The following is a 56789-nucleotide window of genomic DNA, read 5'->3' as shown; positions in this document are numbered from 1 at the left end:
CCGGCTGGTGGCGGCGAGCGCGGCGCCGAAGAGCACCATCTGGTTGAGCAGGTAGAGGTAGAGCAGCAGACCCACGGCGGTCGCCACCACCGTGTACGCCGGATTCCGCTCGGTGCGCACCACGTAGTAGCGCCCCACGGTGTTGAGCAGCGTGATCCCGATCGCGACGGTCAACACCGCCGGGCGCAACCGGCGGCGGCTCATCCGCAGCCGAGGCACGGCCAGCAGGAGGGCTGCGGCGAGCACGGCGTTGACCAGCACGCTCAGCACCGCGCTGACCGTGGTCAGGCCGACCGAGCCGGTACTGCGCAGCAGGAAGCGCAGCAACGACTCCAGCGCGTCGACGGCGGCGACCGAGACGAAGAGCAGCACGAAGACCGCGACCAGCACGCCCAGGTCGACCAGGCGGCGCACCACGAGGTTGCCGGGCTGCTGGTTCAAGCCGTACATCAGGCGCTGCGACGAGCGGATCGCCTCCACCCAGCCGATCCCGGTGAAGACCAGGATGACCAGGCCGACCACGCCGACGGTGTTGCTGCTCTCGGCGATCTGCGCCGGGTCGAGGAACGGCAGGTTCTCCCGGAGGAACTCGGCCGCCGCGCGGCTGACGTCCTCGTTGTCGCGCAGCACCGCGCCGAAGACCCAGTACGCGACCAGGGCGAGCGCGAACACGGCGAAGAAGCCGTAGTAGGCGATGGCGGCGGCGAGCCGCCCGGCGAGCAGGTCGGCGTAGAGCGTCCCGGCCAGCCAGACGTGGTCGAAGGCGGACGAGCGACAGCGGGCCGCGTCGATCCGACGCCCGACCGCCACCTCGATCCGGCCGAAGACGTTCACCCCGCCATCCTCGCCGATCGGCGCTCCCGGTGGAGGCGGCCCGGCCGGCCGGGTGTTCAGCGCGGGCCGCCGAGCCGGAAGTCGCGACGGGGCTGCCACCGGGTCGCCCCGCTGTGCGAGAAGAGCGTGAACGCCTCCACCTCGAACAGCGCGGAGAAGTCGGCCAGGTCCTCGTACGCCTTGTCGAGCACCTCGGGCGGCACGTCCTGGGCCACTGTGACGTGCGGGTGGTACGGGAAGCGGGCCTCGCGGCGCAGCTCCGGGGCCGAGTTGATGGCGGCGGCGAGCAGCTCGCACTCGCTGATCCCGGCCGCCACCGTCACGAAGACCACCTGGGTGACCGGGCGGAACGTGCCGGTGCCGCGCAGGTGCAGCGTGAACGGCAGGTGGGTGGCGGCCACCCGGCTCAGGTGCGCCTCGACCGCGGGCAGCGCGCGTACCGGGATCTCGGTGGGCCCAAGCAGGGTGACGTGCGCCGGGACGGCCTGCGGGTCGCCGGCGGAGACCCGGCGGCGGGTGAGCAGCCCGCCCCACGGCTCGGGCACGTCGACAGCGATCCCGATCTGGATCGTGTCCCCGCCGCCCGGCGCTGCGTCACTGCCCGCCACGTCGCGTGCCATCCCTCCGGTCACCGTCACCGTTTCCCCGCCCGCGCCGCTACGCGGACCGCGCCGGGGGGAGGAACCCGACCCGTTCGTACGCGGTGCGCAGCGTGTCGACCGCCACCGCCCGGGCCTTCTCCGCGCCCCGCGCGAGCAGCTTGTCGAGCTGGGCCGGGTCGTCCAGGTAGCCGTTGGTGCGCTCCTGGATCGGGGTGACGAACTCCCGCACCACCTCGGCGAGGTCCTTCTTGAGGTCGCCGTAACCCCGGCCGTCGTACGCGGCGACCAGGTCGTCGATGCCGCGGCCGGAGAGCGCGGAGTAGATGGTGAGCAGGTTGGAGATGCCCGGCTTCCCCTCCGCGTCGAAGACGATCTCGCGGCCGGTGTCGGTGACCGCCGAGCGGATCTTCTTGGCCGAGCGGGCCGGGTCCTCCAGCAGGTCGATGATGCCGGCCGGGGCGGAGAACGACTTCGACATCTTGGCGGTGGGATCCTGGAGATCGACGATCTTGGCGGTGTCCTTCACGATGTGCGGCACCGGCACCCGGAAGGTGGGGCCGAACAGCGAGTTGAACCGCTGCGCCAGGTCACGGGAGAGCTCCAGGTGCTGCCGCTGGTCCTCGCCGACCGGCACCGCGTGCGCCTGGTAGAGCAGGATGTCGGCGGCCTGGAGGATCGGGTAGGTGAACAGGCCGACGCTGGCCCGGTCGCTGCCCTGCTTCTGCGCCTTGTCCTTGAACTGGGTCATCCGGCCGGCCTCGCCGAACCCGGTGATGCAGCCGAGCACCCAGGCCAGCTGCGGGTGCTCGGGCAGCTGCGACTGGACGAACAGGGTGCTGCGTTCCGGGTCGATGCCGAGCGCGAGGAGCTGCGCGGCGGCCACCCGGGTGCGTTGCCGGAGCACCTTGGGGTCGTGCCCCGCGGTGATCGCGTGCAGGTCGACGACGCAGTAGAACGCGTCGTGGCTGTCCTGGAGCGCCACCCAGTGCCGCAGCGCGCCCAGGTAGTTCCCGAGATGGAACGAGTCGGCCGTCGGCTGGATGCCGGAGAAGACGCGCGGGCGGGCGGGTACGTCGGACATGGCGGCAATTCTGTCAGCAAGCCCCCGGGTCCGTCATGACGGGCCGGCGGGTCGGGCGGGTACGGACGGGCGCGGGCCGCTGACCTCGCGCCGGGGCTCGGGCAGCCGGCGCACGGAGACCGCCAGGCGGGACACCCGCCGACCGTCGAGCGACAGCACCCGCAGCAGCCAGCCCTCCGGATCGGCGGCATCCGGTCCGTCGGCCGGGTCGTCCCGCACCGGCACCTCGTCGCCGACCACCGGCAGGCGGCCCAGCGCGGCCATCACGTACCCGCCGACCGTCTCGTACGGGCCGGCGGGCAGCGGCACCCCGGTGCGTTCGGCGAAGTCGGCCAGGTTGAGCCGGCCGTCGACCACGGCGGGCAGGCCGGCGGGTCCCGGATCGGGCGGCCCGTGGCGCCCGTCGTGGATCTCCCCGACCAACTCCTCCACCAGGTCCTCGCAGGTGACGATGCCGGCGGTGCCGCCGTACTCGTCGACCACCACGGCCAGGTGGTGCCCTTCCCGACGCATCTCGGTGAGCGCCGCGAGCACCCGCTTGCTGCCCGGCAGCCGCTTCACCTCGCGGGTCAGCGCGCCGACCGCGACCCGGCCGGCCGGCTCCGGGCGCAGCAGCACGTCCCGCAGGTGCACCAGGCCGACGACGTCGTCGTGCGTGCCGTCCACCACCGGATAGCGGGTGTGCGGGTCGGTCCGGACCAGCCGCTGCGCCTCGGCCACCGGCAGGCCGGCGGCGAGGAAGACCACCTCGGTGCGGGGCACCATCACCTCGCGGACCAGCCGCGCACCGGCCACCAGCACCTCGTCGATGATCCGGCGTTCGTCCGGGTCGAGCAGCGTGTTTGCGGCGACGAGGTCGCGCAGGTCGGCCTCGCTGATCCGTTCCCGCCCGGCGGTGGGGCTCGCCCCGAGCAGGCCGGTCACCACCCGGGTGGCGCCGTCGGCGGCCCGTACCACGAGCCGGGCCACGGCCCGGGCCAGCGGACCGGATTCGCGTCGGGGCCGCCCCGACGGTCGCCGCCGGGGCCCGGGACCACCCGCTTCCCGCATGACAAGCATGGTAGACAGCGACCGGCGCCAGCCCGGCCCGATGTGCGTATCTGTTCAATCCTGATGGATCGTGGTGGAATGGAGCGACGCTCACTCGGCCGCTGCACCATGGCCGCCGGCCGTAGGGTGATCACGGACGGCCGACACGGACGCGGCCAGGCAGGAGGATCGACGTGAAACTGCTCGTCACCGGCGGCGCCGGCTACATCGGCAGCGTGGTGACCCGGATGCTGCTCGACCACGGCCACCAGGTGACCGTGCTGGACGACCTGCGCACCGGCCACCGCGAGGCGCTCGCCCCCGACGCCACCCACGTCGACCTGTCGGTGCACGAGGCCGCCCGGGTGCTCACCCCCGACGCCGGGTTCGAGGGCGTGCTGCACTTCGCCGCCCTGATCGCCGCCGGCGAGTCGATGATCCGCCCCGAGCTCTACTGGGACACCAACACCGTCGGCTCGATCGCCCTGATCGACGCCGTCCGCGCCGCCCGGGTGCCCCGGATGGTCTTCTCCTCGACCGCCGCCGTCTACGGCAACCCCACCGAGCTGCCCATCCCGGAGACCGCCGTCAAGGCGCCCACCAACACGTACGGGGCGACCAAGCTGGCCGTCGACATGGTGCTCACCTCCGAGGCGGTCGCGCACGAGCTGGGCGCCGTCTCGCTGCGCTACTTCAACGTCGCCGGTGCGTACCTGCGCGACGGGACGGCGATCGGCGAACGGCACGACCCGGAGACGCACCTCATCCCGATCGCGCTCGACGTGGCCGCCGGCCGGCGCGAGAAGCTCCAACTCTTCGGCGACGACTACCCCACCGTCGACGGCACCTGCGTCCGCGACTACATCCACGTCGAGGACCTCGCCCGCGCCCACCTGCTCGCGCTGGACGCCGCCACGCCGGGCCGGCACCGGATCTATAACCTGGGCAACGGCAACGGCTTCACCAACCGCCAGGTCGTCGACGTGGTCCGCGAGGTCACCGGCCACCCGGTGCCGGTCGAGGTGGCGCCACGCCGCGAGGGAGACCCCGCCGAGCTGGTCGCGTCGTCCGCGCTGGCCCGCGACGAGCTGGGCTGGGTGCCGGCCAAGCCGACCCTGCACGACATGGTCGGCGACGCCTGGGCGTTCTACCGCGACCACCGCACCGGACCTGCCTCGTGAGCGGCGACGTCGCGGACCGCGCCACCGAAGGCTTCCGGCAGCGGTACGCCGCCGAGCCGGCCGGCCGCTGGGCGGCTCCCGGACGGGTCAACCTGATCGGCGAGCACACCGACTACAACGACGGCTTCGTGCTGCCCTTCGCGCTGCCGCTGCGTACCGTGGTCGCCGCGGCGCCCGGCCCGGACGCGCGCTGGACGGTCTGGTCGGAGCTGGACGAGCAGCCGGTCGAGTTCGGCGCCGCGGAGGCCGACGAACCCGGCCGGGTCGACGGCTGGGCCGCCTACGTGGCCGGCGTGGTGTGGGCGCTGCGGGCCGCCGGCCTCGACGTCCCCGGCGCGCGGCTCGCCATCGCCTCCGACGTGCCGGTCGGCTCCGGCCTCTCCTCGTCCGCCGCCATCGAGGCGGCGGTGCTGGCCGCGCTGGTCGACCTCGGTGGGCTCGACCTGCCCACCGACCGCTGGCCCCGGCTCGCCCAGCGCGCCGAGAACGAGTACGTCGGCGCGCCCACCGGGATCATGGACCAGTCCGTGGTCGTCCGGGGCCGGGCCGGTCATGCGCTCTTCCTCGACTGCCGTACCGAGGTGGTCGAGCAGATCCCGTTCGACCTGGACGCCGCCGGGCTGGCCGTGCTGGTGGTCGACTCCCGCGCGCCGCACCGGCACGCCGACGGCGAGTACGCGGCCCGGCGCAGGAGCTGCGAACGGGCCGCCGCGACGCTCGGCGTGACCGCGCTGCGCGACGTGCCCACCGACGGTCTCGACGCGGCGCTGGCCCGCCTCGACGACGACGAGACGCAGCGCCGGGTCCGGCACGTGGTCACCGAGAACCAGCGGGTGCTCGACACCGTCGCGTTGCTGCGCGCCGGCCGGGTCCGGGAGACCGGTCCGCTGCTGACCGCCTCGCACGCCTCGATGCGCGACGACTTCGAGATCACCGTTCCGGAGACCGACACCGCGGTCGAGGCGGCGCTCGCGGCCGGCGCGCACGGCGCGCGGATGACCGGCGGCGGGTTCGGCGGCTGCGTGCTCGCCCTGGTCGACGCGGACGCCGCCGAGGAGGTGGCCGCCGCCGTCACCACCGCGTACGCCGAGCGCGGCTTCGCCGCCCCCCGCACCCTGACCGTCCGCCCCGCCTCCGGCGTCACCCGGATGTAAGGAGGGGCCCCTTCTTAACGCCTGCGGTAGAGGAAGGGGCCCTTGTTAACACTGAGCTGTTAACAAGGGCCCCTTCCTCACACCCAGGCTCAGGCGGCTTCGACGATCATGCCGGCGCCTACCGTGCGGTTGGTGGCCTCGTCGATGATGACGAAGCCGCCGGTGGTGCGGTTGCGGCGGTACTCGTCCGCGAGCAGCGGCACCGTGGTGCGCAGCCGGACCCGGCCGATCTCGTTCAGCTTCAGCTCGGCCGCCGTCTCGTCCCGGTGCAACGAGTTGACGTCCAGCCGGTAGTGCAGCTCCCGCACGATCGTCCGCGCCGAACGGGTGGTGTGCTTGATCGCGTACCGGCCGCCGACCTGCAACGGCCGGCTCTCGTCCATCCAGCAGACCATCGCCTCGATGTCCTGCGCGACCATCGGGGCGTTGTTCGGCCGGCAGATCAGGTCACCCCGGGAGATGTCGATCTCGTCGGTCAACCGGACCGTCACCGACATAGGCGGGAACGCCTCCTCGACCGGGCCGTCGGCCGTCTCCACCGCGGCGATCCGGCTGGTGAAGCCGGACGGCAGCACCATCACCTCGTCGCCCGGCTTGAGCACGCCGGAGGCCACCTGACCGGCGTAACCCCGGTAGTCGGTGACGGTGGTGGACTGCGGCCGGATCACGTACTGCACCGGGAACCGGACGTCGACCAGGTTGCGGTCCGACGCGATGTGCACCCGCTCCAGGTGGTGCAGCAGCGACGGGCCTTCGTACCACTGCATGTTCTCCGAGCGGGTGACGATGTTGTCGCCGCGCAGCGCGGAGATCGGCACCACGGTCAGGTCCGGCGCGTCGAGCTTCGCCGCGAACGCGGTGAACTCGTCGGCGATCCGCTCGAAGACCTCCTGCGACCAGTCGACCAGGTCCATCTTGTTGACGCACAGGACCAGGTGCGGCACCCGCAGCAGCGAGCAGAGGAACGCGTGCCGGCGGGACTGCTCCACCAGGCCCTTGCGCGCGTCCACCAGGATCAGCGCCAGGTCGGCAGTGGACGCGCCGGTGACCATGTTCCGGGTGTACTGGGTGTGCCCCGGCGTGTCGGCGATGATGAACTTCCGCCGCGGCGTGGCGAAGTAGCGGTACGCCACGTCGATCGTGATGCCCTGCTCCCGCTCGGCGCGCAGGCCGTCGGTGAGCAGCGCCAGGTTGGTGTATTCGTCGCCCCGCGCCGCGCTGACCGCCTCGACCGCGGCGAGCTGGTCGCTGAAGAGCGACTTGGTGTCGTACAGCAGCCGGCCGATCAGGGTCGACTTGCCGTCGTCGACGCTGCCGGCGGTGGCGAACCGCAGCAGGTCCATCGGCCGTGCGGCGGTCTCACCGTCGGCCGGCGCCCAGGTGTCGACACTCATCAGAAGTAGCCCTCTCGCTTGCGGTCCTCCATGGCGGCCTCGCTGACCCGGTCGTCGCCGCGGGTCGCGCCGCGCTCGGTGATCCGGGTGGCGGCCACTTCCTCGATCACCTTCTCCACCGTGTCGGCGTCCGAGCGGACCGCCGCGGTGCAGGAGGCGTCACCCACGGTCCGGTACCGCACCTGGGCTTTGAACGGCTGCTCACCGGCGCGGGCCCGGAAGAACTCGTTGACCGCGTAGAACATGCCGTCGCGCTCGATCACCTCGCGCTCGTGCGCGAAGTAGATCGCCGGCAGCGGGATCCGCTCCCGGGCGATGTAGTGCCAGACGTCCAGCTCGGTCCAGTTGGAGAGCGGGAACACCCGGATCGACTCGCCGGGGTGGTGCCGGCCGTTGTACAGCGACCACAGCTCCGGACGCTGGTTCTTCGGGTCCCACTGGCCGAACTCGTCGCGGAAGCTGAACACCCGCTCCTTGGCCCGGGCCTTCTCCTCGTCCCGCCGGGCGCCGCCGAACAGCGCGTCGAAGCGGTGCTTCTCCACCGCGTCGAGCAGCACCGGGGTCTGGATGCGGTTGCGCATGCCGTCCGCCGACTCGCGGACCATGCCCTTGGTCAGCGCCTCCGGCACGCTGGCCACGATGAGGTGCAGGCCCAGTTCGGCGACCCGCTGGTCGCGGTAGTCGAGCACCTCGGGGAAGTTGTGCCCGGTGTCCACGTGCATCACCGGGAACGGGATGTTGGCCGGCGCGAACGCCTTCTGCGCCAACCGGAGCATCACGATCGAGTCCTTGCCACCGGAGAAGAGCAGGACCGGCCGCTCCATCTCGGCGACGACCTCGCGCATCACGAAGATGCTCTCCGCCTCGAGCGCGTCGAGGTGCGACACCTGGTACGCGGCGGGGGACGTCATGACACGAACTCGATTCGCTCGGATCCGTACATCGGATTCCAGACCTTTCCGGTCGGAGTCGTGAAGAAGAACGCTCAGGTTACCCGGAATGACGCTGCAACGCCGCAAGCAACCGACTCGCGAGATCCTTGCGGCAGACCAGCAGATCGGGTAGGCGCGGGTCGGCCTCGTTGTATTTCAGCGCAGAACCGTCGATCCGGGAAGCGTGCAGTCCGGTGGCCGTCGCCACAGCGACCGGAGCGGCCGAGTCCCACTCGTACTGGCCGCCGGCATGGATGTACGCGTCGACCTCGCCGGTCACCACCGCGGCGATCTTCGCACCCGCCGAGCCCATCGGAACCAGATGAGCGCCGACGTCCGCTGCCAGATCGGTCAGGAAAACCGGCGGACGGCTACGACTGACCGCCAATCGGACGGCCCGCGCGTCGCCGGCCGTGGCCGCCGCCAACGTCATCGGCGGGTACGCCGGCGGGTGGTCCGTGCCCAGCACCCGGTGCTGCGCCGGCAGGCCCACCGCGCCCGCCACCAGACCGTGCGGAGTGGGCGCGTGCCGCGACCAGAGCGCCACGTGCACCGCCCAGTCGGCGCGCCCCTCCTCCGCGTACTCCCGGGTGCCGTCCAACGGATCGATGATCCACACCCGGTCGGCGGTCAGCCGGGACATCGCCTCCCGGCTCACCTCGGCCGTCCAGGCCAGCCGCGAGCCCTCGTCCTCCTCCGACAACACCGCGTCCGCCGGGCGCCACCGCGCCAGCTCGGTCCGGATCAGGTCGTGCGCGACCTTGTCCCCGGCCGACGTCAGCGCCCCGGCGTCGGCGAAACCCAGCTCCGCGCGCAGGTCCGTCAACGCCTGCCCCGCCCGCGACGCCAACCAGCGGGCGAACGCGCCGTCGATCATCGGAGGACTGCCCATGGTCACCGCTCCCGTCGCCGGCCCCGCTCACGTCGCGAGGCGCAGACTACCGGCCGGCACACCGGGAGCCGGTCAAGCCCCGTGGTACAGGTTCTGCGTCGGCTCCACACCCTTGGTGACCACCGACTCCACCACGTCCGCCGCGCGGTCGACCAGGAACTCCAACTCCTTGCGCTCCGCGCCGGAAAAATCCGAGAGTACGTAGTCCGCCGGGTCCTGCCGGCCCGGTGGCCGCCCGATGCCGAACCGCACCCGGACGTAGTCCTTCGTGCCCAGCGACTTCGACATCGACCGCAGCCCGTTGTGGCCGCCCTCGCCGCCGCCGCACTTCACCCGCACCTGCCCGTAGCCGATGTCCAGCTCGTCGTGCACCGCGATCACCCGTGCCGGGGGGATCTTGTGGAACTGCGCCAGCCCGGCCACCGGCCCACCGGAAAGGTTCATGTAGGTCAGCGGCTTCAACAGCACCAGCTTCGGGCCGCCGAACCCCAACCGCCCCTCGGCGGCCTCGGCCATCGCCCGCTTGTGCCGCCCGAACTTCGCGCCCACCCGCGCCGCCAGCAGGTCGGCCACCATGAACCCGACGTTGTGCCGGTTGGCCGCGTACTCCCGACCGGGGTTGCCCAGGCCGACCACCAGCCACGGCCCCGCCTCGTCCGTCACCCCGACGCCCCTTCCCGCTCGCTTCCCCGACCAGCCGTCCCCATACGCCGACAGGCGCCCCCGGAACCCGGGGACGCCTGTCGCACAGCCTGCGGACCGGTCAGGCCTCGGTCTTCGCCTCGGCCGGGGTCTCCTCGCCCTCGGCGGCCGGAGCGCCCTCCGGCGACTCGGCGGTCTCCTCGCCGGTCCCGGCCTCGGCCTCCTCGGTGGCCTCCTCGACCTCGGGGAGGGTGGCCTCGAGCTGCTCGGCGGTCGGGGCGGCGGTCACCGAGGCGACAGCGGTCTCCTCGTCGGTGGCCAGCTCGACGCCGGACGGCAGCTCGACGTCGGCGGCGGTGATCGTGGTGCCCGGCTCGGCGCCCTCGATCGACGCCTCCAGGTGGTCCGGCACCTTGGTGGCGTCGGCGGTCACCGAGAGCGTGTCGTGGTCGTGCACGATCAGGGTGTCCTTCGCGGCCTCACCGGTCAGCTGGACCGGGACCTCGACGGTGACCTTCTCGCCCCGGCGGACCAGCAGCAGGTCCACGTGCTCGAAGGAGTCCTTGATCGGGTCGCGCTGGATCGCCTTCGGCAGCGCCAGCACCTGGGTGCCGTCACTGACCTCGATCGCGAAGAGCTGGTTCGCGCCGCCCTTACGGATCGCGGCGGCGAACTCCCGCGCCGGGAGCGCGATGTGCTTGGGCTTCTCGCCGTGGCCGTACAGCACGGCGGGCACCTTGCCGGCCCGGCGGGTACGACGGGCACCACCCTTGCCGAACTCGGTACGGGGCTCGGCGCTGATCTTTACCTCGGACACGGGGAAACTCCTGATACTTCGCTGCGGCGGCTTGTCGTCTGGCGGTGCTGGGCGAGGGGCTCGCTGGGGCTCAAGGTCATGAACGACCGCCCGGAGCACCGCGTCGATGACGGCGCCTCCGTGCGGTGCTGGTCAACAGCCCGCCGGGCACCCTCGCCGTGGCAACCGGACCAGTCTACCCGAGCGAATTCCGCGCCCGCCGGCAGTCCCCCACTATCACCGCGCCGGCCGGTCCGCAGCGCAACGGCCCGGCCGCCGGACCACGCCGACGACCGGACCCCCACGGTCAGCTCAGGCCACCGAACAGGGTGGTCACCGAACCGTCGTCGAAGACCTCCCGGATCGCCCGCGCCAGCAGCGGGGCGATCGACAGCACGGTCAGCTTGTCGAGCTGCTTCTCCGGCGGCAACGGCAGCGTGTTCGTCACCACGACCTCGCTGATCGGGCTGTTCTTCAGCCGCTCCGTCGCCGGGTCCGACAGCAGCGCGTGCGTCGACGCGACCACGATCTCCGCCGCCCCGGACTCCTTGAGGATGTCCGCCGCCTTGGAGATCGTGCCACCGGTGTCGATCATGTCGTCCACGATCAGGCACACCCGGCCCTCGACCTCACCCACCACACGGTTCGCCACCACCTGGTTCGGCTTCAACGGGTCCCGGGTCTTGTGGATGAACGCCAGCGGGCAACCACCCAGCCGGTCCGTCCAGCGCTCCGCCACCCGCACCCGGCCCGAATCCGGCGCCACCACCGTCATCGGCCGGCCCGCGTACTTGTGCTCCACGTACTCGGCGAGCACGTCCATCGCGAACAGGTGGTCCACCGGGCCGTCGAAGAAGCCCTGGATCTGCGCGGTGTGCAGATCCACGGTCAGGATCCGGTTCGCGCCCGCGGTCTTCAGCAGGTCGGCCACCAGCCGCGCCGAGATCGGCTCCCGACCCCGGTGCTTCTTGTCCTGCCGTGAGTAGGGGTAGAACGGCAACACCACGGTGATCCGCTTGGCCGAACCACGCTTCAGCGCGTCCACCATGATCAGGGTCTCCATGACCCACGTGTTCACCCCGTGCGTCACGGACTGCACCACGAAGGCGTCCGAACCACGGACCGAGTCCTTGAACCGTACGAAGATCTCACCGTTGGCGAACTCGTAGGCGTCGGCCGGCGTCGGCGCGACGCCGAGCACCTCACCGATCTCCTTGGCCAGCTCCGGAAAACCCCTCCCGGAGAAGAGCATCAGGCTCTTGCGGTTCTCGGCGACGATGCTGCCCATGGGCCCGTCTGCTCCCGTATGTCGGTGGTGCCCGGCGCGGCCGGGGACTGTTCGGTTGCAGTATCCCCCGGGTTCACCGGTCCACCCACCGCCCGGCGGTCCCCGTGGATTCAGTCACCTTCGCTTGCGGCCCCGCCCGGCCCCGCCTCGCCGTCGCGGGCCTGCCGGGCCGCGTCCGCCGCCGCCGTGCCGGCCCGCTTGCGCAGCACCCAGCCCTCCACGTTGCGCTGCTGACCACGCGCCACCGCCATCGCGCCCGCCGGCACGTCACCGGTGATCACCGAACCGGCCGCGGTGTACGCGCCGTCGCCCACCCGCACCGGGGCCACGAACATGTTGTCGGCCCCGGTACGCGCGTGACTGCCGATCGTGGTGTGGTGCTTGTGCACCCCGTCGTAGTTGACGAACACCGTGGCGGCGCCGATGTTGCTGTGGTCGCCGATCGTCGCGTCCCCCACGTACGACAGGTGGGGCACCTTCGAGCCCTCACCGATCGTCGCCTTCTTGGTCTCCACGAACGTGCCGACCTTCGCCTTGCGGGCCAGCCGCGACTCCGGCCGCAGGTACGCGTACGGGCCGACGCTGGCCTGCGGACCCACCTCGGCGCCCACCGCGTGGCTGCGCACCACGCTCGCGCCCTCGCCCACCGTGGTGTCGACGAGCGTGGTGTCCGGGCCGACCGACGCGCCCGCGCCGACCGTGGTGGCACCCCGCAACTGGGTGTTCTGGTCGACCACCGCGTCCCGTTCCAGCGTCACCGTCACGTCGATCCAGGTGGTGTGCGGGTCGAGAAGGCTCACGCCGGTGCGCATCCAGCCCTCGTTGACCCGGTCGCGCAGCAGCCGACGCAGCCCGGCCAGCTCCACCCGGTCGTTGCAGCCCAGCGTCTCCACGTGGTCGGCCGCCCGGTGCACCGCCACCGGCTCGCCCGCGTCCCGGAGCAGCGCGAAGACGTCGGTGAGGTACTCCTCGCCCTGGTCGTTGTCGGTGGAGAGCTTGCCCAGCGCCTCCCGGAGCCGGACCGCGTCGAACGCGTAGATGCCCGCGTTGATCTCCCGCAGCGCACGCTGCTGCGGCGTGGCGTCGCGCTCCTCGACGATCTGCGCCAACCGCCCGTCCGTGTCCCGCACGATCCGCCCCAGGCCGGTCGGGTCCGGCACCTCGGCGGCCAGCACGGTCGCCGCGGCGGCGGCGCCCTCGTGCGCCTCGACCAGGGCCGCGACGGTCTCCGGCCGCAGCAGCGGCACATCGCCGTTGATCACCACGACGGTGCCGGCCGCGTCCGGCACCGCGTCCAGCGCGATGCGGACCGCGTGCCCGGTGCCGAGCTGGCGCTCCTGGAGCACCGGCGTGGCGGCCGGGGCCACCTCGGTCAGGTGCGCCCGTACCTGGTCGGCGCCGTGGCCGACCACCACCACGGTGCGGTCCGCGCTGAGCGGCCCGGCCGCGGCCAGGACGTGACCGAGCAGGGTACGGCCGAGCAGTGGGTGCAGCACCTTGGGCAGGGACGACTTCATCCGCTTGCCCTCACCGGCGGCGAGCACGACAACGGTGCGGAGGTGGGGCTGGGACACGACGTGCTCCCGTCGGGACGGCGACAGTCTCGCGGTCATGCTAACCAGAGCAGCGGGCAGCTTGCCGCGTACCCCACGAAGGGCACCTATACCTGAAACTGCTCGGCCGCCAGGATTCGAACCTGAAACACAAGAACCAAAATCTTGGGTGTTGCCAGTTACACCACGGCCGAAGGGAACCTCGACAGCTTACCGGGTCTCGCTAGCCCTCGGATGCCTCGGATCGGGCGCCGGGCCGCGCAGTCGCCGCCTCCCGGTGGCGGTGCCGGCTGTTCATTCGTCGCGCATTCCCGCCACCGCCTCCCCGATCCCGGCGATCAGGCCCTCGACACGCCAGTAGAGCTGCCGGCTGCGCGGAACGGTGATCACCAGGCAACCCCGGTAGCTCTCGCCGCTGTTCCGCCGCACGGTTGTCGGGCTGTGCCGTTTGAGCGTCGCTCGGGTGAACCGCTCCAGCGGAAGCCGCAGCCGCTCCGCCCACCAGCGCTCGGTCGCCTCGACCTCGCCGGACTCGTGGATGAGCAGGCGGTAGCTCGCCGTCTCGCGGTTGACCCCACAGGCAGCGAGGAACGCCAGGAACAGCGCGAGCAAGAGGGGGTCGCTGTTGACGAACTCCAGTCGATCCTGCGGTCGCCACGGCTTCGACTTGCTTCCCTCGCACCAGTAGATCGCCGCGCCCAGCACCAGCAGATCCCGCTCGCTGAGACCGCCCACCACAGCCGCAGACCGAGCCTGCGCGGCAGCCTGCTCCGCGTCCCGCGCCTCCCGGTAGGCGCCCCAACGCGCGTCCGTCATCGCCTTCGCGTGCGCCCGCCGCCGCTCGGCCGTCGCGGCGTCCGGGTTCAGCGGCAGGTGCCGCACCCACTGGTAGACGGTGGACTTCGCCACGCCGAGCCGCCCCGCGATCTGGTTGACCGAACACCCGATCGCGCGCAGCCTGAGCGCCTCGGCGCGGACGTCGTCCCGGGCCCGGGGGTGGCGGGTCCACTTCGGCGGCGGCACGCCGCGCAGCAACGCGTACGCCCGGTTGCGGCCGATGCCGAGCCGGGCCCGAATCTCCACGACGGAGAGGTGTTCCTCGACGCGCAGCCGGCGCGCCTCGGCAGCGAGTGGGTCAGTCACCAGGCCACAATAGAACAGGTGTACGACAAATCCGCCGCCAGCCGGCCGGCCCGGGCCGGGCCTGGCAGGATGGGGCGGGTGACCGACGTTCCCGGCAGCGACAGTGCTCGCCGACGGGCCGTCCCGGCGGCCAAGCCCCGGGTGCGGATGTCCGCGGCGCAGCGGCGCGAGCAGTTGATCTCGATCGCCCGGCAGATCTTCGCCGAGCGCGGGTTCGACGCCACCTCGATCGAGGAGGTGGCGTCGCGGGCCAAGGTCTCCAAGCCGGTGGTCTACGAGCACTTCGGCGGCAAGGAGGGGCTCTACGCGGTGGTGGTGGACCGGGAGGTCCGCTCGCTGCTGGACCGGATCACCACGGCGCTGACCGCGGGCCATCCGCGCGAGCTGCTGGAGCAGGCCGCGTTGACGCTGCTGACCTACATCGAGGAGGAGACCAGCGGCTTCCGGGTGCTGGTCCGGGAGTCGCCGCTGATGTCGGCGACGGGCAACTTCAGCAGCGTGATGAACGACGTCGCGCACCAGGTGGAGCACATTCTCGGCGCGGAGTTCTCCAGCCGGGGGTACGACCCGAAGCTGGCGGAGCTCTACTCGCAGGCGCTGGTGGGCATGGTGGCGTTGACCGGGCGCTGGTGGCTGGAGGTGCGCCGGCCACGCAAGGAGACGGTGGCGGCGCACCTGGTGAACCTGGCCTGGAACGGCCTGTCGCACCTGGAGTCGAAGCCGGGGCCGATCCAGGGTTAGCGGTTGCCCTCGGCGAGCGGGTGGTAGCGACGGCGGCGCTCCTCCTCGGCGTGCTCGGGCGGCCCGACCTTGTCGTACAGCCCGGTGGCGAGCAGGATCAGCCCGAACATCAGCGACACGATGACGGTGGACATCGAGAAGTTCAGGAAGTTCGCCGAGGTCTGGAGCACGGCCATCATCAGGATGCCGGTGACCAGGAAGACCGCGCCGGCGGTGAGGTTCATGTAGTGCCCGAGGTTGTTCCGGCGGGACGCGCCGATGATCAGGACCGCGCCGAACACCACCGAGACCAGCGAGAACGCCAGGTTGGTGCGCAGCCCGAGGGCGTAGGTGTCCTGCCGGCTGAACAACCCGTCGCCCCAGGTCTCGAACACGCCCCAGACGCCGAAGGCCAGGATGTAGAGGCCGATCAGCCCGGACAGCACCCGGTAGAGCGGTCGCGCGGGGTGGTTCACCGGGAAGTGCGCCATGGTGCCCTCCAGCCGTGGAGACTGATTCGGGACAATTGTCCCCCGGGGCGTCCGGTTCCGTACCGGGAAACGCCGAAGGCCCGGCGCGGACGCCGGGCCTTCGGGGTGGATCGGGATCAGAGCACCAGGCGGGCCTTCTGCCAGGCCTCGTGCTCGTCGTCGGTGCCGACCTTGCCGTACATGCCGGCCACCAGCAGGACCAGCGACAGCGTCAGGACCACGATCACGGTCATGATCGAGAAGTTGAGGACGTTGGCGTCCGTCTGGAGGAACGCCAGCGCGGCCAGGCCGATGACCATGAGCGTGTACGCCACCCACTGGTTGACCGCCACGTCGAGGTTGCGGCCGATCGCGGTGCCGACCAGGATCACCACGCCGATCAGGATCGACAGCAGCGACAAGCCCATGTTGGTGCCCTGGCCGAGCACCCTGGTGTCGTCCTGGGCGAAGAAGTCGTTGCCGGCGCTGGCGATGATGCCGAGGCCGCCGAAGACGACGAAGTACAGACCAACGAGCCCGCCGATCGCCCGGTAGATCGGCCGCGCGGGGTGGTTGACGGGGGTGTGGGCCATCTCAGCGTCTCCAAGACCGTTCGGATGAGGGTTCCTCGGTGATTGTCCCGTACGGCGGTCAGTGACGCCGCACACCCCCCACGCCTCAGCCGGCGGGCAGCTCCTCGGCCAGCGCCAACCAGGTCTCCTCGGTGTGGTCCCGCTCGGCCCGGACCTCCTTGAGCTGGGCGTCCAGCTCGGCGACGCGGGCGTAGTCGGTGGCGTTGGCGGCGAGTTGCTCGTGCAGGCCCGCCTCCTTCTGTTCGAGTTTGGCGATCTGCCGTTCCAGCCGGTTGAGCTCCTTCTTCGCGGTGCGTACCTCGGCGGCGGACATGCCGTCGCGGGCCGGCGCGGCCGTGCCCGGGGTGAGGTCGGCGGGCGCCGGGCCACCGGCCGCGGCGGCCCGGGCCAGGTACTCGTCGATGCCACCGGGCAGGTGCACGAGCCGCCCGTCACCGAACATGCCGTACGCGACGTCGGTGACCCGCTCGATCAGGTAGCGGTCGTGGCTGGCCACCACGATGGTGCCGGGCCACGAGTCGAGCAGGTCCTCCAGCGCGGCGAGCGTGTCGGTGTCCAGGTCGTTGGTGGGCTCGTCGAACAGCAGCACGTTGGGCTCGCCGGCCAGCAGCCGCAGCATCTGGAGGCGGCGGCGCTCGCCGCCGGACAGGTCGCTGACCGGTGTCCAGAGCCGCCGGTCGTCAAAGCCGAAGATCTCGGCGAGCTGGGACGCGCTGATCTCCCGGTCGCCGAACTGCACCCGGCGGGCCACCTCCTCGACGGCTTCCAGCACGCGCAGGTGGCCGGGGAGTTCGGCGAGTTCCTGGGAGAGGAACGCCGGCCGCACGGTCTGCCCGGCGGCGAAGCGCCCGCCGTCGGCGCGCGTCACGCCGGCGAGCAGCCGCAGCAGCGTGGTCTTGCCGGCGCCGTTGCGGCCGAGGATCGCGATCCGGTCACCGGGGCCGACCTGCCAGGTGGTGTCGCGCAGGATCTCCTTCGGGCCGGCGTGCAGGGTGACGTGCTCCAGGTCGTACACCTGCTTGCCGAGCCGGGCGGTGGCGAGCCGTTGCAGCGACATGGTGTCGCGCGGTTCCGGCACGTCGGCGATGAGCGCGTTCGCGGCGTCGATGCGGAACTTGGGCTTGGAGGTCCGCGCCGGCGGGCCCCGCCGCAGCCAGGCGATCTCCTTGCGGAGCAGGTTCTGCCGGCGGGCCTCGGTGGCGGCGGCGACCCGCTGCCGCTCGACGCGGGCCAGCGTCCACGCCGCGAAGCCGCCCTCGTACGCCCGGACGGTCCGGTCGGCGACCTCCCAGGTGGTGGTGCAGACGGCGTCGAGGAACCAGCGGTCGTGGGTGACCACGACCAGCGCGCCCTTGCGGGTGACCAGGTGCCGGGCCAGCCAGTCGACGCCACCGACGTCGAGGTGGTTGGTGGGCTCGTCGAGGACGAGCAGGTCGGCGTCGCGGACCAGCAGCGCGGCGAGCGCGACCCGGCGGCGTTCCCCGCCGGACATGGTGCCGACCGCGGCGTCGAGGCCGAGGTGGGGCATGCCGAGGCCGTCGAGGATGGCCCGGACGCCCGCGTCGCCGGCCCACTCGTGCTCGGCGCCCATGCTCTCGCCGAGCCACGCGGTGCCGAGCACGACGTCCCGTACGGTGAGGTCGGGAGCCAGGTCGAGGCGCTGCGGCAGCCAGGCGACCCGTAGGTCGCGGCGGTGGGTGACCCGGCCGTCGTCGGGCTCCTCGCTCCGGGTGAGCATCCGCAGCAGCGTCGACTTGCCGGCGCCGTTGAGACCGACCACGCCGATCCGGTCGGCGTCGTCGAGGCCGAGCGAGACGTCGGTGAGCAGTGGCCCGGCGGCGCCGTACCCCTTGGACACCCGGTCCAGGTTGACGATGTTGGCCACTGGCTCACCTTTCACACGACTCAGGCGCCCCGGGGTCCGGGACGCCTGGGTCAAGGGTACGGGGCGTCAGACGATGCGGGCGCCGTGCACGGGACCGTGCGCGACCCGCGCCTCCCGGCACACTCCGGCGGCGGTCAGCTCGTCGGCGATCCGCTCCGCGTCGGCGGCGTCGGCGGCGAGGAACACGCAGGTGGGCCCGGAGCCGGAGACGATGCCGGCGAGCGCGCCGGCGGCCTCGCCGGCCTTGAGCGTCCCGGCCAGCGCCGGGCGCATGGCCAGCGCGGCGTCCTGGAGGTCGTTGCCGAGCGTGGCGGCGAGCACCCGCGGGTCCCGCTGGCGCAGCGCGCCGAGCAGCGCGTCGGTGCTGCCCAGCGGCGCGCCGGCGGCCCCGGTGTCGCGGAGCCGGTCCAGCTCGCGGTAGGCGGCCGGGGTGGAGAGGCCGCCGTCGGCGATGGCCACCACCCAGTGCCAGGAGGTGGGGCGTGCCAGCACCGGGCTGACCGCCTCGCCCCGGCCGGTGCCGAGCGCGGTGCCGCCGTGGATCAGGAACGGCACGTCGGAGCCGAGGTCGGCGGCGATGCCGGCCAGTTCGTCGCGGGACAGGCCGGTGCCCCAGAGCGCGTCGCAGGCGACAAGCGCGGCGGCGGCGTCGGCGCTGCCGCCGGCCAGCCCGCCGGCGAGCGGGATGTGCTTGCGCAGGTGCAGCCGGGCGTGCGGGGCGACCCCGGCGTAGCCGGCGAGGGCGTGCGCGGCGCGCAGCACCAGGTTGGTGTCGTCCAGGGCCAGCTCGCCGGCGCCCTCGCCCTCCATGGTGAGCGCGAGCGTGTCGCCGCCGCGGGCGGTCAGCTCGTCGTAGATGGAGATCGCGTGGTAGACGGTGTTCAGCTCGTGGTAGCCGTCCCGCCGCAGCGGTCCCACCCCGAGGTGCAGGTTGACCTTGGCGGGCACCCGCACCTTGACCGGGCCGCTGGAGCCGCGCCGCTGCCCGTCCTCGTCCTCCGGTCGCCAGGCCTCGGTCACCGGGACAGCTCCCGTGGGCGCAGGCGGGTGTCGAACGGCTTCTGCACGGTCAGCTCCTCGGCGGGGTCGGGCAACGGCGCCAGCCTACTGGGCCCCGGCGGAGCCGTCCGGGGCCGACGCGGCGATGGCGGCGAACTGCTCGACGGTGAGCGACTCGCCGCGGGCGCCCGGGTCCACGCCGGCGGCGGTGAGCGCGGCGGCGGCCCGGTCCGCGCCGCCGGCCCAGCCGGCCAGCGCGGCGCGCAGCGTCTTGCGGCGCTGGGCGAACGCGGCGTCGACCACCGCGAAGACCGCCCTGCGGGGTACCTCGGGCCGGGGCGGCTCGCGGCGGGTGAACGCGACCAGGCCGGAGTCGACGTTGGGCACCGGCCAGAACACGTTGGGCGGGACCTTGCCGGCGGCGCGGGCGCGGGCGTACCAGGCGAGCTTGACCGAGGGGATGCCGTACACCTTGGAGCCGGGACCGGCGACGAGCCGGTCGGCGACCTCCTTCTGCACCATCACCAGGCCGTGCCGCAGGGTGGGCAGCTCGGCGAGCAGGTGCAGCACCACCGGCACGGCCACGTTGTAGGGCAGGTTCGCCACCAGCGCGGTGGGGGCCGGGTCGCCCAGGTCGGCGGCGGTGACCCGCAGCGCGTCGGCGGGGTGCACGGTGAGCCGGGCGGCGTCCGGGCCGGCGAACCGGTCGGCGGTGCCGGGCAGCGCGGCGGCGAGCGCCGGGTCGAGTTCCACGGCGTGCACGTGCGCGGCGACCGGCAGCAGCGCCAGGGTGAGCGAGCCGAGCCCGGGGCCGACCTCCAGCGCTACGTCGTCCGGGGCGAGCCCGGCGGTGGTGACGATCCGGCGCACCGTGTTCGGGTCGTGCACGAAGTTCTGGCCGAGCTTCTTGGTCGGCGTGACGCCGAGCCGCGCGGCGAGTTCCCGGATCTCCGCCGGGCCGAGGAGTCCGGTCACGCCCCGTAGCGTAAGCGCCCGCCCATTCGTGAAAGGAGGGGCCCCTTCTTAACGCCTGGCGTCAAGAAGGGGCCCCTTCTCACCGCCACGGGCCGAAGGCGCGCTCACCGTTGGTTGACAGCGCGGCGCAGAGGGACTCCAGGTCGGTGCCGGTGGTGTCGGCCAGGAACCGGACCGTCAGCGGGATCAGGTACGACGCGTTCGGCCGCCCCCGGTACGGCATCGGGGTCAGGTACGGCGCGTCGGTCTCCACCAGCATCTGCTCCGGCGGGGTGACGGCGGCGGCCTCGCGCAGCGCGGCGGCGCTGCCGAACGTGACAGTGCCGGCGAAGCTGAGCAGGTGGCCGCGGCGCACGCACGCGCGGGCGAAGTCGGCGTCACCGGAGAAGCAGTGCATCACCACGGTGTCCGGGGCGCCCTCGTCGTCGAGGATGCGCAGCACGTCGGCGTGCGCGTCGCGGTCGTGGATGACGAGCGCCTTGCGGTGGCGCTTGGCGATGGCGATGTGCGCCCGGAAGCTCTCCTCCTGCGCGGCCCGGCCCGCCTCGCCGGTGCGGAAGAAGTCCATTCCGGTCTCGCCGATCCCCCGGACCCGGTCCCGCCCGGCCAGCGCCTCGATCCGGCGCAGCGCCTCGTCCAGGTCGGCGAGGCGGGGCGCCTCGTTGGGGTGCAGCGCCACGGTGGCCAGCACCGCGGCGTACCGGTCGGCGACGTCGGCGCTCCACTCGGACGACGCGACGTCCACGCCGACCTGGACGAGCCGGTCCACGCCGGCGTCGGCGGCGACCGCGAGCGCGGCGGCGACCGGGTCGCCGTCACCCGCGCCGCCCGAGAAGGGGCCACCGTCGCCGCCGGGAGGGGAGCCACCGTCGACGCCGGGGGGTGCGCCGTACTCGCCGACGGTGATGTCGAGGTGGGTGTGGCTGTCCGGCACGGGCACCGGCAGCGGCTCGGGTGCGGGTGGGAACTCGCCGGCCCGGCGGGCGGCGCGCTGCTTGCGGGTCTCGGTCTGCTCGGTCATCGCGGCCAGCATCACACACCCGCGCCGGGCCGCGTTCCCGGACCGCCACCGGCCGTTCACACGCCCCACATCTGGCCGGCCTAGCGTCCCGGAAATGACCGTCACGGACCGTACCGGCGGCGCCGCCTCCGAGCGGACCGGGCTGCGCGTGGCGTACGACGGGCGCGTGCACCCGGCCGAGGAGCTCGCCCGGGGCGCGGCGTACGAGCTGTTCAGTGCCGACGAGGTGCCCGGCTTCGAGTGGTGTCCCCGGCCGGGTGGCGGCCTGCCCTGGCGGAAGTTCGTGCACGCGACCGAGGTGGACGCGGTGCACGGGGCGGCCGAGCCGACCGAGGAGCCCGACTCGCCGCTGCTGATGCCGGTGCACCGGGACCGGGGCTGGGCGTACGTGCACCAGCTCAGCCAGCGGCCGGCGGCGGCGGGCGACCCGACGCTGGCCGCGGTGCGGGCGTCGGCGGTGATCCGGCCGGGCACCCGGATGGTGAAGGTGCTCTCCGCCCGGCAGCTCGCCGGTTACGTGCGGGGCTGGTTGCCGCACGGCTTCTGCTACCGGGAGCACGACGTGGCGCACCTGCGGACGCCGGCGGGGCTGGCGGTGCTGCGCGGCGACTCGGAGGGCGGCGACGTGGCGTACGCGTTGCGGTGGCGGGCCGCCGACCCGGCCGACTACGACGTCCCGGTCGGCCCGGCGCACCGCGGGCTGACCGCCCTGCCGCCCCGGGACCGGATCGGGCCGCCGGTGCTGGGCACCGGGTTCGTGCCGAGCGACGGGCAGCTCGTCCCGGAGTTCGTCACCCGGGACTTCGCCGACCTGCCGGTGCCGGCGAACGCCACGCTGCTCGCCTACCCGGCGGAGGGGGTGGAGGTGGTGCTCTACACCTATCAGGCGGAGCAGCGCGGCTGGCTGCGGTTGGCCGGTCCGCAGTGGCGGCACCTGCTGGCCGCGGTGCCCGGCCTCGCCGCCGACCAGGAGTACGTGCCGACCGGCGACGCGCCGCGCTCGACCCGGCTGGTCGGCGCGTACGCCGGGGCCGAGTACGAGGCGGTGGCCGACCAGCCCGGCGGGTTCCGGGTGCTGGCGATGACCCGGGCGGCCCGCTATCCGGTGGACGCGGCGGCCCGGCGGCTGCGGACGGCCGGGTGGCGTGGGGTGCCCTGTCTGGTGCTGCGGGAGGAGTCGGGTTGGCTGCGGTTGCGGCTGCGTCGCCCGGATCCGGACGCGGTGGCGGTGACCGGGGCGCAGTGTCACGAACGGGGCGTCTACGAGGTGTGGGCGCCGAGCGGCGAGCTGACCGAGGACCGGGTGGTGGACCTGCCGTACCCGCGCCGCGACGCATAGCCGGCGGCGGGTCGGGAAGGCGTGGGCGTCCGAGACCCACGCGAGGGGGAATTCCGACATGCCTTTCGTCACCGTCGGTACGGAGAACTCCGCACCCATCGACCTGTACTACGAGGATCACGGTTCCGGTCAGCCGATCGTGCTGATCCACGGTTTCCCGTTCAACGGGGCGACCTGGGAGAAGATGAGCGGTCCGCTGCTCGCCGCCGGGTACCGGGTGATCACGTACGACCGGCGCGGGTACGGCAGTTCCGCCCAGCCGGCGTTCGGCTACGACTACGACACGTTCGCCGCCGACCTGGACGTGTTGATGACCGAGCTGGACCTGCGGGACGCGATCCTGGTCGGGCACTCGATGGGCACCGGCGAGGTCACCCGCTACCTGGGCGCGTACGGGTCGGACCGGGTGTCTCGCGCAGTGGTGATGGCTCCGTTGGCGCCGTTCCTGCTGAAGACGCCGGACAATCCGGAAGGCGTGGAGAAGAGCCTGTTCGACGGGTTCCAGCAGGCGATCATCCAGGACCGGTTCGCCTACCTGACGCAGTTCTGCGACGCGTTCTTCAACGCCAGCGAGAACAAGGGCAAGCTGGTCAGCGACGAGGCGTACCACGCGCACTGGCAGATCGGCGCGCAGGCGTCCGCGAAGGGCACCCACGACTCGGTGGACGCCTGGCAGACCGACTTCCGCGGCGACCTGCCGAACATCACGATCCCGGTGCTGATCATCCAGGGCGACAAGGACATGGTGCTGCCGTTCCCGAAGACGGGTCAGCGGCTGGTGGACATGCTGTCCGACGCCAAGCTGGTCACGCTCAAGGGCGCGCCGCACGGCATCCCGTGGACCCATCCGTCCGAGGTCAACAAGGCGCTGATGGAGTTCATCGGCAAGCCGAGCATGGCCCGGGCCTGACCCCGGACGACAGGCGGCCCCGGGGGTCTCCCCGGGGCCGTCGTCGCGTCGGTGGTCAGCCGGCGAGGCGGGCCAGTTCCTCGTCGACGATGGACGGGTCGAGCTTGCGGAACACCGGCTTGGGCGCCGCGAGCGGCCGGCCCACCTCCAGGGGTACGGACTCCCAGCGCGCCCCGACCGTGTAGTCGCCGGTCAGCACCGGGTAGGCCGGGCCGCCGTCGAGGTCGTCGACCTCCTCGATCACCGGCATCGGCGCGTGCGTGCCGGTGCCGCCGAGCAGCTCGTGGATCTGCTGGGCGGAGTGCGGCAGAAACGGGGTGAGCAGCGTGTTGGCGTCGCTGACCACCTGGAGCGCGACGTGCAGGATGGTGCCCATCCGCGGCTTGTCGTCGTCGCCCTTGAGCTTCCAGGGCGCCTGCTCGGACAGATACTTGTTGGCCTCGGCGACCACCTTCATGGCCTCGCCGATGGCCTGCTTCTGCCGGTGCCGGGCGATCAGGTCGCCGACGGTGGCGAAGCCGGCCGTCGCGACGTCGAGCAGCGCCCGGTCGGCGTCGGTGAGCCCGGCCGGGTCGACCGGCGGGATCGCGCCGAAGTTCTTCGCCGCCATCGACACGGACCGGTTGACCAGGTTGCCCCAGCCGGCGACCAGCTCGTCGTTGTTGCGGCGGAGGAACTCCGCCCAGGTGAAGTCCGTGTCGTTGCTCTCCGGGCCGGCCACCGCGATGAAGTAGCGCAACGCGTCGGCGTCGTAGCGCTCCAGGAAGTCCCGGACGTAGATGACCACCTTGCGGGAGGAGGAGAACTTCCGTCCCTCCATGGTCAGGTATTCGCTGGAGACGACCTCGGTGGGCAGGTTGAGCCGGCCCAGCCGGCCGGGCTCGCCGTCGCGGGCGCCCTCGCCGGAGTAGCCGCCGAGCAGCGCCGGCCAGATCACCGAGTGGAAGACGATGTTGTCCTTGCCCATGAAGTAGTAGCCGAGCGCGTCCTTCCCCTCGGCGTCGGCCGACCACCACTTCCGCCACGCCTCCGGGTCGCCGGTGCGGCGGGCCCACTCGATGGACGCGGACAGGTAGCCGATCACCGCGTCGAACCAGACGTAGATCCGCTTGTCGTTCCGGTCCTGCCAGCCGTCGAGCGGGATCGGCACGCCCCATTCCAGGTCGCGGGTGATGGCCCGGGGCTGGAGGTCGTCGAGCAGGTTCCGGGAGAAGCGCAGCACGTTGGGCCGCCAGCCCTCCCGGGTGTCCAGCCACTGCCGCAGCGCGTCGGCGAGGGCGGGCAGGTCGAGGAAGAAGTGCTCGGTCTCCACGAACTCCGGCGTCTCGCCGTTGATCTTCGACTTGGGGTCGATCAGGTCGATCGGGTCGAGCTGGTTGCCGCAGTTGTCGCACTGGTCGCCGCGGGCGCTGTCGTAGCCGCAGATCGGGCAGGTGCCCTCGATGTAGCGGTCCGGCAGGGTGCGGCCGGTGGACGGGGAGATCGCCCCGGTGGTGACCTTCGGGACGATGTAGCCGTTGCGGTGCAGCCCGGTGAACAGCTCCTGCACCACCGCGTAGTGGTTGCGGGTGGTGGTGCGGGTGAACAGGTCGTACGACAGGCCGAGCGCCCGCAGGTCCTCGGCGATCACCCGGTTGTAGCGGTCGGCCAGCTCACGCGCGGTGACCCCCTCGGCGTCGGCCTGCACCTGGATCGGGGTGCCGTGCTCGTCGGTGCCGGAGACCATGAGCACGTCGTGACCGGCCATCCGCATGTACCGGGCGAAGACGTCGGAGGGAACGCCGAATCCGGATACGTGGCCGATGTGGCGCGGGCCGTTGGCGTAGGGCCAGGCGACCGCGGCGAGAACGTGACTCATGAGCGTCAAGACTAGTGATTGCCGTGGGCGCCCCGCGAACCAATAGGGCGGGCCGGCCCGGCGTACGCCCGATTTGTCGCCGACACGCGGTCTGAGCTGCCCGGCGAGCCCGTGCCGCAGGTGTGGAATGGACGGCGTGACCAGCAGACCAGCGGCGCCCGAGCCGTCCGCGTCCGCCCGGGCCGCGCCGCGCGCCACGCCGGTCGCCCCGCAGCCCCGGGTGGACCCGGTGGATCCGACGGTGGAGGTGGAGCCGACCACCGGGGCGCCGGTCGACGCCGTGCCGCGCCGGGTGCCGGTGCGGCAGCCACGCTGGCAGCGGCGGTCCGCCCCGGCCGGCGACGAGACGACCGGCTGGGCGCCGATCGAGGAGGTGCACTGGGACGGCACGCCGCTGCGCGACGAGCCGCGCCGCCGGACCGTCCGGATCCGCCCCCGGCGGGAGCCGGCCCGCCCGGTCCACCCGCCGAACCCGCCCGCCGGGCTCGCCGTGCTGGTGACGCTGAGTCTGCTCGCCGCGTTCTTCGCCTGGGTGAGCGCCGACCCGTTCTGGCTGGCGGTGGGGCACTCGACGGGCGGCACCGTGATGATCACCGAGTGTGCGGGCGGTGGACTCACCCAGCGCTGCCGGGGCATCTTCCAGGCCGACGGCGACCGCTTCCAGGCGCAGGGCGTACGGGTCAGCGGCGTACCCGCCGGGCACACCGCCACCGGCAGCACGTTGCCGGCCCGGATGACCGGACCGGGCGGCGCCACCGCGTACGCGGACTCCGGCGTCGGGCGGCATCTGCGCTGGCTGCTCGGCCTGGCCCTGGTGGCGGGCTGCGCCGCCGGGATCGCCCGGTGGACCGGCGCGACCCGACTGGCGGACCCGCGACAGCGGCGCTGGGCCGTCGGCCTGGCCGTGGCCGGCCCGCTGCTGATCCTGATCGGCTTCCTCGCCGCCGCCTGGTGAGGGGTGTAAGGAGGGGGCCCCGCTTAACGCTTCCGGTAGAGGCGGGGGCCCCGCTTAACAGCGAGGTGTTAAAAGGGGCCCCCGCCTAACCAGGACCAGGACCAGGCCCAGGCCCAGGCTCAGCGGTGCACGACCGCGTAGACGTCGCGGCGGCGCAGCCCGTACGCGGTCGCGACCTCGGTGATCGCGTCCCGCCGGGACGCCCCGGCCGCCTCGCGCTCGGCCACCGCGGCACGCAGCGCGTCGTCGTCGGGGCGGACCGCCGGGGTCGCCGGCGCACCGGCCACCACCAGTGTGATCTCGCCGCGTACGTCCCCGGCGGCGGCCCACTCGGCCAGCTCGCCCAGGGGCCGGCGGACCACTTCCTCGTAGGTCTTGGTCAGCTCGCGGCAGAGCGCGGCGGGCCGGTCCGGGCCGAACGCCTCGGCCAGGTCGGCGAGCGCCCCGGCGATCCGGTGGGTCGCCTCGAAGAGCACCAGCGTGCGTTCCTCGCCGGCCAGCGCGCGCAGCCGGGAGCGGCGGGCGCCGGGGGTGCGGGGCAGGAAGCCCTCGAAGCAGAACCGGTCGCAGGGCAGCCCGGACAACGCCAGCGCGGTGGTGACCGCGCTCGGGCCGGGGGCGGCGGTGACCGGGACGCCGGCCTCCAGCGCGGCCCGCACCAGCCGGTAGCCGGGGTCGGAGACGCTCGGCATGCCGCCGTCGGTGACCAGCGCGACGGTGTAGCCGGCGGTGAGCACCTCGGCCAACTCCGGGGTACGCCGTTCCTCGTTGCCCTCGAAGTAGGAGACGATCCGGCCGGGCACGGTGATGTCGAGGTCGCGGGCCAGCCGGGTGAGCCGCCGGGTGTCCTCGGCGGCGACCACGTCGGCGGCGGCGAGCACCTCGCGGAACCGGGTGGACGCGTCGGCCGGGTTGCCCAGCGGAGCACCGAGCAGCACTAACCGCCCTACCTCGGACATTTCCCCCACGGCGTGCGCTCCCTCATCGATGGTCGTACCAATTTCGGGGACGATGGACGCCACCGGGCACCCTCGCAGCCTACGATCGCCGGGTGACGAGTGCCTCGACAGCACAGGAGCCCTCCACCACCGACCGGGCCGCCGGCTCACCGGGCGACGACGGGGGTGGCATCCCGGCCGCGGTCCGGCGTCGGCTCGCCACGGTCGACGACCATCTGGGCCGGGGGCAGGCGTGGCTGGCCACCGCCGTGGTGGTGGCGATCGCCGCGATCCTGCGCTTCGTCGGGCTCAGCCACCCCTCCGGCAAGATCTTCGACGAGACCTACTACGCCAAGGACGCGTACGGGCTCATCGACCGGGGCGTCGAGTGGAACTACAAGGACAACGGCCCGTCGTACGTGGTCCACCCGCCGCTGGGCAAGTGGCTGATCGGGCTCGGCGAGTGGGCCTTCGGCTACCAGGACGCCGAGACCAACATCTCGGTGCCGGGGCACCTGATGACCACCGCCCCGGAGTTCGGCTGGCGGTTCGGCGCGGCGGTCTGCGGCACGCTGTCGGTGCTGCTGCTGGTGCGCATCGGCCGACGGATGTTCCGCTCCACCACGCTCGGCTGCGCGGCGGGTCTGCTGCTCGCGCTCGACGGTTTCCACCTGGTGCTGTCCCGCACCGCGATCCTCGACATCTTCCTGCTGTTGTTCGTGCTGGCCGCGTTCGGCGCGCTGGTGCTCGACCGGGACGCCCGGCGGCGACGCTGGTCCCGGGCGCTGGCGGCGGGGCTCGACCCGACCGTGCCGGGGCACGCCGGCCGGCCGGCGTCGGGCTGGCGGAACTGGCCGTGGTGGCGGCTGCTCGCCGGCGTGCTGCTCGGCTGCGCCTGCGCGGTGAAGTGGAGCGGGGTCTACTTCGTGCCGGCGTTCGCGCTGCTGGTGCTGCTCTGGGAGGTCGGGGTCCGCCGGTCGGCCGGGGTCCGCCGCCCGTGGCGGGACGCCGTCCTCGACGAGCTGCCCTGGCTGCTCGCGGCCGGCGTGCTGATGCTGGTGACCTACGTGGCCACCTGGTCGGGTTGGCTGCTGAGCGACGAGGGCTACTACCGCCTGGCCAGCCGCTACCCGAACGTCGAAGGGCTGAGCGACACGCCCGTGTTCGGCGCGCTGATCAACCTGTGGGAATACCACAAGGCCGCGTACGGCTTCCACACCCAGCTCGACGACCCGCACAAGTACCAGTCCTGGCCGTGGCAGTGGCTGCTGCTGGGCCGGCCGGTGGCGTTCGCCTGGTCCGGTGACGGCAACTGCGGCGCGGCGAGCTGCGCCTCCGAGGTGCTGCTGCTGGGCACCCCGCTGCTCTGGTGGTCGTTCCTGCCGGCGCTGGCCGCGACCGTCTGGCTGGGCCTGGCCCGGCGGGACTGGCGGGCCGGGGCGATCCTGCTGAGCGCGGCGGCCGGGCTGCTGCCCTGGTTCTGGTTCGCGCTCGACGGCCGGACGATGTTCTCGTTCTACGCCGCGCCGGCGGTGCCGTTCCTGGTGCTCGCCGTGGTCTACGTGCTGGGCGCGATCGTCACCCCCGCGCCGGTCACCGGCACGGCCGCGCCGCCGAGCGAGGAGCAGACCAATGACCGCCGTCTGGTCGGCGGCATCATCGCGGGCGCCTACGTGCTGCTGGTGGCGCTCTGTTTCGGCTACTTCTATCCGATCTTCGTGGGCAAGCTGCTGCCGTACGCGGACTGGTCCGCCCGGATGTGGCTGGACGGCCGCTGGATCTGAGCCCGGCTGAACGCACGACGGCCCGGTGGAGACCTCTCCGCCGGGCCGAAATGTGCTTGCGCCAGCGCCGCAGATCTGCTTGGCGGGCCGGGGCAGAAAAAAGCGCGCCCCGATCGCCTGCCACGGGGGAAGCGGGCGATTGGGGCGCGCAAGACAGAGCTTAACCACACTGCGCCGACCGCACAACGGGTGCAGCTCAGTCAGATTTCCGACCAACGCGCCACCCCCCGAAAGGTTTACATCGGGCAGCTAACGGTGGGTCATCCCCCGGGAACATAACGAGTTCGACACCATCGCCGACCGGGTCGCACCCCACCACCCGGATGATCTTCCATTGTGGATCTCACTACACTCGCCCGGTGATCAACAAGAGACGATCGACGGCCGTCCTGTGGGGACTGCTGGCGGCGATCGCGCTGATCGGTCCGAGCCCTGCCGGGGCCGACGACGAGACCACCGAACCCGCCGCCGAACCACCCAAGGTCGAGCTGGTGCTCGACGTGAGCGGCTCGATGCGGGCCCGCGACATCGACGGGCGCAGTCGGATCAGCGTCGCCCAGCAGGCGTTCAACGAGGTGGTCGACGGCCTGCCCGACGAGACGCAGCTCGGCATCCGGGTGCTCGGCGCCACCTACCGGGGCAAGGACAAGAAGCAGGGCTGCCGGGACACCCAGCAGATCGTGCCGGTCGGCCCGGTGGACCGGACCCAGGCCAAGGCCGCCGTCGCCGGGCTGCGCCCCACCGGTTTCACCCCGGTCGGGCTGGCGCTGCGCTCCGCCGCGCAGGACCTGGGCACCGGCAGCACCGCCCGCCGGATCGTGCTGATCACCGACGGCGAGGACACCTGCGCCCCGCCCGACCCGTGCGAGGTGGCCCGCGAGCTGGCCGCGCAGGGCACCCGGCTGGTGGTCGACACGCTCGGCCTCGCCCCCGACGAGAAGGTACGCCGGCAGTTGCTCTGCATCGCCGGCGCCACCGGCGGCACCTACACCGCGGCGCAGAGCGCCGACGAGTTGACCGGCCGGATCAAGCAGCTCGTCGACCGGGCCCGCGACACGTACACCGTCACCCCGGCGGTGGTCGGCGGCGCGGCGGCCTGCGCGGACGCGCCGCTGCTCGCGCCCGGCGTCTACACCGACCGGGAGGCGTTCTCCGAACACCGCTGGTACCGGGTGCCGGTGCGCGCCGGGCAGGAACTGCGCGCCTCGGTCAGCATCGGGCTGGACCGGCCGGTGAACCCGGACTACGGCGTGCTGCTGCGGGCCACCGCGCCGGACGGGCGGGAACTGGTGCGCGGCGTCGACGCCGGCAGCGGGCGTACCGACGTGGTCTCGGCCGGCCTGCGCTGGTCGGCCGCCGAGGAGGAGGACGCGGCCGGCCCGACGCCCACCCCGAGCGCGACGGCGGCGGCCCGGACCGTCTGCCTGGTGGTCAGCAACTCGTTCGCGGCCCGCGCCGGCACCCGCGCCGAACCGGGCATGCCGGTGGAGCTGACCGTCGACGTGGTCGCCGCCTCCCCCGCCCCGGACGGGCCGGACCTGGGCCGCGGCTGGGCCCTGCTGCTCCTGCTCACCCTGGCCGGCCTCGTCACCGGCCTGGTCGCCGGGCTGCTCACCCGCTGGTGGGTCGCCACCTGGAGGGAGAACTGAGGATGCGTACCCTCATCCGCGTCGCCGCGGCGACCGCCGCCGCCGGTCTCGCGCTCACGCCCGGCGTCGCCCTCGCCGCGCCGAGCCCGTCCCCCGGCGCGACCACCGTGACCAAGGCCGGCACCTCGTTCCTCACCGCCACGAGCATCACCGCCGGCCAGCCGGTACGGGTCGGCGCCTCGACCGGCGACCACCTGTACTGGTCGTTCCGGGCCGAGGCCGGGCAGGTGCACGAGGTCGGCGTCACGGTCGCCTTCGGAAAGCCGCGCACCGGCCCGTCCACCTGGACCGTCGACGTGTTCGACGGGCTGCGTCGCCGGCAGGCGTGCACGGCCGGCGCGCAGACCCCCACCGTGGACGCGGCGGCGACCGGCGTGACGCTCGGCTGCACGCTGCGCCGGGTGCGGCCGTGGGCCGAGCCGTGGTCCGGTGACCCGCTGCCCGGCACCTACTACGTCCGGCTCTCCGTCACCGAACTGCCCGAGCCCGACCTGGGCCTGCCGATCGAGGTGGACCTGCTGGCCGGCGCGACCGACTCCGGCGGCGCGTCCGGTGACGACGGTGAACTGGCGGCGCCACTGGTGCCGAACACGCGGGCCGGGACGGTGCTGACCGCCGAGCCGACGCCGGAACCGGCCGCCGAGGAGGAGACCGACCTGACCGGCTGGCTCCCCGAGGCCGGCTCGCGCTGGGTGTGGACCGGCGTGGGCGGAGTCCTCGCCGCCGTGGCCGGCGTGGTCGGCTTCGCCCTCACCCGGCGGCCCCGCCGCCGCTGAGACCGCTTCCGGTGGCCGCCGCGAACCCGACGCGGCGGCCACCGGAAGCACGACACTCAGACCGTACGCGAACCGCGCGGCACCCAGCCGATGAACCGGTCCTGCAACGCGGTGACCGGCGCGGCACGCAGGTCGTGCGTGGCGGCCGCCAGGCAGGAACCGAGATAGACGCTCAGCGACGCCCGGTCCACCTGGTACTCGATCAGCAGGTTCCGGCGTTTGGTGGCACAGGGCCAGTCTTCGCCGCACGAGCCGCAGGTCCAGTCGGGCGTCACGGGGACGTGCTCGCCGGACCGTGGTTCCGACGCCTCCACACAGGGGGCCATCGGCCACTCCTTCCATCGATGTCGATGACGCTGCCTCCCCCCGCAACGTTCCTTCAGCGCCACACTGCGCTCCGCCGTTACGGTACGGTCACCGCGTGTCCCCGTCACCCACTGACGCACGTGCGTGACCTGTTGCCGTCCACCGTGGCGGTGGCGGTGGCCGGTCCGGACGACTGGTCCGGCACGTTGCTGCCGGCCGAGCGGGCCGGCCTGGGCGACCGCGCGGTGCCCCGCCGGCGACGTGACTTCACCGCCGGCCGGACGTGCGCCCGCCGGGCGCTCGCCGCGCTCGGCCTGCCGGTCACGCCGCTGCCCACCGGCGCGGACCGCGCCCCGGTCTGGCCGGCCGGCGTCGTCGGAGCGATCACCCACACCCAGGGCTACTGCGCCGCCGCCGTCGCCCGCGCCACCGACGTGCGCGCGGTCGGCATCGACGCCGAGCGGCACCGCCCGCTCACCCCCGGGGTACGCCGGAAGGTGTGCCGCCCCGACGAGGAGGCGGACCTGGCCCGGCTGCCGTCCGGGCCGCCCTGGCCGACCGTGCTGTTCAGCGCCAAGGAGACCGTCTACAAGGTCTGGTACCCGCTCGTCGGCACCTGGTTGGGCTTCCCGGACGCCCGGCTCACGCTCGACCCCGACGCGGGCACGTTCCGCGCCGAGATCGCGCCGGCCCGGCTCGCCGCCGCCCCGGTACCCGATCCGCCGTCGTCGATCACCGGACGGTTCACGGTGGACGACGACCTGATCCGTACCGCCGCCGTCCTGGTGCGTCGGTGAGGGCCGGACGGCGGCGTTGTAGGCGGCTTGTACCGTCGTCCCGACTGAAATCTCCTCCCGAAGGTGCCCAAGGAGTACGGTGAGCCACCCTCAGCCTCCGTCCGGGTCACAGGACCCGGACCAGCAGCCGCAGGAATCGCCGACGCAGGCGTTCCCCACCGCGCCGATGCCGCCGGTGTCCGGCAGCCCCTGGGCGCCGCCGCCGACCCCGGACGCGCCGACGGCCCCCGTCTCGGGCGCGCCCCAGCCGCCAACCGAGGCGATCCCGCCGGCTCCGCCGACTCAGGCGATCCCGCCGGCTCCGCCGACTCAGGCGTTCCCGCCGGCTCCGCCGACCCAGGCCTATCCGCCGACGCCGTCGACCCAGGCGTTCCCGCCGCCACCGTCCACCGAGGCGTTCCCGCCGGCACCACCGACGTCGGGGGCGCCGTACCCGCCGGGTGGGGCGTACCCGCAGGCGGGCGGCTACCCGCAGGCGGAGGGTCACCCGCAGGCGGGCGGCTACCCGCAGGGAGAGGGCTATCCGCAGGCAGGTGGCTACCCGCCGCCGGGTGGCTATCCGCCGCCGGGCGGGGCGCAGCCGTCGTATCCGCCCGCGTCGGGCGCACCGTACCCGCCGCCGGGTGGGCAGTACCCGCCGCCGGGCGGCGAGGCGTACAAGGCGACCGGGCCGTACCCGCCGCCACCGGGGCAGCCGTTCGGGCCGCCGGCGAAGAAGTCCAGCCGGAACGTCTGGCTCACCGTCGGCATCGTGGTGGTGGTCCTGCTGCTGCTCTGCTGCGGCGGTGGCATCTTCGCGCTCTACAGCGGCGCGAAGAAGACCAAGGAAGCGATCGACACGCTGCCCACCCCGGACATCAGCTACAGCAACCCGATCGATCCCCCACCGGCCACCGGTGACCCATCCGTCACCACGCCCCAGCCGGGCACCACGGACGACGAGACGTTCAACATGCCCGCCGGCGACAAGCTGATCGTCAACGACGACGAGGGCACGGTGGAGATCACCGTCGGCAACTTCCGGACCAAGGACACCGCCTGCCGGGAGTTCGCGTCCGCCCCGAAGAACGGCACGTTCCTGATCGCCGACGTGTCCGCCGAGGTCACCAAGGGCACCGGCTCGATCAACCCGTTCTTCTTCACCTGGAAGGGCGCGGACGGCACCGAGGAGAGCGGCATCGCCGGCGCGTTCTCCGGCTGCGGCAAGCTGATGACCTCCGGCAACAACCTGCCGGCCGGTTCCAAGCGCAGCGGTCAGCTCATCTTCGACGTTAAGGACCGCAACGGCGTCGTCGAGTACGAGCACCACCTGCGTACCGCCGGGTCCTGGAAGCCCTGACCGACGCGTGACCCCGCCCGGGGGCCGGTCCCGTCGAGGGCCGGCCCCCGGGGCCGTTCGGACGGTGCCGCCGGGCCGTTCAGGTCTTTTCATGTGCGTGTGCCACTCGCCGGCCGCCAGGCTCGACGGATGGCGAACGAGACCACCATCCCGCTGCTGCCGTGCCGCTCCCTGGACGACGTCGCGCCGTTCTACCGGGCCCTCGGCTTCGAGGTGACGCACCGGCAGGCGCGTCCCAACCCGTACCTGGCACTGCGCCGGGAGGATCTGAACCTGCACTTCTTCGGCATGCCGGAGTTCGATCCGGCCACCTCGTACGGTAGCTGCCTGGTCGTGGTGGACGATCCGGTCGGCATCCACCGGGCCTTCGCGGCGGGCCTGCGGGCCGCCTACGGCAAGGTGCTCGTCTCCGGCGTGCCCCGGATGACGCGCCCCCGGCTCCGGCGCAACGCCGGCGGGCACACCGGGTTCAGCGTCGTCGACCCCGGCGGCAACTGGATCCGGTTCGTGGCCCGGGCCGCCACCCCGGACGCGGACGACGACCGGGCCGGGCTGTCCCGGGCGCTGCGGAACGCGGTGGTGCAGGCCGACTCGCGCGGGCTGCCCGCGCAGGCCGCGCGGATCCTCGACCGCGCGCTGGCCCGGCCCGACGCCGCCGACGATCCGGCCGTCCACGTCGAGGCGCTCGTCTACCGCGCCGAGCTGGCGCTGCTGCTGGAAGAGCCGTCGGCCGCGCGTGGGCTGCTGCGGCGGGCCGACGCGGTGCCGCTGGACGAGGCGCTGCGCGGCCGGCTGGCCGACACGCTGCGGCACGCCGCCGACCTGACCGCCCTGCTGCCACCGTTGTAGCCGTTCCCGCCGCATCGAGATCTTGGTACGGAACGGCCCCGGCGAGGGCGGTCCCGTACCAAGATCCATGGCGGGGTCGCGGCGGGCCGATCGGCTGGCCGTCGTCGGTCCGCCGGTCCGGGGCCGGTCGACGGGTGCGCCCGGGGCCCGCCGGTTGTCCGAATCCCGCGACTCGTCGTCGCCGGACGCTGCCGCAGCGTCGAGATGGAGCGCACCGATTGACCGCTGGCAATCGTTGCGTACGCAAGCAGACTGTGGTGCGTGACGAACCCATCACCGCAGGTCCCGGGTCCCCGCCCGGCGTATCCCGCTCCGAGACAGTCCTGGTGGCGCCGGCTCTCCAGCGGCGCGAAGGTCGCGGTCGTGGCCTCGGGCGTGCTGGTGCTCTGCTGCTGCGGCGGCGTGGCGATCGGCGCCGGCCCCGACTCCCCCTCGGCTCCGGCCGGGAAGAAGGTCGCGCCGGCCACGACCGCGACGACCGGTGTCGAGGCGGCGGCGGTCGCCGCGCCGACGACCTCCGTCCCGGCCCCGGCCCCGTCGCCGACCGAGGCGAGCCCGAGCCCGAGTCCGAGCGCGCCGCCCTCGCCCCGGGTCCGGACCACGACCGTCACCGCGACCGCGAAGATCGCCTACCCCATCCGGACCGTCAAGGACGCCACCCTGCCGCAGGGCACGAAGAAGGTACGCACGCGCGGCGTCAACGGGGTGCGCACGCTGACCTACCAGGTGACGGTCACCGACGGGGTGCAGACCGCCCGGAAGCTCCTCCGGTCCGTGGTCAGCAAGCAGCCGGTGACGCAGGTGGTCGCCGTCGGCACCAAGCCGGCGCGCAGGTGCGACCCGAACTACAGCGGGGCCTGCGTACCGGTCGCGAGCGACGTGGACTGCTCCGGCGGCAGCGGCAACGGCCCCGCGTACGTCGACGGCCCGGTCCGGGTCGTCGGCAGCGACATCTACGACCTGGACCGGGACGGCGACGGGGTGGGCTGCGACGACTGATGGCTGCTGCCGGCGCAGGGGCACGGGGGACGACCTCCGCGCCCCTATGCTGGGCCGGTGATCCTCGCTGACGCCACCGGCTCCTGGGCCGGCACCAACGGTTTCCGGATGCTGCCGGCCGATCCGTTCGCCGAGTCGCCGGCCACGCTGACCGTGACGACCGCTGCCGGCGGCCACCTGACCACCGTGGCGTACGGGTGGGCGCATCCGGACGACGGCCCGCAGGACGGTCTGCTCGTGCTCGCCGCCGGGGAGCAGCCGGGTTCGCTGGCCGCCTGGTGGGGCGACTCGTGGCACCAGCAGCCCACCGCGATGACGCTCACCGGCGCGACGGGCGCGGCGTCGGCGGTCGAGCTGGCCGCGGAGTACGCCGGCGGGTGGGGGTGGCGGATCACGCTGGACGCCGCCGACCCGGAGACGCTGCGGCTGGTGATGGAGAACGTGGTCCCGGCGGACCAGGCCGGCCCCGACACGCCGGCCGGTCCCTACCCGGTCATGGTCACCGAGCTGCGCCGGGCCTGAGGCCGCGGAGCCCGGGTCGCCCGCGACGCGGTTGCCGGGCGGGGAGGCCGGGGCCGGCCGGTCAGCCCCGGTCGTCGAGGATCTCGCGCAGCCGGCGGGCGAACGCCTCCGGCTGGCCGGCGTAGCCGCCCTCCCCACCGACGAAGCCGCCGTGGTGGCTCGGGAAGACCGCCGGCCGCCCACCGAGCAGTTCGGCCGTCGCCACCGAAGTACGGCCGGTGAACGTGTCCGCCGACTCCTCGCCCACCGCGACGACCAGCCGGGTCGGTGCCGCGCGGAGCGCGTCGACGTCGGGCCGGTAGCTGGTGACCGCCACGGACCGGTCGGAGAGCAGCGGGTCGTCCCGGGAGCCGTCGTCCTCGACCGGCATCCCGAACGCCGCCGGGTCGGGCAGGGGGCGGGCGAAGTAGTCGTCGGTGAACTCGCCGCGCCACGACGTCATGGCCACGAACGCGGCCATGCCGGCACCCCAGCCGTTCTTCCGGTACGCCTCCTGGCACGCCGCGGTGGCCCGTGCGGCGGCGTCCGCGTCGGGCAGCAGCGTGACGAGCGGCGGCTCGTGCGCCACCAGCGTGCCCACCGTGTCCGGGTACGCCGCGACGAGGGCGAGCGCGGTCACCGCGCCGCCGCTGCTGGCGAACATGTCGACCGGGCCCGTGCCGAGCGCGTCGACGACGGCCCGTACGTCGCCGGCCTGGGTCTCGGGCACGGAGTCGGTCCGGCCGTCCCGGCGCACGCTGCGGCCGAGCCCGCGCGGGTCGTAGGTGATCACGGTCCGGTCCGGGAAGTACGAGGCCAGCGCCGCGAAGCCGTCGGCGCACATCGGCTGGCCGATCATGAACAGCGGCCGGTGCCCGCCGGTGGTGGCATGCGGGGCGTGCACGTCGTAGACGAGGTCGACGTCGGGTGTCTGGAGCGTGTGCGTGGTCATGCTCCGGTCGACAGTCGTCGGCCCGGAAAGTCATCGGTCCGCCGGGATTCCCATGCCGATGCGGCTGCCGTCACCTGTCGGGGGTGTAGGCGGGCGGGATGCCGGGTACCTCGCGCCCAACCCCGGTAACCCCTGCTCAGGAGGCCCCATGACCGTCGTGCTCGCCGTTGTCTGCAGCGACGGGGTGGTGATCGGCGCGGACTCCCAGATCACCGAGAGCGACCGCGGTCTGAGCTTTCCCGCCCAGAAGCTGCACCCGCTGGGATCGTGCGCGGCCTGGGGCGGCAGCGGCGCGCGGGGAGTGCTCAACGACCTGCGCCCTCTCCTCCAGGACTCGGCCACCGCCATCCTCGAAGCACCCGACATCGGCGACGAGTTGCAGGAGCGCGTCCTGCCCGTGTTCAAGAAGCACTACGAGAACTACATCCCGGACGTGCCCGGCGAGGGCAGCGGCGGCGGGGTGTCGGCGTATCTGCTCGCGGCCGGCTACAGCCAGGGCGGGCCGTGGGTCGTGGAGATCAATCCCAACGGGCTCATCGGCCGCTACGAGGACGTGGGCTTCCACGCCATCGGCTCCGGCGCGCCCATGGCCCAGCAAGCCGGCGCACTGCTGTCCCACTTCCGGATGACCACGCGCACCGTCGAGTACGGCGTGGTGGGCGTGGTACGGGTGCTGGAGGCGCTGGAGCGGACCTCACCGTCGGTCGGCGGGCCGTTCAGCGTGGCGTGCATCCGCGAGGAGGGTGCCCACCACCTCGACGAGAAGGAGATCGCCAAGGCGCTGAAGGACTGCCAGCGCTGGCGCGACCTCGAACAGGAAACGCTCGACCGGCTGTTCGACTGACGCCGGCGGGGGCCGCGTATCGGTGGGTGGAACGGGCCGGCGGGGCGTGCGATGCCTGGAGCCGGCCACGGATCGCCGCCGACGCCGCCACCCGTCAGGCGCGGGGGCCGTTCAGCCGGTCGTCCGGGGCGGGCCGGACGTCGTCGACCTCCTCCTCGACCGCCGAGTCTCCCGCCTCGACGGACGTGACGTCGTCGAGCAGTTCGTCGACCTCAACCACCGTCGCCTCGGCCTGCTGTGCGGGCTCCGTCGCGTCCGCCGCCGACGCCGGCTTCGTGATCCACTCCTCCCACGACAGCCCGTGCTTCTCCGCCAGGTAACGGGCGCGGTATAGCCGGGTCGCGTCCTCGATTGCCGACTGGAGCATCGCGAAGCTGAGCCCGGCGGCGACGAGCGCGCCGGCGATCGGCACGACGTTCGCCAGCCGCGTCCGGACCAGCCGCAGCCCGAGCAGCTTGAAGATCTGCTGGATGACCCGGACGAGCGGGTCCCGGCCCAACTGGCTCCACGTGGCACGGCGCATCATCTGCTGGGTGAGGCGCGACAGGCTCGCGAGCGCTGCCGTCTTGCTCGCGGACGACGACGCCATGCTGTAGTTCAGGACCCCCATCAGGAACAACTCCTCCTCGGGGTCCCGGGGGTCGTAGCCGTAGTGGACCGCCACCTCCGCCACCGCCCGGCCGAGCAGCGCCAGCGAGATCACCACGTCCGACGCCACCGCGGCGACCGCGACACCCGCCGTCGTACCGCCGCTGACGGTGGTGCTGACCGTCGCGCCGGTGACCGCGACGGAGGCGAGGCCGGATTCGATCACCCCGACGAACGGGATCGTCATCGCGGGCCGCCCCTTGTCGAGGTCCTTGAGATCGAGCGCGCCGAACGGCGAGCCCTCGGCCAGATCCGGGTGGTCACGGCGCAACCGCTCGGCCCGCCTGGTCAGCGACGCCGAACGCACGGCGGGCAGGAAGATCGCCTTGAAGCCGCCCTCCAGCGCCTTCATGATGGTCTCGTCGCCGAACTGCATGGTCCGGCTCCCGCCGGGGATCTTCTTGATCTGGTCGCCGGCACGCCTGGTGAGCGACGCGACCTGTCCGACCATGCGCGCCCGCATGCCGTCGCGGCGCTTCCGCTCGCTCTCCAGCAGGCTGGACCAGGCCCGGGCCTCGTAGTCGGACATGCCTTCCCGCATCAGCGGCCCCCCATCGATTCGTGAAAACCCGCTCAAGTCTGGTGCCGGGGACGCCGGCCCTCAAGCGGTCCGACAAGCGGCTATCCGACTCAGGCGCCGGTCGGCACGTGGCAGCGGTTGCGGAGGGCAGCAGGACAGGGCCCCGCCGAAGTCCGGAAAGGACCACAGCGGGCGGCCTTCGAACTGCGCGAGACCGCAGGGGATTTGCACCCGTCATGCCGGGTGTCATCCGACAAGTCAGTCTGAATAGGAACACGGCGGCGATTGTCATGCACTCTCGCGGTTTTACCGACAGCTGCATTTGGGAGCGCTCCTAACGCGGTTTACGCGTCGCCCTCCCAGCACCCGTCGACGTTCACCGAACGGGGGGGGTAGACACAGTGGACTATGCTCATCGGAGATCGCTGGGGGGGCGGCGGGTGTGCCGATTCCCCGGATGTCGTGTTCAACGAACCATGACGGCACCGAATGCGGTGCCTGGGAACGGAGTTCGTCATGAAGCTAGCCCGAAGGATCGGATTCACCGCCACTGCGGTGGTGGCACTTGTTGCCGCATCCGCGACCCCCGCACTCGCCGACTCCGGCGACACCATCTACGGAATCTGGCCGAACCGGATCGCGCACGCGAACTTCACCAGCTACGGCGACAAGTTCACGGTGTGGGACGACGAGAGCGACGGGCGGGCCGCGATCGCCTTCTGGCAGGTGGGCAGCCGCAGCGGCCAGTGCGTGAACAGCAACGGCGCCGGCACCTCCAAGACCTGTAACTACGACTTCCCGGAGAACACGACGATCGTCTGGAATCTCACCGCGCAAGGTTGGGCGAACCCCGGCTGCTGCACGGCGATTGTCGGTGGGGAGCAGCGGGACAAGACCTGATCCGAACCGGCGGATGACGCGCGGAAAGCCACCACGGCACCCCCACGCGTCGTCTAGTCGGACGACCCGATGAACGATGTGGTGTGGTTGTCGCAGGCAGCGGGGTGACGCGAAATCAGCACTCTGACTGTCTGCGGCGACTTCGCCACCCACCTCGGTTTACTGCCTGCCATCGGCATCAATGGCAAAGGCGCACCGTGGCCTTTCGACGCGAACCGGCGGCGCACGGGTCGAATGGGGGCGTCCGAGGTCGATCGGCCCGCCGGGGATCGCCCCGATCGGGTGGCCCCGTACTCCAGAACTGCACTTTTCCGGCCGCGCGGAGAACGTCGCGGGCGGCAGCGGCCACCGCGCACGCCGCCGTCCGGCAGATCGGGCAGCGACCGTCGGGCCGGGCCGGTGGTCGCGGAGAATCCACCGGGCGGTGACAATCAGCCGATTGCCGATCTGGGCCAGGGACAGAAACGGCGCGGTCATCGTCAGTCCACCCCTGAGCCGCACGATCAGCCTGGAGAAGGCTCACTCAGGAGCATGACGACCGTGGCACCTTGGCCCTCACCGAACTCCCAGCCAGCGATTACCTTGCTGCCCGGCAAGTCGGCGATCGGCCGAAAATCGTCCGGGCATTCACCGGGGCCGAGGTAGTACGCGCCGGTACTACGTGCCCAGCGATCCTGGAGGCACAGTCCGCGAAGGTGCCGTCGCAGCGCATCGTCGCCGACCTGGTCCAGGGCCGGTTCCCAGCGAGGATCGACCACACTGACATCGGGCTCGACGTACCCATGTCGTACGAGGCTGTCGCCGATGTCGCACAGACCGGCTGGAGCGCTCATCGTCCACGTCGCCGTCCGCATCGCGTCCAGCAGCGAGCCGTCCGTCCGCGGCCGCAGGAGCAGATGGGGATACCGCCGGTAGCCGTCGGGGCTGAGTTCGTCGAGACTCAGCGAGCCAGCCTGTAGCGCCCTGCCGATGCTCCTGCCCCACACCATCGCCCGGCCGTCATCCGTCGTGACGGTGAGCAGCGGCTGGAGCGCGGCGGGCCGCACATGTGTGGCGATGAACGCCGACCTGGCCAGGTCGGGCACCCAGCGGCCCGGGTAGAGCCACTCACCGCCGTTGTCGCCCGACCTCCCGTTGACGTCGGCGACGAGTTCTGCGGGATCAAGGTCCTCGAGTATCTCGCCAGCGGTCTCGTCGTCGTAGTGGAAGACCGCGTACGTCCCCGCCGCGTCGAACTCCGCCAGCGGTCGGCCGAGCATCAGTCCGAACGCGTGACCAAGCAGGTCTTCCCAGTAGGACACGCCGTCTCCTTCCGGTAGCCACTACCTAGCGCGATGATGCCAGCCCGCTACCCAACGCTGCCGCGGCGGCCACCTCGAATCGTGGCTCCGCGATGCCGACGAATCGAACCCCGCCCCGGGACGGCGGTCAATGTCGACATGTTCGTACGGCTTCATACCGCCCGGACCTGGGCTCCGCTGCCGTACACGAGAAAAGCCGTTCCCACCAGGGGGAACGGCTTTTGAAATGGGTGGAGCTGAGGGGATTTGAACCCCTGACCCCCTCGATGCGAACGAGGTGCGCTACCAGTCTGCGCCACAGCCCCTCCGCTGGCGAACCAGCGTCGGTCCCACCCGGCTTGCACCGGGCGGGCCGGCACAAGGCTAACAGGTCACGCCCCCACCACGCGAACCACCCCGCCGCCGCCGAGATCTTGGAAGGAAACGGCCCCCGGAGGGGCCCAAATCCTCCAAGATCGCAAAACCAGGGGAACAAGCGGTCAGGCGCCCCGGCCGGACTGGTAGGGGCGACCGCGCAGGCCGCCCGCCCGCCGGTAGGACACCGAACCTCCGCTCGCGGCCGGCGGCAGGTCCGCCGGCCGGTCCAGGCCCATCGCGGTGCGCCGGACCGCCTCCCGCTGGGCGGCCAGCCGGCGCTGCGCCTCCCGCCGGGCCGCCGCGCGCCGGGCCTGTTCGCGGCGCACCTCGGCCTGGCGGGCGGCCAGCCAGGCCGCTTCCCGGGCGTCCGCGCGCCGCCGCCGGCGTTCGGCGAGGGCCCGCTGCCGCAGGTGTACGACGTACGCGACGAGCAGCGCGCCGGTGACCGAGACGCTGATCCAGAACCCGGGCCCGACCAGCATCACGCCGACCAGTTCGACCAGGTTGAGCAGCAGCAGCGCGGCGAGCACCCGGCGCCGGCGGTAGACGGCCGGGGTGTGCCGTCGGCGGGGGGAGTGCCGTCGGCGGGACTGCGCGGGGACCGCCGAGACGGGTCGGAGCCGGCCGGAGCGCCGCCGGACGGGAGGCGCGGAGACCGGGCGGGCCAGACCGCCCGTGTCGGAGTCTTCACTCAAGGTGACAACGAGCGCGCGGGGCGGGTGCACAGGCTGGCGTCCGGGCACGGTGCGGCGACGACGCTGGCGCTGAAGCACCCGCGCCGTCGACTGCGCCCGCTCCGCCACCAGCCGCTCGGTGGCGTCGTACCGGCGGACCAGCGCCGGAGCGAGGGCGAGCAGACCGGCGGCGGCGAGGACGGCGAGGAGCACCGACGTCGGCACCCTCACCCCTCCCGTCACCAAGTTCGGGGCGAGCGCCACACGGCCGCAACTTCTTCCGTCGACTCTCGTTAACGGCGCACATCGTGCGGGCCGGCAGCGCTTGCCACAGCTTGCAGTTACTTGAGGTTACGGGCCGCCGACCCGCTTCACCGTGCGCCGCGCCGGGCGTCACGGCCGGAACGGCTCAGCGCCGGCTGTCACGTACGCGGTGCCACCGCGCCAACAGACCACCCTCGGCGGCCACTTCCTCGCCGGTCATCGCGTATCCGATGTGGTCCCGCCAGGCGCCGTCGATGTGCATGTACCGCACGTGGTAGGCCTCCTCACGGAAGCCGAGCTTCTCCACCACCCGCCGGGACGGGACGTTCTCCGGCCGGATGTTCACCTCGATCCGGTGCAGCCCACCGGGGCCGAACGCGTGGTCCACGGCGAGCGCGACAGCGGTCGGGATCACACCCCGCCCGGCCACCCGGGAGTCCACCCAGTAGCCCACGTACCCGGAGCAGAACGCCCGCCGCACGATGCTGCCCACGTTGAGGTGGCCGACTAGTCGCTCCTGCCCGTCCTCGCGCAGGCAGACCGCGAACGGCATGCCGTCCCCGGTCCGCGCCGACCTCCGCTGGTCGGCGTGGACCAGGCGGAACGCGGCCGGCGAGTTCGTCGCGTCCCAACCGCCCGGCACGTGCGACTCCCACGGGGCCAGCCACTCCCGGTTGGCGCGCCGGATCGCCGACCAGGTCACCGCGTCGGAACGCCGGTACGGCCGCAGCACCACCGGACCGTCCACCAGCACCGCCGGCCACCCCGGCGCCCTCCGGAACATCACCGGCGTCGGTCCAGCAGCAGCACGTCCACGGTGGAGCCGGCGGCGGCGGTGGTGACCCGCTCGCCGAGCACCAGCAGGCCGTTCGCCTCGGCCAGGCCGGAGAGTGTGTACGGCCCACCGGCCAGCGGCTGCACGGTGTAGCCGCCACCGCGCCGTTCGGCCACGTGCGCGGGGCGGAACTCGCGCAGCCCGCCCGGCGACGAGACGGTCTCCAGCAGGTGCGCGCGCACGCTGGGCCGGAACACCGGCTCAGCGCCGGCCAGCAGTTGGATGGCCGGGCGGGCCAGCACCTCGAAACCGATCAGCGCCGCGCCGGGCTCACCGGGAAGACACACCACCGGCACCTCCTCGGCGCCGACCGTACCGAACCCGAGCGCCGTGCCGGGATAGAGGGCCACCTCTGTGAAGGCCACCGGCCCGGCCCGGCCGCCGTCGCGGCGGGACAGGATGCGGCGGACCATGTCGCCCGGCCCGGTGCCGGTGCCGCCGGTGGTGATGATCAGGTCGGCCCGCAGCGTCTGGTCCTCCAGCAGGCCGCGCAGCGCCTCCGGGTCGTCGTCGCAGATCCCGACCCGGTACGCGAGCCCGCCCGCCTCGGCCGCCGCCGCGGTCAACGCGTGCGAGTTGGTGTCCACCACCTGGCCGGGCTGGCTGCCCCGCCCCACGTCGACGAGTTCGTCGCCGGTGGCCACGATGACCACCCGGGGGCTGGGTCGCACCACCACGTGCCCGATGCCGGTGGCGGCGAACACCGCGACCAGGGCCGGTGAGACGTACGCGCCGGCGCGGGCGAGCAGCGTGCCGGCGACGAGTTCCTCACCGGCGCGGCGCAGGCCGTACCCGCGCTTGGGCGCGCGGAAGATCTCCACGGCGGCCATGCCCTGGTCGGTCCACTCCACCGGCACCACCACGTCGGCGCCCACCGGCAGCGGCGCGCCGGCGGCCACCGAGAAGCAGGCGCCGGGGGTGAGCCGGACCGGCCGCCAGCTCGCCGCGCCCAGGTCACCGACCACGTTGAGCCGGATGCTGCGCCCGCCGCGGATACCGGAGGGGGCCGGGACGTAGCCCGGCCCCCGGCTCCCTCCGGAGATGTCCTCCCAGCGCGCGGCGTACCCGTCCACCGCCGCCTGGTCGAAGGCGGGGAACGAGTGCGGGGCGACCACGTCCTCGGCGAGCACGTTGCCGTACGCCTGGGTCAGGTCGAGGTCGAGCGGAGGCAGCGCGCGTAACCTGCGCAGCACGCTGCCCAGGTAGTCGGCGAGCGGCGTCAACTCGTTCGCGGCCGCCTCGGCGTCGGCCGTCGCGGTCATGTATCGGCACCGCCGGACGCGTTGCGCAGCCCGCCCAGGACCGCGTCGGTGACGGTCTCGTCGCCGTTGTTGACGAACTCCGCGAGCCACTTGCGGAACTCGGTGCCGATGTCCTCCCGCTCGGCGGCGATCTGTACCACGGTCTGGAGGTAGCCGAGCGGCATGCCGGTGTCGTAGCGGGTGCCCCGGTAGACGATGGCGTGCACCGGCACCCCCTCGGTGCGCAGCAGCTCCATCGCGTCGGTCAGTTGGATCTCCCCGCCGCTGCCCGGCTTCGTCCGCCGGATCGCGTCGAAGATCCGCCCCGGCAGCACGTACCGGCCCAGGACGGCCAGGTTGCTGGGGGCGTCCTCCGGGCTGGGCTTCTCCACCATGCCGGTGACCCGGACGACCTCGGCGATGTCGGCGTACTCCGATTCGGCCGGCTCGACCGAGGCGATGCCGTAGCGGCTGGTCTCGGCCGGGTCGACCTCGAAGAACGCGAGCACCACGCCGCCGGTGCGGGCCTGGAGCTCCAGCATGGCCGGCAGCAGCGGCTCGGAGGGCTTGACGAACTCGTCGCCGAGCAGCACCGCGAAGGCGGCGTCGCCGACGTGCGACTCGGCGAACCCGACGGCGTGGCCCAGGCCGAGCTGCTCCGGCTGGCGGACGGTGTAGACGGCGGCGAGTTCCTCGGTGCGCTTGACGGCGGCCAGCAGCTCCGGCTTCTTGGCGAGCCGTTCCTCCAGGTCGGGTCGCCGGTCGAAGTGGTCGACCATCGAGGTCTTGCCCCGCCCGGTGATCAGCAGCACGTCGGTGACGCCGGCCTGGGTGGCCTCCTCGACGATGTACTGCAGAACCGGCCGGTCGACGACCGGCAACAGCTCCTTCGGGACCGCCTTGGTGGCCGGCAGGAACCGGGTGGCCAGGCCGGCGGCCGGGATGACGGCCTTGACCGCACGGGAGCGACCGGGGGTCGCTGAGGGGTTCGCTGAGTGCTCCGACATGCCGCGAGACTATCGGCCACGGCTCTGCCGCGGCGGGTGAGGACCGGAAGACGCGCCGCCCTGCGCGGCGCCCGTCGGGTCCGCCGCGCCGGCCCGGGGCAGCCCGTCGGGCGGGCTGACGGTGGCGGCCACCACCGGAATCTCCTGAGTGCGAGCCGGATCTCCGACGGCTGTGGGGGCCATCCGGTAGCCGTCCCGCCCGGCCGCCTTGGCCGCGTACAGCGCGTCGTCGGCCGCATCGAGCACCTGCTGGCCGCCGGCGGCGTGGTCCGGGTAGACGGCGATGCCGATGGAGACGGTCACCGGCACCCGCAGCGGCTCGTCGCCGTGACCGTCGACCGGCACCGGCTGGTCCCGTACCACCGCCCCGAGCCGCTCGGCGACGATCGTGGCGCCCCGGGCGTCGGTCTCCGGCAGCAGCACCACGAACTCCTCGCCGCCCTGCCGGAACGCCAGGTCCACCTCGCGGATCACGCCGCGTACCCGGCGGGCGAACTCGACCAGCACGGCGTCCCCGGCGGCGTGCCCCCAGGTGTCGTTGACGTGCTTGAAGCGGTCCAGGTCGAGCGCGAGCACGCTGAGCATGCGGCCGAACCGGTTCGCCCGTTCCACCTCCCGCCGGATCGACTCGCGCAGGTAGCGGTAGTTCCACAGCCCGGTCAGCGGATCGGTGAGGGAGAGCCGCTGCGCCTCCTCGTGCACCCGGACGTTCTCCACCGCCACCGCCGCGTGCCCGGCGAAGGTGCGCAGCGTGACCAGGTCGTCGTCGTCGAACTCGTGCCCGCCGAGCCGGTCGTAGAGGGCCAGCACGCCGAGCGCCGCGCTGGGCGGCGCGGTCGGGTCGCCGTCCACCGGCGGATGCCCGGGACGTTCCGGGCCGCGCGGGTCGGGGGCGGCGAACGGCACCGCCACGTACGTCTCGCAGGTCGGCTCCCCGGTCGGCGGGTCCGACGCGGTCCAGCGGCCCCGCACCGGCTCGCCGGTGGCGGCCACCGCGCCCACCACGCCGGTGCCGACCGGCACCCGCAGCGTCGCCGGGTCCGCCGGGTCGTCGGTCGGCCAGCGCCCGGCCAGCCCTTCGACGCACTGGCCGACCAGCACGCCGTGACCGTCGAGCAGCAGCACCGCGCCGGCCCGCGCGCCGGTCCCGGCGATCGCGCTGTCCAGGATCACCCGCAGGATGCGTTGCAGGTCGTGCGTGCTGGCCAGCGTGTCGCCGAGCACGACGAGGTGGTTGCGGAGCTGGTCCCGGCTGCTGGTCAGCGCCGCCACGTAACTGCCGGTCTCGCGCATCATCCGGTTGAACGCGGCGGCCAGCCGCCCGATCTCGTCGCGGCTGCGGACCGGCACCCGCGCGGTCAGGTCGCCGTGCGCCACCCGGTCCACCGCGCCGGCCAGCTCGACCAGGGGCCGGGTCGTCACCCGGGCCAGTCGCCAGGCGGCCAGCACGGCCAGCAGCGCGGCCAGCGCCACCGCCGCGGCCAGCGCGCCGAACAGGACGGGTGGGCGCCGGGCCGGCACCGAGAGCACCAACGGCAGCGGCTGCCCCGGGGACGGCCCGACCCGACGCACGTACCGCCCGTCGCCGGTCCCGGCCACCCCGTCCCCGACCGCCTGGCCGGCGGCGGCCAGCACCGCTGCGCGTACCCCCGGGTCCTCGGTCGTGTGGGTGATCTGCCCGGGGCCGTCGAGGAGGGTGACGTCGACGCCGGTCACGGCCGCGAGCCGCGCCACGAAGGCCGGGTCGACGGGCTGCGCGGCGGCGACCGCGCCCAGGTCGGCGCCGGCCGGGTCGCGGAGCCGGACCTGCACGGCGAGCGCCCCCACCCGGCCGGTGGGCACGCCGGCGCAGTCCTGCCAGGGGCCGGGCGGCCCACCGGCGGTGGCGTAGGTGGTCCGGCCGGCGGCGTCGGCGATCACGACGGCGGTGGCCAGCCCTCGGCCGACCACCTGGTCGGCGGCGCGCGGCCGGGCGACCGGGTCGGCCACCAGCGCGACCGCGTCGGCCGCCGCGCGCAGTTGCTGGCAGAGCGCGTCGACCGAGGTACGCACGCCGGCCGCGGCCAGGCCCAGCCGCTCGGTGGCGCGGCTGCGGTCGACCGCGCTGAGGGTGGCGCCGACGAAGAACGCGCCGAGCAGGACGGGGCCGAGGACCACCACGAGGAAGGCCACCGTCAACCGCCCGCGTAGCGTCAAAAGCCTTCCCCCCGGAAGTTCCGCGCCCCTTGGTGCGATGCTGACACAGAGCGACCGGTAGGCAAGCGTTGCGTCAGGAGTGTTGCGTGCCGGATTTTTCGGATGAGGTGCACGAGGCGAAGCGGGAACTGCGCGTCGCGCTGCTCGCCGCCCGCCGGTCGCTGTCCGCGCCGCGCCGCGCCGAGGCGGCGGCGTCCGTCCAGACCGAGCTGACCGCCCTGGTACGCCGGCTGCGCCCGGCCCGGATGACCGCGTACGTGCCGGTCGCCTCCGAGCCCGGCGGGGACGATCTGCCGGAGGTGCTGCGGGCCGCGCTGCCGCCCGGGGCGGAGCTGTTGCTGCCGGTGCTCCGGGACGACCTGGACCTGGACTGGGCCGCCTACACCGGGCGGGAGTCGCTGCGCGCCGCCGGCCGGGGGCTGCGCGAGCCGACCGGGCCACCGTGGGGGCGGACCGCCGTGGCCGGCGCGGACCTGGTGGTGGTGCCCGCGTTGGCGGTGGACCGCCGGGGCGTCCGGCTGGGCCGGGGCGGCGGCTCCTACGACCGCGCGCTGGCCCGGGTGCCCGCCACCGTGTCGACGGTGGCGCTGCTGCACGACGGAGAGCTGATCACGGCGGTGCCCGCCGATCCGCACGACCGGCCGGTGCACTGCGTGATCACGCCTGGGGAGGGGCTGGTGGCGGTGCCGGGTGTGGGACCGGGCGCTTCCGCTGGACGAATCCGGGTGCGATGACGCACCATTGGCACTCGAAGACCACGAGTGCCAGACCGGCCGTGCCAGAGATCCGGAGGAGAACGTGCCCACGTACCAGTACGCCTGCACCGCGTGCGGCCACCAGCTCGAGGCGGTGCAGTCCTTCTCGGACGAGCCGCTGACCGAGTGCCCGGCGTGTGAGGGGCGGCTGCGCAAGCTCTTCAACTCGGTCGGCATCGTGTTCAAGGGCTCCGGCTTCTACCGGACGGATTCCCGTTCGTCCGGTTCCGACAGCGCGTCGAGCCCCGCCAGCAAGCCGGGGAAGTCCGACTCGTCCTCGTCCGAGTCTTCCTCGTCCGGTTCGTCCTCGGGTTCGGGCTCGTCCTCTGGGTCGGGCTCCGGCTCGTCCGGGTCGGGCTCGTCCGGCTCGGGCTCCGGCTCGGGCTCCGGCTCGTCGGCCAGCAAGGCGCCGGCGGCCTCCAGCTCCTCCTGATCGCGCGCTGACCCGACGTGGCCGTCCCCGCCCCGGGGGCGGCCACTTCCGTGCCTGCCGTCACCGGTTGTCCACAGGGCGGCCGGGTTGTCCACAGGCGTGGGCGACGGGGCGACGCGGCGGTGTCAGGCGCGCCTAGCCTGCTGGCGGAACGGTCGGCCGGCGGCGGGAGGCAACGGTGACGGGTCGGGAGGCGACGTTACGTCCGGTGCGTTGGCGCGGGCTGCCCCGACGTCGCACGCTGGTGCGGGTGACGCTGGTGGCGGTGCTGCTGGGGTTGGCCGCGGCGGTGCTCCGGACGCCGGCCGGCTGTCCGCCCGGGTCGGCTCCGTCCGGGTCGTCCGCGGGCACCGGCGTCACGGCGTCCGCCGACGCACCGTCCGCCGGCCCTCAGCCGCTGCCCGACGGGTCGGTGGGCGTGCCGATCCGGCTGGCCGAACCGGCCGCGCTCGCGGTGCTGCGTCCGGGCGCCCGGGTCGACCTGCTGGTGGTGCCCGCCGGCGGCTCACCGGACCCCACGCTGCTCGCCCCGCGCGCGCTGGTGCTCGACGTGGTGGAGGCCGGCGGGGCGGTCGACGGCTCGTCCGCGCTCTACCTGGCTCTGCCGCCCGAGCAGGCCCGGCGCGCGGTCGGGCTGCCCGAGGGCAGCCGCTTCGCCGTGGTCGTCCGCGGCTGACCACCGCCGCCCGGACCAGCCCGTGTCGCCCGGCGGGGAGCCGGCCTGCGCCGCCCCGGCGGGGATCCTGCCGGTGCCGACCTGGCGTGGTCAGCCCCAGTGCGGTGGACGCTCGGCGAGCAGCCAGTCGTCGTCGCCGCCGGGCCGCTCGCCCCAGCCGCGGTCGGTGTCGTCGGTGGTCTGCTCGGGCAGCACCACGAGATCGTCGCTGAGGTCGACCACGCGGTCGTCGTCGCCGCGCGGGACGCGGATGCCGGGTTCGGTCACGAGCAGCAACAATACCGCCGCCCGGCGGTCCGTCACGCCCCTCGGTGACCCCGCCTGCAGATTCCCGGAGAGAGGGGTCATTACGCGCCCGACAGCCACGCTTTCCGTGAATCAGCGGGCTGGACGGGGCATGTGGGGTACGGCGTGGGTGGGTCGGGCTTCGCCGCGTCGGGCGGCCGGTCGGCCGTGGCGTTGGTAGCGTCGGTCGGCGTGACGACGCCGAGTGGTGGCAGCACCGACGACGAGACCTGGCGGCGCCCCGAGCAGCCGGCCGCCCCGGACGGGACACCGCCCGAGGAGCAGCCCGCTGACCATCCGCCAGCCGGAGTGAGCCCCGCAACGCTCTCGGAGACAGATCCCACCGTCGACGCCGACCGGCCGGACACCGGATCGACGGGACAGCCCACGATCGCGGCCGGCACGGCCACGTGGTCCGCCACCGGGGCGGACCCGGTCGAGCACGCCACCACCGGGACGGACCCGGTCGAGCACGCCACCACCGGGACGGAGCTGGTCGAGCACGCCACCACCGAGGCCGGCACGACCGGGCCACGCACAAGCGGACCGCACGCCGCCGAACCGCACGAGGCCGGACCGCACACCGCCGAACCGCACGCGACCGAGCCGCACGGGACCGAGCCCTCGGCCGGTGGAGCCGGCGTGGTCGAGGGGGCCGCGAGCCCGTGGTCGCGCGCGGGTGCGGCGGAGAGTCCCTGGGCCAGGCCGGACCCGGCCGCACCGACCGGTGGCTGGACCGCGACCGGCGGCGAGTGGCCCGGCACGCCCGGGCCCGCCGTCAGCCCGGCCACCGGCGGGTATGCGGGTGGGCCGGCCACCGGTGGGTATGCGGGTAGGCCGGCACCCGGCGGGTACGCCGGGCCGCCGCCGAGCACGCCGCCGCCCCCCGGCTGGCGACCGCCGGTGCACGTGCGGACACCACCGCCCCGGCAGCTCCCGCCGCAGGACATGGCCGCCATGGACCAATCGGAACAGCGCGCCCAGCAGCTCACCTACGGCATCGGCGCGGTCGTCGGCGTGGTGCTGGTGCTGCTGATGTGCCTGCTCTGCTCACGGCTGCTGTTCTAGCGGCGGCGGTCGAGGTCGCGCACCACTGACGCGCCGGCCGCCGTGTTCCGGCGTGTCGGGGCGGCGACACTGGAGTGCGTGGAGCGGTATACCTCAGAGTCATAAATATGACTCTGAGGTATACCGCTCACACGTGATAGGCCCTTCGCCGGAAGTCACGCACGGTAACTGGCGGCGAGATGCAGCCCGTAGCCGTCAGACGATGCCGTCCCACACCATCTTGGCGCCGCTGTCACCGGTCAGGTAGACGTAGACAAGCGCGAACACGGCGAGCACGGCGGCCACCGCGGTGAGCGCCAGCGGCAGCCAGCGGGGCAGGTTCCGGGTCCGGGCGAAGCCCGCGGTGGACAGCAGCAGCAGGAGCGCCGCCACGGCCAGGCCGAGCGTGAACCAGAGCAGCGTCTCGCCGTACTCGGCATGTTCGTGGATCTTCTGAAGGCCCTCGGCCGGGTAGCCCCGCGACCGCAGCGCCTCCTCCAACTCCTCGCCCGACTCGGTCGCCACCCAGGCCACGATCGGGGTGACCACGGCCAGCGCCGCCACCGCCCAGTCCAGTCGGGGCCGCCAGCGGGGCAGGACGCCGTACGCGACGGTGAGCACGGCCAGCAGCGGCACCAGCACCACCACGGCGTGGATGACCAGAACGTGGCCTGGGAGGCCGTTGATTTCCCTGAACACCGACACCTCCGGCGAGTGGACGGATTCGCGCGGCCAGCGTACGACGCGGCGCCACCGCACACCTGCTCACACGCACGGGACGCCGCGCCGGTTCACACGACTGCCGGGACCGGGCAGCACCCCCTCGGTCTCAGCCCGGCCGGGCTGGTCCGTCCGGCGTGGCACTCTTGATCGGTGGACACCGAGGACCTCGGCCTGTTCGGTCCGGGATCGGTCACGTGGAAGGTGCACGAGGAACCGATCCTGATCGTCGCCGGCCTGCGCTCGCTCTACCTGCAGGCGTTGCACCCGCGCGCGATGGCGGGCGTCGCGCAGAACAGCAACTACCGCGCCGACGCGTGGGGCCGGCTGGTCCGCACCGCGACCTACGTGGCGACGACGATCTACGGCACCACCGCCGAGGCGGAGGCCGCCGGCCGGCGGCTGCGGACACTGCACGCCCGGATGCGCGCCACCGACCCGGTCACCGGCGAGGAGTTCCGCGTCGACGAGCCGGACCTGCTGCGGTGGGTGCACGTCACCGAGGTCGAGTCGTTCGTGAGCACCGCCCGCCGGGCCGGGCTCGCGCTGACCGACGACGAGGTGGACGGCTACTACACCGAGCAGCGCCGGGCGGCGGCCCTGGTCGGCCTGGACCCGGCCGGGGTGCCGGGCACCGCCGCCGAGATCGAGGCCTACTACCGGGACGTACGCCCGGAGCTGCGCATGACCCGCGAGGCGGCCGAGACCGCGCTGTTCCTGACCGCTCCGCCGATCCCCTGGAAGCTCAGCCTGCCGGCGCGGGTCGGCCTGAATCTCGGCCCGCCGCGCTGGGCGTACCTCGGGGTGGCCGGCACCGCGTTGGGTCTGCTGCCGCCCTGGGCGCTGCGGCTCTACGGCGGGCTGGGCCTGCCCACCACCGCGCTGTCGGCGGAGGTGGGCGTGCGGGCGTTGCGGCTCGCGCTGGCGGCGGTGCCCCGGCGCTACCGGGAGGGGCCGTTGCAGCAGGCCGCCAAGGAACGCGCCGCCCGCCTCGCGGCGGCCTGAGCCGGCGGCTGCGGGTGCCGGGGTCAGCCGGCGTCGGTGGTGGGCTGTGCGGGACGGTCGACGGCGGACCACGGCTCCTTGCCGGGGACCTGCGCGCCGGTGGGACAGGTGCGCCGGTAGTCGCACCAGCCGCAGCGCGGCCCCGCCTCGGTGGGGAACGCCTCGTCGGGGTCGGCCCCGTCGGCGACCGCCCGCTCGGCGGCCATGATGTCGCGGGCGGTGTCCTCCGCGCGGGTGAGCTGCCGGTGCAGCGACTCGGGGGTGTGCTCGTGCCCGGCGACCGTGCCGGTGGGCAGGTGGTGCAGCTCGACCCGGCGGCACGGCCGCCGGAACACCCGCTCGGCCGCGTACGCGTAGAGCGCGAGCGCCTGCGAGCCGCGCGCGTCGTCGGCGTCGAGCCCGGTGCGGCCGGTCTTGTAGTCGACGATGACCAGCTCGGGCCGCCCGTCGGGGCCGGGGCGGGAGTCGATCCGGTCGGTCCGGCCGTTGAAGGCGAGCACCGCGGTCTTCACCGCCACCACCCGCTCCACCCCGACCGGCTCGTCGGCCGGGTCGAGGCCCGCCACGTAGGACTCCAGCCAGGTCAGCGCCCGCCGGAACGCGTCGCGCTCCTGCTCGTCGTCGCGATAGCCCTCGCGCACCCAGGTGCCCTTGAGCAGCGTGCCGAGCACCTCGGGGCGGCGGCGGTCGGGGGCCAACGCATACCAGTTCTTGAGCGCGGTGTGGACGCTGGCGCCGAGTGAGTTGTGCGCCCACGGCGGCCCCTTCGGCGGGGCGGGCCGGTCCACGTACGCGTAGCGGTAGCGCCGGGGGCAGTCGGCGTAGGCGCCGAGCTTGCTGGGGGTGCAGACGAAGAGCCGTTCCGGCATGCCCTCGAAGCCGAGCTGCTCGGCCTGCTCGGTGCGGGGCCGGGGCGCCCGGCCGCCGGCAGGTCGGCTGCTCGACGCGGGGCGGCCGGTCGATGGAGGTCGTCGCACGCCTGCGATCCTGCCACCCCGGTCCGACACCGGACGACAGGCTCAGGCGTTGTTGACGTATTCGGTCACGAACGCGGCGATCGCATCCGCGATGAGCTGCACCGCGATGGCAGCCAGCAGCAGGCCGGCGATCCGGGTGAGCACCTCGATGCCGCCCGGGCGGAGCACCTTGACGATCCCGCCGGAGAAACGCAGCACCACCCAGACCGCGATCATCACCGCGACGATGGCCAGCGCGATGGCGACGTAGTCGGTGACGCCGCCGGCCTGCTGCACGAACAGCATGGTGGCCACGATCGCGCCCGGCCCGGCCAGCAGCGGGGTGCCCAGCGGCACCAACGCGATGTTGGAGGTGACCTGCTGGCTCGGGTCGTCCGCCTTGCCGGTCAGCAGCTCCAACGCGACGAGTATCAGCAGCAGCCCGCCGGCGGCCTGCAACGCGGGCAGGTCGACGTGCAGGTAGGCCAGGATCGTCTGCCCCGCCACCGCGAAGATCACGATGACCCCGAGCGCCAGCGCCACGGCCTGCCAGGCGGCCCGGTTCCGGTCGCGGGCGGGCAGCGGCCCGGTGAGCGCGAGGAAGATGGGCATCATTCCGGGCGGGTCGACGATCACCAGCAGGGTCACGAAGACCTCGCCGAAGAGCTTGAGATCCACGCGGACACGGTAGCCGCGCCGCCGGAACGCTTCAGCCTGAAGCGACCGGGGTCACCCCCCGGGCCAGCGCGACGATCCGCTCGTACGCCTCGGGGGCGGTGGTGTACGCGCCGAGCCGGACCGTCTTGTGCGTGCCGTGGAAGTCCGACGCGCCGGTGACCAGCAGCCCCAGCTCGGCGGCGAGCCGGCGGACGTGCTCCCGTTCGGCCGGGCTGTGGTCCTCGTGGTCGGCCTCCAGGCCGGCCAGTCCGGCCGCCGCCAACGCCGCGATCAGCTCGTCGGGCACGATCCGGCCGCGCCGGCTGGCCCTCGGGTGGGCGAAGACCGCCACCCCGCCGGCGGCCCGGACCAGCGCGACCGCCCGGAACACGTCGATGTCGTCCTTGGGCAAGCGGTACCGCTCCCCCAGCCAGTCCCTGCCGAACGCCTCGGTGGTGGTGGCGACCAGGCCGGCCCGGATCAGCGCCTGCGCGATGTGCGGCCGACCGACCGTTCCGCCGGCCGCCCCGGCCAGGATCTCCGACCAGCTCACCGGGATGCCGTCGGCCTGGAGCAGCCGGACGATCCGCTCGCCGCGTTCCTCGCGGGCCCGCCGGACCCGGGCCAGTTCGGCGGCCAGCTCCGGCTCGGCCGGGTCGAAGAGGTACGCGAGCAGGTGCAGCGGGAGCGCCGGCTCGGTGCCGGACCAGCGGCAGGAGAGTTCCGCGCCGCGGACCAGGGTGAGACCGGGCGGCAGGGCGGCGACGGCCGCCGCCCAGCCGGCCGTGGTGTCGTGGTCGGTCAGGGCCACCACGTCGAGCCCGGCGTCGGCGGCGGCCCGGACCAGTTCGGCCGGGCCGAGCGTGCCGTCGCTGGCGGTGGAGTGGGTGTGCAGGTCGATGCGGGCGGGAACGCTCACCGGCCCGACGCTACGCCCCGTCGGGCAGTGCGGGGGTGTCGGCCACCACCACCGGTCGTTGCCCCGGCGCCATGCCGTCGATCGTGGACGGGGTCGGGCGTTCGCCGGCCAGCACCCGCTCCGGCCGGACCCGGACCAGACCGCCGGCGGCGTCCACGTGCAACGCGACACCGGCCCGGGTCCAGGCCACCGGGCCGACCAGCTTCGGGCCGGCCGGGTGGGTCGCCGGCGCGGCGGCCGGGTCGGCCAGGTCGATCAGCAGGGCGGTGCGCCCGGTGCCGTTCGCCAGCAGCCACCGCCCGTCCGGCGAGACGGCGCCGAGCCCGTCGGCGGCCAGCTCGGCGACGCAGCCGGTCCGGGTCGGGGTGAGACCGCGTGCCGGGTCGAGCAGTGCCACGCACTGCCGACGCGCCGGCCCGGTGGTGACCAGGGCGACGAGCCGGCCGTCCGGACGGGTGCCGTAGACGACGCGGACGTCGGGGTTCACGGTGCCCGGCACGCCGCCCATCGCCCGCCGCCAGACGCTCATGCCACCCTGGCCGGGTTGGGCGATCAGCACGTCGTCGCCGGTGAAGCCGACCGGCACGACGCCGGTCGGCGCGCTCACCCGGCTGGGCGCGATGAGCTGGCCGGCGACCACGCTGGCGGCGACCACGTCCGGGCCGTCCCGCCAGGCCACCTGCCGGCCGTCCGCGGAGACCGCGACCGCGTCCGCGGCGGCGAGCATCACCTGCGGCGTGCCCCCGTCGGCCGACACCCACCAGAGGGTACGACCGGCGGCAGTGGCCGCCGAGGTGAGCAGCCAGCCCTCCCCGTCGTGGATCCGCTGCGCCCGTTCGACGCCGTCCACGCCGGTCAGCTCCCGGCGCTGGCCGCCACTGGTGTCGAGCTGGCCGCCGAGGAGCAGGTCGAGTTCGGCGCGGACCGGGCCCGGCCGGTACACCGGCGTCGGCTCGCTGGGCAGCGGGGAGAGGGAGAGCCCGGGCGGGTCGCCGAGCACCACGGTCGGCGTGCCGCCGCGCCCGTCCGGCCCGCTGAGATGCACCATGCCGGTGGTGACCAGCACCGTCGCGACGCCGGCCAGGGCCAGGCCGGTGAGCGTCCGGCGGCGTCCGGTGCGGCGGGCCCGGCGCAGCACCTCGCCCGCCGGGTCGACGCGGCGCGGCGCGGGCGTGTCGACCCGGCGGGAGAACGTCTCCCGCAGCGCCCGTTCCAGCTCGGCCTCCCCCACGGGGAGTGGACGCTCCGGGCTGCTGGTTCGGTTGTCACCGGGAGGCCGGACGCCGCTCATCGGGTCTCCGCCGGGATCGGGGCGGCGGGGCGGACCGGGGCCGACGCGGTCGCCGCCGGCGGCGTGGCCGGGGCGGGCGGCGGGGCGGCGGGCTGCCGCGTGGCCCCGGCCGGGAGGCGCGG

Annotated in this window: 56 protein-coding genes, 2 tRNA genes and 1 pseudogene (1 of these 59 running past the window's edge); 21 read left to right on the top strand and 38 right to left on the bottom strand. The window is 73.5% G+C overall.

Features of this window, described 5'->3' with window-relative positions:
• The 4 genes in view from C8054_RS13600 to C8054_RS13585 are tightly spaced (at most 56 nt apart) and all read right to left on the bottom strand, a layout consistent with a single transcriptional unit that may run on beyond the window.
• Positions 1-834, bottom strand: the 5' portion of a protein-coding gene (locus C8054_RS13600; RefSeq protein WP_107157155.1) for a YhjD/YihY/BrkB family envelope integrity protein. Its footprint begins 108 nt before the window's first position; only the first 834 of its 942 coding nucleotides appear in the window; the start codon lies at positions 832-834; the stop codon falls past the left edge of the window.
• Between the two features lie 56 nt (positions 835-890).
• Positions 891-1454 carry a 2'-5' RNA ligase family protein gene (locus tag C8054_RS13595; protein ID WP_107157154.1) on the bottom strand — a complete coding sequence of 188 codons (564 nt, stop codon included), beginning with the start codon at positions 1452-1454 and terminating at the stop codon, positions 891-893.
• Between the two features lie 37 nt (positions 1455-1491).
• Positions 1492-2517 (bottom strand): tryptophan--tRNA ligase, encoded by a 1026-nt coding sequence (trpS, locus tag C8054_RS13590; protein ID WP_107157153.1) that lies wholly within the window; start codon positions 2515-2517, stop codon positions 1492-1494.
• A gap of 33 nt (positions 2518-2550) precedes the next feature.
• On the bottom strand, positions 2551-3567 hold the full coding sequence (locus C8054_RS13585; RefSeq protein WP_107157152.1) for a hemolysin family protein: 1017 nt from the start codon (positions 3565-3567) through the stop codon (positions 2551-2553).
• Positions 3568-3794: 227 nt separating this feature from the next.
• Between C8054_RS13585 and galE the strand changes: the two genes are divergently transcribed.
• Both galE and galK read left to right on the top strand, forming a co-directional pair.
• The gene (gene galE / locus C8054_RS13580) at positions 3795-4727 is read left to right on the top strand and encodes a UDP-glucose 4-epimerase GalE (RefSeq protein WP_233219630.1); all 933 of its coding nucleotides are present in this window, start codon (positions 3795-3797) and stop codon (positions 4725-4727) included.
• A complete protein-coding gene (galK, locus tag C8054_RS13575) occupies positions 4724-5881 on the top strand; it encodes a galactokinase (protein WP_107157150.1) in 1158 nt (385 codons plus the stop codon). Before galE ends, galK begins: the two co-directional genes overlap by 4 nt.
• An 89-nt stretch (positions 5882-5970) precedes the next feature.
• On the opposite strand, the gene cysN is transcribed toward galK, so the two are convergent.
• The 9 genes from cysN to C8054_RS13530 form a co-directional block, all read right to left on the bottom strand.
• On the bottom strand, positions 5971-7275 hold the full coding sequence (gene cysN / locus C8054_RS13570; protein WP_107157149.1) for a sulfate adenylyltransferase subunit CysN: 1305 nt from the start codon (positions 7273-7275) through the stop codon (positions 5971-5973).
• Positions 7275-8186: a sulfate adenylyltransferase subunit CysD gene (gene cysD / locus C8054_RS13565; RefSeq protein WP_107157148.1), complete on the bottom strand. Its 912-nt coding sequence runs from the start codon at positions 8184-8186 to the stop codon at positions 7275-7277. Before cysD ends, cysN begins: the two co-directional genes overlap by 1 nt.
• A gap of 79 nt (positions 8187-8265) precedes the next feature.
• On the bottom strand, positions 8266-9099 hold the full coding sequence (locus C8054_RS13560; RefSeq protein ID WP_107157251.1) for an inositol monophosphatase family protein: 834 nt from the start codon (positions 9097-9099) through the stop codon (positions 8266-8268).
• A gap of 72 nt (positions 9100-9171) precedes the next feature.
• Complete coding sequence (pth, locus tag C8054_RS13555) at positions 9172-9762, bottom strand: aminoacyl-tRNA hydrolase (protein WP_107157147.1); 591 nt, start codon at positions 9760-9762, stop codon at positions 9172-9174.
• Between the two features lie 100 nt (positions 9763-9862).
• Entirely contained in the window at positions 9863-10558 is a 696-nt protein-coding gene (locus C8054_RS13550; RefSeq protein WP_107157146.1) for a 50S ribosomal protein L25/general stress protein Ctc, read from the bottom strand.
• 286 nt (positions 10559-10844) lie between these two features.
• Entirely contained in the window at positions 10845-11825 is a 981-nt protein-coding gene (locus C8054_RS13545) for a ribose-phosphate diphosphokinase (RefSeq protein WP_107157145.1), read from the bottom strand.
• 110 nt (positions 11826-11935) lie between these two features.
• Complete coding sequence (glmU, locus tag C8054_RS13540) at positions 11936-13438, bottom strand: bifunctional UDP-N-acetylglucosamine diphosphorylase/glucosamine-1-phosphate N-acetyltransferase GlmU (protein WP_306766815.1); 1503 nt, start codon at positions 13436-13438, stop codon at positions 11936-11938.
• A 62-nt stretch (positions 13439-13500) separates the two neighbouring features.
• Positions 13501-13572: transfer RNA gene (locus C8054_RS13535), tRNA-Gln, on the bottom strand.
• A gap of 100 nt (positions 13573-13672) precedes the next feature.
• On the bottom strand, positions 13673-14521 hold the full coding sequence (locus tag C8054_RS13530) for a helix-turn-helix domain-containing protein (protein ID WP_107157144.1): 849 nt from the start codon (positions 14519-14521) through the stop codon (positions 13673-13675).
• Between the two features lie 78 nt (positions 14522-14599).
• On the opposite strand from C8054_RS13530, the gene C8054_RS13525 reads away from it, so the two are divergent.
• Positions 14600-15262 (top strand): TetR/AcrR family transcriptional regulator, encoded by a 663-nt coding sequence (locus C8054_RS13525; protein ID WP_107157143.1) that lies wholly within the window; start codon positions 14600-14602, stop codon positions 15260-15262.
• Here the strand turns inward: C8054_RS13525 and C8054_RS13520 are convergent.
• From C8054_RS13520 to C8054_RS13495, 6 genes are all read right to left on the bottom strand, one after another.
• Positions 15259-15732, bottom strand: a complete 474-nt coding sequence (locus tag C8054_RS13520) for a DUF4383 domain-containing protein (RefSeq protein ID WP_107157142.1) — start codon at positions 15730-15732, stop codon at positions 15259-15261. The genes C8054_RS13525 and C8054_RS13520 overlap by 4 nt on opposite strands.
• 116 nt (positions 15733-15848) lie before the next feature.
• Positions 15849-16304, bottom strand: a complete 456-nt coding sequence (locus tag C8054_RS13515; RefSeq protein WP_107157141.1) for a DUF4383 domain-containing protein — start codon at positions 16302-16304, stop codon at positions 15849-15851.
• An 85-nt stretch (positions 16305-16389) separates the two neighbouring features.
• Entirely contained in the window at positions 16390-18189 is a 1800-nt protein-coding gene (locus C8054_RS13510) for an ABC-F family ATP-binding cassette domain-containing protein (RefSeq protein ID WP_107157140.1), read from the bottom strand.
• Positions 18190-18255: 66 nt separating this feature from the next.
• On the bottom strand, positions 18256-19209 hold the full coding sequence (locus tag C8054_RS13505; RefSeq protein ID WP_107157139.1) for a 4-(cytidine 5'-diphospho)-2-C-methyl-D-erythritol kinase: 954 nt from the start codon (positions 19207-19209) through the stop codon (positions 18256-18258).
• Positions 19210-19293: 84 nt separating this feature from the next.
• Entirely contained in the window at positions 19294-20163 is an 870-nt protein-coding gene (rsmA, locus tag C8054_RS13500; protein WP_107157138.1) for a 16S rRNA (adenine(1518)-N(6)/adenine(1519)-N(6))-dimethyltransferase RsmA, read from the bottom strand.
• A 79-nt stretch (positions 20164-20242) separates the two neighbouring features.
• The gene (locus C8054_RS13495) at positions 20243-21196 is read right to left on the bottom strand and encodes a TatD family hydrolase (RefSeq protein WP_107157249.1); all 954 of its coding nucleotides are present in this window, start codon (positions 21194-21196) and stop codon (positions 20243-20245) included.
• 82 nt (positions 21197-21278) lie between these two features.
• Here C8054_RS13495 and C8054_RS13490 point away from each other — a divergent pair, with 82 nt between their 5' ends.
• Positions 21279-22523 (top strand): hypothetical protein, encoded by a 1245-nt coding sequence (locus C8054_RS13490; RefSeq protein WP_107157137.1) that lies wholly within the window; start codon positions 21279-21281, stop codon positions 22521-22523.
• Between the two features lie 58 nt (positions 22524-22581).
• Positions 22582-23433, top strand: a complete 852-nt coding sequence (locus tag C8054_RS13485) for an alpha/beta fold hydrolase (RefSeq protein ID WP_107157136.1) — start codon at positions 22582-22584, stop codon at positions 23431-23433.
• 55 nt (positions 23434-23488) lie between these two features.
• Here the strand turns inward: C8054_RS13485 and metG are convergent, their stop codons facing one another.
• On the bottom strand, positions 23489-25291 hold the full coding sequence (gene metG / locus C8054_RS13480; protein ID WP_107157135.1) for a methionine--tRNA ligase: 1803 nt from the start codon (positions 25289-25291) through the stop codon (positions 23489-23491).
• Between the two features lie 127 nt (positions 25292-25418).
• Between metG and C8054_RS13475 the strand changes: the two genes are divergently transcribed.
• Positions 25419-26246 (top strand): hypothetical protein, encoded by an 828-nt coding sequence (locus tag C8054_RS13475; RefSeq protein ID WP_233219624.1) that lies wholly within the window; start codon positions 25419-25421, stop codon positions 26244-26246.
• A gap of 119 nt (positions 26247-26365) precedes the next feature.
• Here the strand turns inward: C8054_RS13475 and rsmI are convergent, their stop codons facing one another.
• Positions 26366-27214 (bottom strand): 16S rRNA (cytidine(1402)-2'-O)-methyltransferase, encoded by an 849-nt coding sequence (gene rsmI / locus C8054_RS13470; protein ID WP_107157134.1) that lies wholly within the window; start codon positions 27212-27214, stop codon positions 26366-26368.
• Between the two features lie 83 nt (positions 27215-27297).
• Here rsmI and C8054_RS13465 point away from each other — a divergent pair, with 83 nt between their 5' ends.
• From C8054_RS13465 to C8054_RS13455, 3 genes are all read left to right on the top strand, one after another.
• Positions 27298-28968, top strand: coding sequence for a dolichyl-phosphate-mannose--protein mannosyltransferase (locus tag C8054_RS13465; RefSeq protein WP_107157133.1), 1671 nt, complete (start codon positions 27298-27300; stop codon positions 28966-28968).
• 359 nt (positions 28969-29327) lie between these two features.
• Positions 29328-30617: a VWA domain-containing protein gene (locus C8054_RS13460; protein WP_107157132.1), complete on the top strand. Its 1290-nt coding sequence runs from the start codon at positions 29328-29330 to the stop codon at positions 30615-30617.
• 2 nt (positions 30618-30619) lie between these two features.
• A complete protein-coding gene (locus C8054_RS13455; protein WP_107157131.1) occupies positions 30620-31393 on the top strand; it encodes a peptidase in 774 nt (257 codons plus the stop codon).
• 56 nt (positions 31394-31449) lie between these two features.
• Here the strand turns inward: C8054_RS13455 and C8054_RS13450 are convergent, their stop codons facing one another.
• Positions 31450-31719, bottom strand: coding sequence for a hypothetical protein (locus tag C8054_RS13450; protein ID WP_107157130.1), 270 nt, complete (start codon positions 31717-31719; stop codon positions 31450-31452).
• Between the two features lie 120 nt (positions 31720-31839).
• On the opposite strand from C8054_RS13450, the gene C8054_RS13445 reads away from it, so the two are divergent.
• The 5 genes from C8054_RS13445 (at position 31840) to C8054_RS13425 (ending at position 36205) form a co-directional block, all read left to right on the top strand.
• Complete coding sequence (locus C8054_RS13445; RefSeq protein ID WP_199199739.1) at positions 31840-32496, top strand: 4'-phosphopantetheinyl transferase superfamily protein; 657 nt, start codon at positions 31840-31842, stop codon at positions 32494-32496.
• Positions 32497-32575: 79 nt separating this feature from the next.
• The gene (locus C8054_RS13440; RefSeq protein WP_107157129.1) at positions 32576-33835 is read left to right on the top strand and encodes a hypothetical protein; all 1260 of its coding nucleotides are present in this window, start codon (positions 32576-32578) and stop codon (positions 33833-33835) included.
• Between the two features lie 129 nt (positions 33836-33964).
• A complete protein-coding gene (locus tag C8054_RS13435) occupies positions 33965-34684 on the top strand; it encodes a hypothetical protein (RefSeq protein WP_107157128.1) in 720 nt (239 codons plus the stop codon).
• A 261-nt stretch (positions 34685-34945) separates the two neighbouring features.
• Positions 34946-35683 carry a G5 domain-containing protein gene (locus C8054_RS13430; RefSeq protein WP_107157127.1) on the top strand — a complete coding sequence of 246 codons (738 nt, stop codon included), beginning with the start codon at positions 34946-34948 and terminating at the stop codon, positions 35681-35683.
• 57 nt (positions 35684-35740) lie between these two features.
• Positions 35741-36205: a hypothetical protein gene (locus C8054_RS13425; protein ID WP_107157126.1), complete on the top strand. Its 465-nt coding sequence runs from the start codon at positions 35741-35743 to the stop codon at positions 36203-36205.
• A gap of 61 nt (positions 36206-36266) precedes the next feature.
• Here the strand turns inward: C8054_RS13425 and C8054_RS13420 are convergent, their stop codons facing one another.
• Positions 36267-37136, bottom strand: a complete 870-nt coding sequence (locus tag C8054_RS13420; RefSeq protein WP_107157125.1) for an alpha/beta fold hydrolase — start codon at positions 37134-37136, stop codon at positions 36267-36269.
• A 148-nt stretch (positions 37137-37284) separates the two neighbouring features.
• Between C8054_RS13420 and C8054_RS13415 the strand changes: the two genes are divergently transcribed.
• Entirely contained in the window at positions 37285-37980 is a 696-nt protein-coding gene (locus C8054_RS13415) for a proteasome protein (RefSeq protein WP_107157124.1), read from the top strand.
• 94 nt (positions 37981-38074) lie between these two features.
• On the opposite strand, the gene C8054_RS13410 is transcribed toward C8054_RS13415, so the two are convergent.
• Positions 38075-39169 carry an EcsC family protein gene (locus C8054_RS13410; RefSeq protein ID WP_107157123.1) on the bottom strand — a complete coding sequence of 365 codons (1095 nt, stop codon included), beginning with the start codon at positions 39167-39169 and terminating at the stop codon, positions 38075-38077.
• 495 nt (positions 39170-39664) lie between these two features.
• On the opposite strand from C8054_RS13410, the gene C8054_RS13405 reads away from it, so the two are divergent.
• Positions 39665-40048 carry a hypothetical protein gene (locus tag C8054_RS13405; protein ID WP_146179916.1) on the top strand — a complete coding sequence of 128 codons (384 nt, stop codon included), beginning with the start codon at positions 39665-39667 and terminating at the stop codon, positions 40046-40048.
• Positions 40049-40551: 503 nt separating this feature from the next.
• Here the strand turns inward: C8054_RS13405 and C8054_RS13400 are convergent.
• The 7 genes from C8054_RS13400 to C8054_RS13370 form a co-directional block, all read right to left on the bottom strand.
• On the bottom strand, positions 40552-41349 hold the full coding sequence (locus C8054_RS13400; RefSeq protein ID WP_107157121.1) for a hypothetical protein: 798 nt from the start codon (positions 41347-41349) through the stop codon (positions 40552-40554).
• A 231-nt stretch (positions 41350-41580) separates the two neighbouring features.
• Positions 41581-41654, bottom strand: a tRNA-Ala gene (locus C8054_RS13395).
• Between the two features lie 174 nt (positions 41655-41828).
• A complete protein-coding gene (locus C8054_RS13390; protein WP_199199738.1) occupies positions 41829-42611 on the bottom strand; it encodes a hypothetical protein in 783 nt (260 codons plus the stop codon).
• A gap of 178 nt (positions 42612-42789) precedes the next feature.
• Positions 42790-43428, bottom strand: a complete 639-nt coding sequence (locus C8054_RS13385; RefSeq protein WP_107157120.1) for a GNAT family N-acetyltransferase — start codon at positions 43426-43428, stop codon at positions 42790-42792.
• Positions 43428-44741: a gephyrin-like molybdotransferase Glp gene (gene glp / locus C8054_RS13380; protein WP_107157119.1), complete on the bottom strand. Its 1314-nt coding sequence runs from the start codon at positions 44739-44741 to the stop codon at positions 43428-43430. Before glp ends, C8054_RS13385 begins: the two co-directional genes overlap by 1 nt.
• A complete protein-coding gene (locus C8054_RS13375) occupies positions 44738-45727 on the bottom strand; it encodes a UTP--glucose-1-phosphate uridylyltransferase (protein WP_107157118.1) in 990 nt (329 codons plus the stop codon). The genes glp and C8054_RS13375 overlap by 4 nt, the downstream gene beginning before the upstream one ends.
• A 9-nt stretch (positions 45728-45736) precedes the next feature.
• Positions 45737-47923 carry a diguanylate cyclase gene (locus C8054_RS13370; protein ID WP_199199737.1) on the bottom strand — a complete coding sequence of 729 codons (2187 nt, stop codon included), beginning with the start codon at positions 47921-47923 and terminating at the stop codon, positions 45737-45739.
• A gap of 86 nt (positions 47924-48009) precedes the next feature.
• On the opposite strand from C8054_RS13370, the gene C8054_RS13365 reads away from it, so the two are divergent.
• Positions 48010-48657, top strand: a complete 648-nt coding sequence (locus tag C8054_RS13365; RefSeq protein ID WP_107157117.1) for a 5-formyltetrahydrofolate cyclo-ligase — start codon at positions 48010-48012, stop codon at positions 48655-48657.
• A pseudogene (locus C8054_RS33235) lies at positions 48614-48862 on the top strand (FmdB family zinc ribbon protein); the annotation flags it as partial. The gene C8054_RS13365 and the pseudogene C8054_RS33235, both read left to right, overlap by 44 nt.
• 14 nt (positions 48863-48876) lie before the next feature.
• Here the strand turns inward: C8054_RS33235 and C8054_RS32740 are convergent.
• On the bottom strand, positions 48877-49206 hold the full coding sequence (locus C8054_RS32740) for a hypothetical protein (RefSeq protein WP_233219633.1): 330 nt from the start codon (positions 49204-49206) through the stop codon (positions 48877-48879).
• An 83-nt stretch (positions 49207-49289) separates the two neighbouring features.
• Here C8054_RS32740 and C8054_RS13355 point away from each other — a divergent pair, with 83 nt between their 5' ends.
• A complete protein-coding gene (locus C8054_RS13355) occupies positions 49290-49787 on the top strand; it encodes a flagellar biosynthesis protein FlgA (RefSeq protein WP_107157115.1) in 498 nt (165 codons plus the stop codon).
• A gap of 90 nt (positions 49788-49877) precedes the next feature.
• Here the strand turns inward: C8054_RS13355 and C8054_RS13350 are convergent, their stop codons facing one another.
• Entirely contained in the window at positions 49878-50060 is a 183-nt protein-coding gene (locus tag C8054_RS13350) for a hypothetical protein (protein WP_107157244.1), read from the bottom strand.
• A gap of 204 nt (positions 50061-50264) precedes the next feature.
• Here C8054_RS13350 and C8054_RS32735 point away from each other — a divergent pair, with 204 nt between their 5' ends.
• Positions 50265-51140: a hypothetical protein gene (locus tag C8054_RS32735; RefSeq protein ID WP_233219623.1), complete on the top strand. Its 876-nt coding sequence runs from the start codon at positions 50265-50267 to the stop codon at positions 51138-51140.
• 195 nt (positions 51141-51335) lie between these two features.
• Here C8054_RS32735 and C8054_RS13340 read toward each other — a convergent pair whose 3' ends face one another.
• Positions 51336-51818: a DUF2231 domain-containing protein gene (locus C8054_RS13340; protein ID WP_107157242.1), complete on the bottom strand. Its 483-nt coding sequence runs from the start codon at positions 51816-51818 to the stop codon at positions 51336-51338.
• A gap of 174 nt (positions 51819-51992) precedes the next feature.
• Here C8054_RS13340 and C8054_RS13335 point away from each other — a divergent pair, with 174 nt between their 5' ends.
• The gene (locus C8054_RS13335; RefSeq protein ID WP_107157114.1) at positions 51993-52844 is read left to right on the top strand and encodes an oxygenase MpaB family protein; all 852 of its coding nucleotides are present in this window, start codon (positions 51993-51995) and stop codon (positions 52842-52844) included.
• Positions 52845-52867: 23 nt separating this feature from the next.
• On the opposite strand, the gene C8054_RS13330 is transcribed toward C8054_RS13335, so the two are convergent.
• The 4 genes from C8054_RS13330 to C8054_RS13315 form a co-directional block, all read right to left on the bottom strand.
• Entirely contained in the window at positions 52868-53713 is an 846-nt protein-coding gene (locus C8054_RS13330) for a PD-(D/E)XK nuclease family protein (RefSeq protein WP_233219629.1), read from the bottom strand.
• A 150-nt stretch (positions 53714-53863) separates the two neighbouring features.
• Positions 53864-54478, bottom strand: a complete 615-nt coding sequence (locus C8054_RS13325; protein WP_107157112.1) for a MarC family protein — start codon at positions 54476-54478, stop codon at positions 53864-53866.
• A 31-nt stretch (positions 54479-54509) separates the two neighbouring features.
• Complete coding sequence (locus C8054_RS13320; RefSeq protein WP_107157111.1) at positions 54510-55376, bottom strand: PHP domain-containing protein; 867 nt, start codon at positions 55374-55376, stop codon at positions 54510-54512.
• Between the two features lie 10 nt (positions 55377-55386).
• On the bottom strand, positions 55387-56667 hold the full coding sequence (locus tag C8054_RS13315; protein ID WP_107157110.1) for a hypothetical protein: 1281 nt from the start codon (positions 56665-56667) through the stop codon (positions 55387-55389).
• Between the last annotated feature and the right edge of the window lie 122 nt (positions 56668-56789).

It is taken from the genome of Micromonospora sp. RP3T (assembly GCF_003027925.1).
Classification (GTDB): Bacteria; Actinomycetota; Actinomycetes; order Mycobacteriales; family Micromonosporaceae; genus Micromonospora.
This window is presented reverse-complemented; position numbering and strand designations above follow the sequence as displayed.

Bases quoted from the DNA above. Each gene is read 5' to 3' on its own strand.
- C8054_RS13595 (WP_107157154.1), bottom strand. From the start codon at position 1,454: ATGGCACGCGACGTGGCGGGCAGTGACGCAGCGCCGGGCGGCGGGGAC.
- trpS (WP_107157153.1), bottom strand. From the start codon at position 2,517: ATGTCCGACGTACCCGCCCGCCCGCGCGTCTTCTCCGGCATCCAGCCG.
- C8054_RS13585 (WP_107157152.1), bottom strand. From the start codon at position 3,567: ATGCGGGAAGCGGGTGGTCCCGGGCCCCGGCGGCGACCGTCGGGGCGG.
- galE (WP_233219630.1), top strand. From the start codon at position 3,795: ATGCTGCTCGACCACGGCCACCAGGTGACCGTGCTGGACGACCTGCGC.
- cysN (WP_107157149.1), bottom strand. From the start codon at position 7,275: ATGAGTGTCGACACCTGGGCGCCGGCCGACGGTGAGACCGCCGCACGG.
- cysD (WP_107157148.1), bottom strand. From the start codon at position 8,186: ATGACGTCCCCCGCCGCGTACCAGGTGTCGCACCTCGACGCGCTCGAG.
- C8054_RS13560 (WP_107157251.1), bottom strand. From the start codon at position 9,099: ATGGGCAGTCCTCCGATGATCGACGGCGCGTTCGCCCGCTGGTTGGCG.
- C8054_RS13545 (WP_107157145.1), bottom strand. From the start codon at position 11,825: ATGGGCAGCATCGTCGCCGAGAACCGCAAGAGCCTGATGCTCTTCTCC.
- glmU (WP_306766815.1), bottom strand. From the start codon at position 13,438: ATGACCGCGAGACTGTCGCCGTCCCGACGGGAGCACGTCGTGTCCCAG.
- C8054_RS13520 (WP_107157142.1), bottom strand. From the start codon at position 15,732: ATGGCGCACTTCCCGGTGAACCACCCCGCGCGACCGCTCTACCGGGTG.
- C8054_RS13515 (WP_107157141.1), bottom strand. From the start codon at position 16,304: ATGGCCCACACCCCCGTCAACCACCCCGCGCGGCCGATCTACCGGGCG.
- C8054_RS13495 (WP_107157249.1), bottom strand. From the start codon at position 21,196: ATGCTGGCCGCGATGACCGAGCAGACCGAGACCCGCAAGCAGCGCGCC.
- C8054_RS13490 (WP_107157137.1), top strand. From the start codon at position 21,279: ATGACCGTCACGGACCGTACCGGCGGCGCCGCCTCCGAGCGGACCGGG.
- C8054_RS13485 (WP_107157136.1), top strand. From the start codon at position 22,582: ATGCCTTTCGTCACCGTCGGTACGGAGAACTCCGCACCCATCGACCTG.
- metG (WP_107157135.1), bottom strand. From the start codon at position 25,291: ATGAGTCACGTTCTCGCCGCGGTCGCCTGGCCCTACGCCAACGGCCCG.
- C8054_RS13475 (WP_233219624.1), top strand. From the start codon at position 25,419: ATGGACGGCGTGACCAGCAGACCAGCGGCGCCCGAGCCGTCCGCGTCC.
- C8054_RS13455 (WP_107157131.1), top strand. From the start codon at position 30,620: ATGCGTACCCTCATCCGCGTCGCCGCGGCGACCGCCGCCGCCGGTCTC.
- C8054_RS13450 (WP_107157130.1), bottom strand. From the start codon at position 31,719: ATGGCCCCCTGTGTGGAGGCGTCGGAACCACGGTCCGGCGAGCACGTC.
- C8054_RS13435 (WP_107157128.1), top strand. From the start codon at position 33,965: ATGGCGAACGAGACCACCATCCCGCTGCTGCCGTGCCGCTCCCTGGAC.
- C8054_RS13420 (WP_107157125.1), bottom strand. From the start codon at position 37,136: ATGACCACGCACACGCTCCAGACACCCGACGTCGACCTCGTCTACGAC.
- C8054_RS13415 (WP_107157124.1), top strand. From the start codon at position 37,285: ATGACCGTCGTGCTCGCCGTTGTCTGCAGCGACGGGGTGGTGATCGGC.
- C8054_RS13410 (WP_107157123.1), bottom strand. From the start codon at position 39,169: ATGCGGGAAGGCATGTCCGACTACGAGGCCCGGGCCTGGTCCAGCCTG.
- C8054_RS13405 (WP_146179916.1), top strand. From the start codon at position 39,665: ATGAAGCTAGCCCGAAGGATCGGATTCACCGCCACTGCGGTGGTGGCA.
- C8054_RS13385 (WP_107157120.1), bottom strand. From the start codon at position 43,428: ATGTTCCGGAGGGCGCCGGGGTGGCCGGCGGTGCTGGTGGACGGTCCG.
- glp (WP_107157119.1), bottom strand. From the start codon at position 44,741: ATGACCGCGACGGCCGACGCCGAGGCGGCCGCGAACGAGTTGACGCCG.
- C8054_RS13375 (WP_107157118.1), bottom strand. From the start codon at position 45,727: ATGTCGGAGCACTCAGCGAACCCCTCAGCGACCCCCGGTCGCTCCCGT.
- C8054_RS13330 (WP_233219629.1), bottom strand. From the start codon at position 53,713: ATGCCGGAACGGCTCTTCGTCTGCACCCCCAGCAAGCTCGGCGCCTAC.
- C8054_RS13315 (WP_107157110.1), bottom strand. From the start codon at position 56,667: ATGAGCGGCGTCCGGCCTCCCGGTGACAACCGAACCAGCAGCCCGGAG.